Here is a 57,448-nt window from a genome sequence, read left to right on the forward strand (position 1 = left end):
CGTCGAACGGGTTCATCGACATCTTCACGTTGGCAAGCTCGACGCCCGAACCGTCGGACTTCACGCGGATCTTCACGTTGTAATCAACAACCCGCTTTACAGGGACCAGGATCTTCATGGGCTGCATTTCTCCTTGTCTCGTCAGTTGTCACATCCGGCCGCGCAGGGCTTGCGGGTCGTAGGGCGACTCCGCGATCACCCGTGCCTTGCGCGTTTCACCGAGGATCGGCACTTCCAGCTCCGTCCCGGGAACGCCGAGCTCGATCGGCAGCAGCGCGAAGGCGACGTCGTGGCCGAGCGTATAGGCATAGCCGCCGGAGGTGATACGGCCGGCAAGCCTGCCCCCGTGATAGACGCCCTCGTGAATCAGCGAACTCGCGCCGTCCGTATCGATGGCGATCGTCACCGACCGGCGCTTCACGCCGTCCTGCTGCTGGCGCAGCAGCGCCGCCCTGCCGATGAAGTCGCCCTTGTCGAGGCGGATGAAGCGGTCGAGGCTGCTTTCCCAGGCCGTCAGCTCCGGGTTCATGTCGCGGTACATGGCGCGGTAGGATTTTTCGAGGCGAAGCGATTCCAGCGCATGCAGGCCGACGAGGCGCAGGCCATGGGGCTCGCCGGCCGCCAGCAGCGCCTCCAGCAGGTGCCGCTGGTAGGGCAGCGGATGGTAGAGCTCCCAGCCGAGCTCGCCCTCGTAGTTGACGCGCAGCAGCCGCACGTCGCTCGCAAGGCCGACCGTGCCGGACTTGACGCCGAACCACGGGAAGGCCTCGTTGGAAAGGTCGATCTCCGTGAGGCCCTGCAGCACCTCGCGCGCCTTCGGCCCGACCACGGTGAAGCAGCCGCGCTCGTCGGTGACGTTGCGCAACTCCACGCTGCCATCTTTCGGCAGCAGCTTCGACAGGTCGTCGAAATTCCAGCGCTCGGCGCGCGGCGTCGAGATCAGGTAGAAGGTGCCGTCCTCAAGGCGCGAGACGACGTATTCCGCCTGCACGCCGCCGTTCTTCGTCAGGTGATGGCTGAGATTGACGCGGCCGATCTTCGGCAGGCGGTTGGCGAGGATGCCGTCGAGCCAGGCTTCGGCACCGGAGCCGGACACCTCGAATTTCGTCATCGGCGTCATCTCGACGAGGCCGACGGCGGTGCGCACCGCCCTCACCTCGTCGGCGACGTAGTGCCCCTTCTGCGTCCAGCGCCAGCTATACTGGTCCCTGGGCTCGACGCCATCGGGCGCGAACCAGTTCGGCATTTCCCAGCCGTTCAGCACGCCCCAGACGGCACCGCGCCGCGTGAGGATGTCGTAGGAGGGGGCGGTCTTCTGCGGGCGGGCGGCCGGCATGTCCTGGCCGGGATAGTGCAGCTCTGCATGGGTGCCCCAGCTCTCGCGCACCTTCTGGCGCGTCCATTCCTTGTTGGCGTAGTTGCCGAAGCGGCGCGGATCGAGCTCGGACGTATCGAGGCTGTTGGCGCCCTCGACGATGCGCTCGGAAAGATAGTAGCCGATGGCGCCGCCCCACAGGATGCCGCCGGGCACGCCCTCGGCGATCCAGACGTTCTCCAGCCCCCAGGCGGGTCCGACCAGCGGCAGTTCGTCGGCGGTCATCTGGAAGGGACCGCGGACATTCGCCTTGATGCCGACGCGGCCGAGCGCCGGCACGAGCTCCATCGCACGCTCCCAGTTCCAGGCCACCGCGTCGAAATCCTCCTCCATCAGATCGGCGCCGAACCATTCCGGCACGCCGTTCTCGGCGAAGAGCTTGAGGTGCTCGGTCTTCTCGTAGGGGCCGAACATCAGCCCGTCGCCTTCCTCGCGCAAATACCCTTCGAAGCCCTCGTCGCGCAGGATCGGCATTTCCGGCAGACCCTGGCGCTTGCGCTCCATGACCTCGGGAACGGCATCGGTGATCCAGTACTGGTGCAGGATCGGGATGGCGGGGATTTCGAGGCCGAGCATCGCGCCGGTCTGGCGGGCATAGTTGCCGGTCGCCGAGATGACGTGCTCGCAGACGATCTCGCCATTGTTGGTGATGATCTTCCATTCGCCGCCGGCAAGGCGCTCGAAGCCCTTCACCTCGGTGTTGAGGTGGATCTTGGCGCCGCGGTCGCGCGCGCCCTTGGCCATGGCCTGCGTCACGTCAGCCGGCGCGATATGGCCGTCGTCGGGGTGATAGAGCGCGGCCAGCATGTCCGTGTTGTTCTCGAGGAGCGGCCAGAGCGCGCGCGCTTCCTCCGGCGTCACCAGTTCCGCGCGGATGCCCTGCACGGCGGCAACGCTCATGTAGCTCTTGTATTCGTCGAGGCGGTCGCGCGTGTTGGCGATGCGCAGCTGCCCGCATTTGTGCCAGCCGACATGCTGGCCGGTCTCCGCCTCGAGACCCTCGTAGATCTCGATCGTCTTGGCGATCATGCGGCCGATATTGATGCTGCGGGCATAGGAGGGAATGAGGCCGGCGGCGTGCCAGGTCGAGCCGGCGGTAAGCTGCGTGCGCTCCAGAAGCGCGACATCGGTCCACCCGCGCCTGGTGAGACCGTAGAGAATGGCGGCGCCGACACAACCGCCGCCAATGACGACGGCGCGAGCATGAGTTTGCATGGAGTGGTTCCCTCGAATTGGTTTTCACCAACCTACAAACGCCTCCGGGGCCTGTAATCTTGCTAAAAAATGCCGAGGGGCATAACTTGAAATTATGCACAGGCTTCGCTCCCTCATTCCCTCCGCCAACTACCTCTTCTGCTTCGAGGCGGCCGCCCGACGCCGCAGCTTCACGGCCGCGGCGCAGGAGCTGAACGTGAGCCAGCCGGCCGTCAGCAAGACGATCCGCCTGCTGGAGGAAGCGACGGGGCTGAAGCTCTTCCGCCGCGAGCACACGCGGCTGGAGCTGACGGCGGACGGCCAGCGGCTCTACAAGGAAACGCAGGAAGCCTTCGACCATCTGCACATGGTCATTTCCTCGCTGCAGAAGAAGCATTCCAACGATGTGGTGCGGGTCTCCTTCTCCGCCTCCTTCGTGCAGCTCTGGCTGCTGCCGCGGCTGAAGGACTTCAAGGCCAAGCATCCCGACGTGTCGCTGCGCATCGAGGAAAGCAGCCGCGACGACCAGGATCTGGTGGAGGAGGATATCGATCTGTCCGCCCGCCTCGGCAACGGCAAGTGGCCGGGCATCCATTCCTGGCACTTCGTGACGGAGGAAGTGCTGCCGGTGTGCAGCCCCGATTACCTGAAGGAACATGGGCCGATCCACGCGCCGGCCGATCTCCTCCGGCACACGCTGCTGAATTTCGAGGAGCGGCACCGCACCCGGCTCGGCTGGCGCGAATGGCTGGAGCGCCATGCGGTGCCCGTGGCACGGCTGAAGCAGGACTTCGTCTTCACCGACGCGCTCGGCTCGATCGAAGCGGCGGTGCTTGGCCAGGGCATAGCACTCGGCTGGAAGCATCTCGTCCAGGACCACATCCAGGCCGGGCGGCTGGTGCTTCCGCTGGAGGAATCCTACCGCTCGGGACAGGCGATCCACATCGTCATGCCGGCGCAGCGCCCGCCGAAGCGGGGCGCCGAACTCTTCCGCGACTGGCTGATCGAGCAGGATGCCGACACCGTCGCGCCGCATGCCGGCCGGGACTGACCTCTCGCGAAAGGAATGCGCGCCGGCCCCGTAACGACCCTCGCTTGCGCGGCTTCAGTCCTTGCGGTCTTTCGACTGGCCGAAGACATAGTCCGTCACCTTCGGCAGGAAGGTGACGGAGCGATAAGTCCGCGGCTTTTCGCCCACCGCGCTCCCGGTGTTCAGGATGCCGGCCTGATAGTCGTCCGCAAAGAGAGAGTAGGGATAGGGCGCATCGACGGCGCTTGCCGCATCGAGCGCCGCGCGCGCGTCGTCAGGCAGGTCGAAATCGAGCCCCGCCAGGTTGTCGTCGAGCTGCTCGATGCGGCTTGCGCCGACAATCGCGGCGGCGACACCCGGACGGTTGACCACCCAGTTGAGCGCGACCTGCGCCATGCTGCGGCCGACCGCGTTTGCCACGGCTTCGAGAGCGGCGACGATGCGGGCATTGCGGTCCGTGAAAAGGCCGAGGCCGCCGCCGGAAGCGTCGAGCGCAAGGCGGCCCTCCTTCGCGCCGGAGCGGTACTTGCCGGACAAGAGCCCCATGGCGAGCGGGCTCCAGGCGGTGATGCCGAGACCGAGCGTTTCGGCGAGCGGCACGAATTCGTGCTCGATGCTGCGCTCGACGAGCGAATAGGGAAGCTGCAGGCTGATCGGCGGCGAAAGGGCATGGGCCTCCGCCCAGGTCTGCGCCCGCGCCGCATACCAGCCCGGCACGTCGGAAAGGCCGGCATGGCGGATCTTGCCCGCCCGCACGAGGTCGTCGAGCGTGCGCATCACTTCCTCGACGGGGGTCATGCGGTCCCAGGTGTGCAGGAGATAGAGGTCGATATAGTCCGTCTTCAGCCGCTTGAGCGAGGCGTCGACGGCACGCATGATGTTCTTGCGCCCGTTGCCGCCGGCATTCGGATTGCCGGGCGAACGATTGTTCGAGAACTTCGTGGCGATGACGACATGGTCGCGAAGCCCGGCCTCGGCGACGAAGCTGCCGACAAGGCTCTCGCTCATGCCGCCGGCATAGGAATCCGCCGTGTCGATGAAGTTGCCGCCGGCCTCGACGTAGCGGTGGAAGATGGCGCGGGCGGCCGCCTCGTCGCTGCCCCAGGAGCCGCCGATGCCGCGGATGCCGGCATTGCCGAATGTCATGGTGCCGAGCGCAAGGCGGCTCACGCGCAATCCGGAACGGCCGAGGAGGAAATAGTGGTCGAGCGACATCGTCGGTCCTGCTGTCCTGTAGGCAGATCCTGCGGCTACATGCTGCCCGCATAGGGGCGGCGGGCCGTGCTCTGCTGCACGTAGTTGATCATGGTGATGAAGTCGAAGACCGGCCGGCCGGTTGCCGCCTGCACCGCGTGGGCATAGGGCGGCAGGTCGCTGCATTCGAGCAGGATCGACCGCACGTCGGGATTGTCTTCCACGAGGCGCCGCGCCACCTCCGTCACCTCCCGCTCGATCGCGGCGGAATCCAGCGTGCCGCGCTCTTCGAGGATGGCTTGGCGGAACTCCGTCTGCCCTTCCATGCCGGCGATGGCGAGCGGCACATGATCCGCCACGTTGCAGGCGGCGAAGTGGCGCGGGGTCAGCCGCGCTGCATTGGCGGTGATGACGCCCACCCGCCCGCCGCACAGCGCATGCATGAAGGGGATCTGCATCAGGCTGGAAAGGAAGACGGGGATCTCGACTTCCGCCGCGACCTCCTGCTGGAAATAGGCCATGAAGCCGCAGGCGCCGGTGATCGCCTTGACGCCGCGGTCCTGCAGTTCGACCGCCGCCTCGATGAAGGCCTCCTTCAGGGCGGGATCGCGCTGGTTCAGCAGGCGGTCGATCGAGGCGCCCCGCACTTCCTGGAACCGCACGGGATAGTCATATGTGGTGGCGTTGCCGACATTTCCCGGCACGCATGGATAGGCCGCATCGAGGATCAGGATGCCGATCTGCTCGCCGTACCACGACTGCGTCCGGCGCGTGACCGTGTAGACCGTCATCGTTGGTGTCTCCGATAATCATTTCAGGAAGGACGGGGGAGCCGGGCTCCCCCGCTTCACCGCTATTCGACGAGACGCGGCGCGCCGGTATCGGCGGCGGTGCCATCGAGGCCGTAGGACTTGAGGATGGTCACGATCGTGCCGTCCGCATGCATCTCGGCAATCGCCGCGTCGAGCGCGACGCCGAGTTCCTTGGCGTTGACCGAATAGGGGAAGGCCGCCTGTGCGGCTTCCTTGGTCGCCTTCACGCGTTCGTCGGGCGCGGCGACATTGACCTTGACCTCGCCGAGCGCGCCCTTCTGGGCGGCGACGACACCGGTCGAGTAGCCGTCGACCGCCACGTCGATGCGGCCGGAGGAAAGGTCCTGCTGCATGTTGACGGAGTTCGGGTAGAGCTTCAGCGAGCCGCCCAGCATGGCCTTGAGGTCGGCGACCCAGAGATAGCCCTGCACCGTGCCGACCTGCTTGCCTTCGAGGTCGGAAACGTTCTTGAAGCCTTCCTTGGAATAGATGCCCATCTGGTCGGTGTAGAGCGGGGCGGAAAGGCTCATGACCTTCGCGCGCTCGGCCGTGCGATACCAGTCGCCGGTTGTAATGTCGGCCTGGCCGGACAGGACATACTGGATGGCGGCGGCCGGATCGACCGCGATCGCCTTGACCTTCAGGCATTCGCGCTTGGCGAATTCGGCGGCGATGTCGCCGTCGATGCCCTTCATGTTGCCGCTGTCGTCGACAAAGGAATGGGGAACGTAGGTGGTGACAGCGACCGTCAGCGTGCCCGCCTCGATGGTGGCGAACTGGTGCTTGGGCGTGCACTCCTGGGCGGACGCGATCTGGGCCGACAGCGCCAGGCCGGCAATGCCGGCAAGAAGGAACTGCGTGGTGGTCGTCATTCTCGGCATGCAGGTATCCTTTCAGGTTGGTTTCAACGTTGGGCGTAGAGGCCGGCGCGCTTTTCGACGTGATTGACGAGAAGGGCGGCGGGAATGGAAATGACGGCGTAGAGCACGCCCGCGGCAAGCAGGGCGGGGAAGTAGCGGAAGGTGGTCGAGCCGATCTCGTAGGCCCGGCTCACCAGTTCCGGCAGCGCGATGGTGAAGCAGAGCGAGGTGCCCTGGAAGATCAGGATCGAGAAGCCGAGCAGCGCCGGCAGCGCCACCCTGAGGCCCTGCGGCAGGAGCACGTAGCGCAGTTCGTCGAACCGGTTGAGGCCGAGCGCCTCGGCCGCCTCGCGCTGGCCGTGGGCGACGGATTGCAGGCTCGCGCGGATGATCTCGCTGGTATAGGCGCCGGTGTTCCAGGCGAGCGCGATCACCGCGGCCGAGAAGGAGCCGAGCATGAGCCCCGTCGTCGGCAGGCCGAAATAGATGAACTGCAGCAGCACCAGCGCCGGCGCGCCGCGGCCGATCTCGACCAGGAAGAGGCTGAGGCCCTTCAATGCACGGCTTTTCGCCAGGACGCCAAGCGCCAGCAGCAGGCCGAAGGGAATACCGATCGCGAGGCTCAGCGCCGTCACCTGAAGGCTGATGGAAAGGCCGCCCAGAAGGTCCGGCAGCCAGGCGGCGATTTCGTCCTGGGTCGGAAACATCAGCGCGCCACCTTTGCCCGGAGATAGCCGTCGGCAACGCGCGAGAGCCAGGCGATCGGCAGGCTCAGGAGCACGTAGAACAGCCCGACGAGCGCGAAGACCTCGAGCCCGCGATAGGTGAGCTGCGAGAGCTGGTTGCCCTGGTAGGCAAGTTCCGCCACGCCGATGGTCGAGGCGACCGCCGTCTCCTTCATGAGGCCGATCAGGTAGCTTGCGGCGGACGGCAGCGCGACGCGGAAGGCCTGCGGCGCGACGATGTCCCTGACGGTCGACCAGCGGCCGAGATCGAGCGCGGCGGACGCTTCCCACTGGCCGAAATGGATGGAGGCGAGCGCGCCGCGATAGATCTCCGCCATGTTGGCGGCCGCGATCAGCCCGAGCCCCATCAGCGCGGCGTTGAAGGGGTTGATCGGCATGAAGCCCATGCCGAGGCCGAAGAAGATGATGAAGAGCCAGAGGATCGGCGGGATGGCGCGCACGATCTGGATGACAGTCATGGCAAGGACGCGCAGCGGCCATAGCCGGCTCTGGCGGGCGGCCAGCAACGGCACGCCGAGCGCGGCGCCGATGAGGAACGCGCCGGCGGTCAGCGCCACCGTCCAGACAAGACCCCTGAGGAGCGGCAGGAGATCGGCCGGGCTCATCGATCGTGCACCGCGCGAAGGAAGCGCTTCGTGCGCTCCTCTTGCGGATTGCGCATCACGTCCTTGGACGGGCCTTTCTCGACGATATGGCCGTCCGCCATGATCATGACCGTGTCGGAGACGTTCTCGGCAAAGCCCATCTCGTGGGTGACGACGATCATCGTCATGCCGCTTTCGGCAAGCTCGCGCATGACCGCGAGCACTTCGAGACCCAGCTCCGGATCGAGCGCGGAGGTCGGCTCGTCAAAGAGCATGATCTCCGGGTCGAGCGCCAGCGCGCGGGCGATGGCGATGCGCTGCTGCTGGCCGCCGGAGCACCGCACGGGGAACTGCCCCGCCTTGTCCGCAAGACCGACCCGCTTCAGGAGCTGCATGGAGCGCTCGTCGGCCTCCGCGCGGCCGCGGCCGAGCACCCGCTCCTGCGCCAGGCTGACATTGCGCAGCACCGACATGTGCGGGAAGAGGTTGAAGGACTGGAACACCATGCCGACGCGCCGGCGCAGGCCCGAGAGCTCCGCCCGCGCCACCGGCCGCGCGGCGTCGATCGTCATGGAGCCGATGGAGATGGTGCCGCCATCCGGCGGCTCGAGATAGTTGATGCAGCGCAGCAGCGTGCTCTTGCCCGAGCCGCTCGGCCCGATGATCGCCAGCACCTCGCCCGAGCGCACATTAAGGTCGATGCCGTCAAGGACAGTGTGGCTTCCGTAGTGCTTGCTGAGGGACTTGAGGCGGATGAGCACGTTGTCGGGTGCCGGCATCATCGCGGGTTGCGCCCCGCTCGGGCCGCGGTGCGGCCGGTCAGCGCCCCGGACAGAAAGGCAGGCGACGTCCATATCATCATGACCCCCATGCGACCGCGGCCCACGCGCCACGCATGCGGGCCCGTCGTCTGCTGAACCGCTTTCTGTAAGCTGGCCGCGGGTGCTTCCCCGTTCCGGCCTCGTTCCCACTGTTATTTCAAGGAATGTTAACACTCTGCCACGCGCTGGGCAGGGCGAAAAAATTGCCGCCGTGCAAAACTTGAAGTTATGCCGCACTCACCGGAAGTGAGCCGGAATGCCGGCCGGCGGAAGATGGGTCGCAAGGAAAACCCGGTCGGTCTCACCTGCCCTGGGCGGGCCAGCGCGTGTGGATGTGCAACGGGGGCCGACCTTCGAGTGAAGCTGCCTTCAATCACAAAGATGCCGCGCCGCGGACAGTTCATGTTCGGGCGCGGCAAGTGGGGGCATTCGTGCGCTGTACCAAACTTCCGATCAGGCGGCCCTGGAATGGTGCGTTCCGTCTTCCTCGCGCCGCCAGGCGCCCTTGGCGGCGGGCGAGCCCGGTTCGCGGATCGCGCCACGGCGATTGAGCTTGAAGCGGCCGACCAGCGATGCAAGCAGGCTCGCCTCTTCGGCCAGCGTATGGCTGATGGCCGTCGTCTCCTCGACCATCGCAGCATTTTGCTGCGTCATCTCGTCGATGCTGTTGACGGCGGCGCTGATCTGCTGGAGGCCGGCGGACTGTTCCGTGGCCGCCGTCGCGATGGCGTCCATGTTCTCGTCGATTTCGGCGACGAAGGCGCCGATCCGGTCGAGCGCCTTGCCCGTATCGCCGACCAGTTGCACACCGGCCGAGACCTCGGATGCCGAGTTGGCGATCAGCCCCTTGATCTCCTTCGCCGCCTTGGCCGAACGCTGGGCGAGCTCGCGAACCTCCTGCGCAACGACGGCAAAACCCTTGCCGGCATCGCCCGCCCTCGCCGCCTCGACGCCGGCATTCAGCGCAAGGAGATTGGTCTGGAACGCGATCTCGTCGATCACGCCGATGATCTGGTTGATCTCCGTCGAGGCCGTCTCGATGCGGTGCATGGCATCGACCGCATCGCGCACCACGTCTCCCGACCGGAGCGCGGACGCCTTGGCTTCCCGAACGAGATCGCGCGTCTCCTGTGTGCGCTCGGCCGAAGCATTCACGGTGGCCGCCACCTCGACCAGCGCCGCGGAGGTCTCTTCGAGGGCCGCTGCCTGCTGTTCGGTTCGCTTCGCGAGATTGTCGGCGGCCTGGCGCATCTCCTGTCCGTTCTCCTGCAGCGCATGCGTCTGCTGGAGCACCTCGACCAGTGTCGCCTGGAAGGTCGCGATCGATTCGTTGAAATCCCGGCGCAGTTGCTCGAAATCACCCGGGAACGGCTCGTCGATCGTCATGCGGATATTGCAATCCGCAAGGCGCGCCAGACCGGCGCCGAGTTCCCGGACGACGACATCCAGATTGTCGGCATGCGCGGCGCGCAGGCGTTCGGCATGGGCCTTTTCCTCATCGAGAAGACGCCGCTGCTCCTCGATGTCGGCAAGGCGCATCTGGACGCGCTCGTTCACCGAGTCGCGCAGGGACACCAGCGTGCGCGCCATGGCACCCACCTCGTCGCGGCGCAGCGTGTCCGGAACGTCGGCGGCGAAATCTTCCTCGGCGATCCGCCCCATCGCTGCCCTCAGGCGCGAGACCGGCTTGGTGACCGAAAGCACGATCGACAAGGCCGCCGCGAGCATCAGGCCGGCGCCGACGATGGCGACGCCCAGCCCCAGCCGCGCATGCTGCCAAAACTTGCTCTCGAGATCGTCGACATAGACGCCGTTTCCGATCACCCATCCCCACGGCTCGAACAGCACCACATGGGAGAGCTTCGCGACAGGTTCGGCAACGCCGGGCTTGGGCCATTGATACGCGACGAAGCCGCTTTTCTCCGCGCGGGCGACCTTCACGAATTCCACGAAGATCGCAAGCCCGTCCGGGTCTTTCATGCCGGAGAGATTCTGCCCGTCAAGCTCGGGCTTGATCGGATGCATGAGCATGACCCGGTCGAGGTCGTTCACCCAGATATAGCCGTTATCCCCGTAGCGGATCGCTTTCAGCTCGGCCAGGGCGGCGCGCTGGGCCTCGGCGCGGGTGACCGTGCCGCTCTGTTCGAGAGCGTGCTGGCGCGCCACGATGGACAGCGCCGCGTCGTCGACCGTCTGAAGAAGTGTCTTGCGCTCCTCCGTCAATTGTTCGCTGCTGGTTTGAAGGCTCAGGAACATGGCTGCGCAAACGACGAACAACGAAAGACCAACCAGGAGATAAAGCCTGGTGGCGATTCCAAGACGGGACATGATCGCTCCAATGGAAGACGCTGAAGGAGGAGAGCATCCGGTTCAACCGGCGCGAACCATCGGCATCATGCCGCGCGCAAACTGCACGGGTTCGCTGCGGAGGAGGAAAACTGGGTTCTTCCTCGCTCCGACCTCAAAAATAGGATGCACTCGTTTACATCAGGTAAACCGCGCGCGCGGCGGCGCAAGCAAATGATTGGAAAGGCGGGAAAATTCCGCCAAGCCGGCTCGCCGGACGCCACCGATGCAACCGCCTTCGCGCCGGTCTCCGGCACCGTGGCGCCGACGGCCGGGTCTCTCCGATGTCAGATTGCCTCGGCAAGCCAGGAACGGGAAACGGCCTCTGCCGAAGGCGGCGAAACCGTCTCCGAAACACGCGCCGGCTCGTCGATGTTGTCGAGCATCGCCTTCAGGATGGCGGGGAGCGCCCGCTCGAAGGCCTCCACGCAGGCGGGGTCGAACTGGCTGCCCGCCCGCTCCCTTATATGCGCCACCGTCTGCTCGACGCTCCAGGCGGGCTTGTAGGGACGGGCGGTCGTCAGCGCGTCGAAATTATCCGCGAGGGCGACGATGCGGCCGGAAAGAGGGATGGCTTCACCGGACAGGCGGAAGGGATAGCCCTGCCCGTCCCATCGCTCGTGATGGCTTCTGGCGATCTCGGCGGCGAGTTGCAGCAGGCTGGAATTCGATTCACGCAGGATGTTGCACCCGGCAATGGTGTGCTCCTGCATCGTGGCGAACTCCTGCTCGGACAGCCTGCCCTTCTTCAGCAGGACCGCATCGGGGATCGCGACCTTGCCGATGTCATGCATGGGCGAGGCGAGACGAATGTCGTTGCAAAGCTCTTCGCCAAGACCGTACGACCGGGCGATCGCCTCCGAATAGAGACCGACGCGCTTGATGTGCTTGGCCGTTTCCGCATCCTTGTAACTGGCCGCGATCGTCAGCCGGTCGATGATCTCCTCTTCTCGCGAGCGAAGCTCGCGCACGGCCTTCTGAACCTCGACGCGCAGCCACTCCGCCTTGTCGGCGAGCTTGTTCTGCGCATCGACGAGAGCGACGAGATTGCGCATCCGCGCCTGGAATTCGAGGGGAGACACCGGCTTGGTGAGAAAGTCGATCGCACCGGCGTTCAGGGCCGCCATCCGCACCGCTCCGTCCCCGTCGGCCGTGACGAAGACGACGGGCTTGTTGCGGTATTTCTCGAAGCGCCGCACTTCGGCAAGCAGCTCGACGCCGTTATAGGCGGGCATCTGGAAGTCGATCACCGCTATATCGAAGTCGAGTGCCGGCATCGTCGTCAGGACATCGACGGGATTCTCGAACAGAACCGGCTCGCAACCGGTGAGCTTTTCCACCAGCTTTCCGAGGAAGATGAGATTTGTCTTGTTGTCGTCTACGAGAAGAATGCGCATCATGCGTCCCTGTTCAAGCGGCATACTGCCGATGATTGTCTCTTACGAGCTTTGTGAGTTGATCGAGGCGGCCGTTCGTCAGGTCGGCCTTCCTGAATTCCTGTGACACCGTGGCGATTTCCGTCAGGCCCACGCTCGCCGCGGCTCCCTTGAGCGTGTGGAGCAGGCGGTCGATCTTCGTTGCATCGCCGCCGGCCAGCGCATCGTGGAGATGGGAAAGAACAGTCGTGGCGTCGTCGAAGAAGCTCTCCAGGAGCTCGGCGAAAGTCTCCTCGCCCAGCGCCTCCACCATTTCGGCGCGGCGCAGCATGAAGGCGTCGGCATCGACCGTGGGCGCGGCGCCCGGGACGAGCGGCAGGGGGCGATCCGCGGTGGTCGCAAGCTTGCGGCAGCGGCCGATGATCTTGCGGAGCTGCTGCATCGTCACCGGCTTGCTCTGGAAGTCGGTCATGCCCGCCTCCGCGCACAGCCGCCTGTCGTCGTCGGAAGCGTTGGCGGTCAGTGCGACGATCGGCAGGTCCGCCGGCTTGCCGGGAATGGCACGCATCCGCCGCGCGGCCTCGATGCCGTCCAGTCGCGGCATCTGCATGTCCATGAGAACCAGGTCGAACTCTTCCGCTTCGGCGATCTGCACGCCCTCCAGGCCGTCGTTCGCAATGGTGACGTGCTGCCCGAGATGGCGCAGGAAGCCGGCCGCGACCTGCTGGTTGACAAGGTTGTCCTCGACCAGGAGAATCCGGAGCACCGGCAGGGCTTCCTCAACCTTTTCGCCGGAAGCCTCCTCGTCCATAGCGCGGGAAGCCGGGGCGACCGGCACCTCGAACCAGAAGGTGCTCCCCTCGCCCAGCTTGCTCTGCACGCCGATCTGCCCGCCCATGGCCTCGACGATCTGCTTGCAGATGGTCAGGCCGAGGCCGGTTCCGCCATATTCCCTGCCGATCGACGCATCGACCTGGGAGAACGGACGGAAGAGCTTGTCCATGCTGGACGGATCGATGCCGATGCCGGTGTCCGAGACCTCTCCCTGCAGAACGAGCCTGCCGCCGCTCGACTGTTCCGCGATCCGCAGCGTCACGGTCCCGTCCCTGGTGAACTTCACCGCATTGCTCAGCAGGTTGAGCATCACCTGCCGCAGCCGTGTCGGATCGGCCTCCACCGTGGGGGCGAGGAAGGTCCCGGGCAGGACGAGCTCCACGCGATTGCCGCGTTCGAGCGCCCTGTCGCGGATCATCTCCACCGTCGCTTCGGCGAGGGATTTGAGGTCGACGGGCCGAAGATCGATGTCGATCCTGTTATACTCGATCTTGGCGAAGTCGAGAATCTCGTTGATGGTTTCGAGGAGAGCCGCCCCCGAGCGGCGGATGGTCTGTACGCCCGGCTCGACCTCCGCCGGCAGGGGTGTCAGTTCGAGCAGTTCCGCCGTGCCGAGAATGGCATTGAGCGGCGTGCGGATCTCATGGCCCATGGTGGCCATGAACTGCGACTTTGCCCGGTTGCCCGCCTCCGCGGCCTGATAGGATTCGACGAGCTTGTTGCTGAGCTCTTCGAGGTCGAGAGCGGCGCGCTTCACCGACCGTAATTGCCGGCGCAGCGTGACGATGAGGAAAAGGACGCAGCATACCAGAAGAACGATCAGGCCGGCGGTCTTGACCTGCATGTCGAGCACTTCCGCACGGTTCTCGGTCCGGGCGATGCTGACCGCGTTGTTGGTGTAAAGCAGCAGATCGTCCGTCTTCTCGACCGTCTGCTCGAGGATCCGGTCGATCCCGGCGAATGCCGTTTGGGAAACCGGCTTCCTGGCCTCGATCGCATCAAAGGTGTCGACGATACCGAAAACCGCCCGCCTGATCCCGGCGACCTTCTCATCCACGGCCTTGTCCAGCGCAAACTGGCTTTCGAAGTTCGTCTTCTCGAGGATCGCGATTCGCGAATAGAGGATGTCGTAGCGGGTCGCGAGGTTCCTGAGCGTCGCCTGCGGGAAATCGTTCTCCATCACGGAGAGATGAAGCGCCTCATGCAGGCGCCGCGCTTCCCGGTCGAGCTGGTAGACCGACCAGAGTGCATTTTCGCGAATCCCGCCCTGGAGGGTCGTGTATCGATTGGATATGTCCGCAAGCAGGAAGACGAGACCCAGCAGCAGGCCGACCGAAAACAACTGGAGCACAGCCGTGGTCTTGCTTGCCTTGCGGATCACGTCGCCGCTATGCCGGACCTTGGTTTTCACCGGGCGACCTCGATGGCCTTGATCTGCCAGACCGAGCGGGAGAAATACTTCTCGTTATAGAGGCCGGGATCCTTGTCGAAGGGATAGATGAGGAACAGGGGGCCCTTCTCGCGAATGGACATCGTTTCGCCGTTCATGCGCGTCGCAAGGATCGTGTCGAGCAGGACCGCGTCGTCCATCGGGACGTCGGCCGCATAGTCGTTGATCGCCCTGACCTTCATCGTCGTGCCGTGCGCACCGGCGGCCTCGATGACCGCCCGAAGGAGCGGACCGGAAAACTTGACCCGCCCTTCGGTCCAGGGGGTCTCCATTTCGCCCGATCGGCCGGCCAGCGCCTCCAGCATGGCAAGGTCGAACTGGGCGGTTCCATCGACATTGGGATGGTCGATGCGCTCCGCCGTGATCGTCAGGATGACGTCGCCGGTGGGCTTGTCGAGCGCCGCGGCGCCACCCGCCGATGTCAGGAGGGATACGGCAAGGGCCGATGCGAGAAACGCGTGTCGTAGGAAGGCCATGGGTGTCCTCTCGGGAAGAAGTCGGTTCGCTGTGCGCGGCATGCGCCTCTTCGAAAAGCGCTTCTGCAAGTCCTGACGCCCTGCGAGCCGCCATGACGGCAGGCTGAATGGCGCTCGGGCTTCCCAGAATGCGCGGCTCGATGAAGGCCGGTTCGATGGTTAACGATGCACAACCCACCAAATGCGGCGAAGGCCCGATAGCGGGCAGCGGCCGTCTTCTGGGCCGGCTTCATGCCGGCAGGAGCCTGTCTGGCCCGGATAATCCCAAAAATAGGATTGAGACGTTGATGAAGACTGAAAACCGATGGCTCAATTCGAAGCAATATGCGATTTTGCTGAAATAGATCGGTAAGCGCGGGCCGATACGAGAACGCGCGGATGTGAATGCGATGTCCGGCACCGCCTGCGGTCGTCGAAGCGGCCGCCCGATCGGGGCATGATCAATCGATCAGGCGCCTGCGGATCGCTTCGGCCACGGCTTGCGAACGATTGGTCGCACCGAGCTTCTTCACGGCCGCCTTGATGTAGGTGTTCACCGTATCGACCTGGTATTCCGTGACGGATGCGATTTCCTCGCTCGTCAGGCCGACGCTGGCATGGGCGAGGCAGGCGATCTCTCCCTTGGAAAGCCGCAGCTCCTGGGCCGCGAAACGTTCCATCAGCGGCCGCGTCACGACCGTGTGGATCGGCTCGGCAATGACCTCCAGGAAGGCAAGTTCATCGGCATCGAAGGGATCGTTGCGGGTGAAGCAAACCGCGCCATAGACGACGCCGCTGCGCTTGATGGGAAAGAGCGTCCGGTTGTGGACGCCGAACAGGTCGGCGAGATAGACGAGGCGCGCAGGCGGCGGCGAAACCGCATAGACATCCTTCTCCTCGGTCCTCGTGAAGGAGGTCTTCGCCGCGATCACGAAGGGGTCGGATTGCGAGAGGGCATCTGCGGCGTAGCTTTCCATGAAAGCGGGCGGCAGATCCGTGTCGATCGAATGCCCCTTCCCGAAGCGGTAGCCATCGACATCCAGGCCGCTGATGATGATGTAATCGAACGGGACGGAACGGCGGAACCGGTCGACGATCTCGTTGCGCCCGAAATGACGGTGCACGGGCACAGACTGCAGGTCGCAGAAATCGTCCAGGGCATTGGGCGCGACCATGGAAAGCGCGCTGATCGACATGCAAGCTCTCTATCTTTTTTGACGTCAGTCAAAACTGGAATGGGAATGTTACGTAAACGTTAACACACTTATCCAGAAAAGGCAGGAGAGATAGTTGCTTTGTCGATAGGTAAGGGGCAATGCGGCGATGCGCCGCCTCAGATCTCGATGACGAGACCGCGATGCCTCAGGGTCTCGTTGAACATGGCGAGCAGATGGTCGCGGGGGCCGAAGGCGTCGAGCAAGGCTTTCACCGTCACCTCCAGGCCATCGGGCGCGGTGATGCAATAGCCTTTCCCGACGGCAACGACCTCGCATTCCAGGGCAAGTAGGTCATCGACAAGACCGTCGACGGCTCTGCGGACGGACGCCAGATCGTCCATTTCAAGACAACAACCCGCCATCGAAGTCACGCTCGCTTCCGGTTCGTTTCCATCGCGCGCCAATCGCGCTGTTCCGATGCGGCCGATGTCACGATCAGTCCCCCGGGCAAAATCTGCATGTCGCAGAGGCCTTGCATGCCTTGCACGAGCAGAGCACGCGTTTCCAGAAGCCGATCCAGCGCCGGCAGCGCGGCGGCGGCCTGCAAGGGAAAGGAAGCCTGTTTTCCAGCGCGCTTGGAGAGATGGATGACGTTTGTCATCGGGAAGGTCCTGAGAGAAGGCACGCATCGCCGGATGCCGAAGTGCATGGCGCACGTCGGCTCCGGCTTTGGGTCGCCTCGTGTGGAAAGCGGATCGGGTAGGCCGAACCCGGCATCATGTCGGCTATGAGATCGATCCCTCATTCGGTACCGTTATTTATGGCATGGAAAAGTTTACGAACTCTGAAAAAACCACTTTCGGTTTCAATTTCTTGCCGTCTACGTGCAGATTTTGCGCAGCCGGCGTACGGCAAAACGAGCCCTGCGACGGCAGGACGAGCTTCGGGCAAGCGAAGACGCCTAGACTGGGCTTTCGGAAACAACCGCCAGATGGACCATGCCGCACGCCGATTCGCTCGAGCTCGAATTTCGCCAACCCGAGGCCGCGCCCGTCACCAGCCGCTCCTCGCAGTGGCGTGGCGTGCAGGTCGAATTCTCGCGCCTGCGCCTGCCGGCCGAATACGAATTCGCCTGGAACGGGTCGACGCACTATCTCGCGCTGCACGACCTCATTCTGGCGGATGGCGAAATGCGCGTGGATGACCTTGCCCCCACCCCCGGCGGCGACCTGCGAAACAGGATGACCTTCGTTCCGGCGGCGTGCGGGCTGCGCGGATGGGCCAGGCCCGTACCGCGCCAGAACACGTTCACCGTGGTTTACTTCGATCCGGCCGTCCTCGAACAGGAACTGCAGGTCGAAGGCGCGGCGGCGGCGCCGCGCCCGCACATCTACTTCAACGAGCCGGATTTGCTTGCGACGATGAAAAAGCTCGAGGGCGCGATGTCCGGCGCGGATTCGGCCTCGACGCTCTATGCCGAGACGCTCGGGCTTGTCGCCGCGCTCGAAATGTTCCGCTTCCAGAGCGCACTGGAAAAACGACAGCCGCGGCCCGGCACGCTCACCGCGGCCCAGCAGCGTGTGGTGCAGGATTTCATCGAGGACAATCTGGGCACCGATTTCGGGCTGGACGCCCTCGCATCCATCGCCGGCCTCAGCCGCTATCATTTCAGCCGCAGCTTCAAGGCAACGTTCGGAATGCCGCCCCACCGCTTCGTGACGGGACGCAGGATCGACAAGGCGCGCCAACTGCTGGCGCAGCCCCACATGTCGATCGCCGACATCGCATCGGGAACCGGGTTCAACAGCGTCGCCAATTTCAGCCGCACGTTCCGTGAACTGCACGGCATGACCCCGAGCGATTTCAGGCGCGGCGCGTAGTGCGCCGATCAGGACGCCACAACCGTCGCCCGGGATTTCACCGCCTCACCGCCCGCCACGCAGCGCCACGTAGATCGCCGGAATGACCAGCACGGTCAGCAGGGTCGAGGAGGCAAGGCCGAAGAGCAGCGATATGGCAAGGCCCTGGAAGATCGGGTCGGCCAGGATGACCGCCGCGCCGATCATCGCGGCGAGAGCGGTGAGCAGGATCGGCTTGAAGCGGATCGCGCCGGCTTCGAGCAGCACCTCGACCAGCGGCCTCTCCGGCCCGCCGGAATGGCGGATGAAATCGACCAGCAGGATCGAGTTGCGCACGATGATGCCGGCAAGCGCGATGAAGCCGATCATCGAGGTCGCCGTGAAGGGCGCGGCGAACAGCCAGTGCCCGAGCATGATGCCGATGAAGGTGAGCGGAATCGGCGTGAGGATGACCAGCGGCAGCCGGAACGAACCGAACTGGGCGACCACGAGGATGTAGATGCCGAGGATCGCCACCATGAAGGCCCCGCCCATGTCGCGGAACGTGACCCAGGTCACCTCCCATTCACCGTCCCATAGCAGCGTCGGGCGGCTCTCGTCGTCCGGCTGGCCGTGCAGCGCGATTTCCGGCTTCGGAAGGTCGCCCCAGTCGGCCTTGTCGATGGCGTCGTTCACGGCGAGCATGCCGTAGATCGGCGCCTCGTAGGCGCCGGCAAGCTCGGCCATGACCATTTCTGCCGAGCGGCCGTTATGGCGGAAGATCGGGTAGGACGCCGGCTGCTGGAGGACGGAGACCACGTCGCCGAGCTCCACCACGCCGCGCCCGCCCGGCAGCCCGTTGGCCGGAACCGGCGTGGTGAGCGCGCGTTCGTCGAGCACTTTGCCGCCCTTAGGCAGGGCGATGCGGATCGGGATCGGCTGGCGCCCGCCGCCGCGATGCGAATAGCCGACGGTCGCACCGCCATAGAGGTAGCGCAGCGTGTCGTGCACGTCGGACTGTTCCACCCGGTAGTATTCGAGATTGTCCTGGTCGATGGCGATGCGCATGCGCTGCGGCTGGTTGTGATAGCTGTCGTCGACATCGACGATGAACGGCACGCTCTGGAAGGCCTCCCGCACCTTGCCGGCGACGGCACGGCGCGTTTCGGCGTCCGGCCCGTAGATCTCGGCGAGAAGCGTGCCCAGCACCGGCGGCCCCGGCGGCGGCTCGACGACCTTCGTCACGGTGCCGTGCGGCAGTTCCAGGCTTTCGAGGCGCTTGCGGATATCGAGCGCGATGGCATGGCTTGCGCGCGCGCGCTCGCCCTTGGCGAGCAGGTTGACGACGATGTCGCCCTGCTGCGGCTCGGCGCGCAGGTAGTAGTGCCGCACCAGACCGTTGAAGTCGAAGGGGGCGGCGGTGCCGGCATAGGTCTGGAAGGAGACGATCTCCGGCACGTCGCGCAGCCGCTCCACCATCTGCTGCAAAGCCCGGTCCGTGTCCTCGACCGAGGCGCTCCTGGGCAGGTCGAGCACGACCTGCAGGTTGGCCTTGTTGTCGAAGGGCAGGAGCTTCACCGTGACGTGCTTGGTATAGAGCAGCGTGAGCGAGGCGAGCGTGGCGATCCCGACGATCAAGAGGAAGGACCAGGCCCGCGCCCGGCTTTTCAGGACCGGACGGGCAACGGCGCTGTAAAGGCGCCCGAGGCGCCCGCCGTCGGCCGCCTCGCCGGCATGGCCGCCCGCGCCGTCCTTGCGCCCGAGCTTCATCATCAGCCAGGGCGTCAGCATGACGGCGACGAAGAACGAGAACAGCATGGCGGCCGAAGCGTTGGCCGGGATCGGGCTCATGTAAGGGCCCATCATGCCGGACACGAACAGCATGGGCAGGAGCGCGGCCACCACCGTCAGCGTCGCGACGATGGTGGGATTGCCGACCTCGGCGACCGCGTCGACGGCGGCCGCGACGCGCGGTCGGCCGTCATGCATGGCCCAGTGCCGGGCGATGTTCTCGATGACGACGATGGCGTCGTCGACAAGGATGCCGATCGAGAAGATCAGCGCGAACAGGCTGACGCGGTTCAGCGTGTAGCCCATGATCCAGGACGCAAACAGCGTGAGCAGGATGGTGATGGGGATGACGACCGCCACCACCATGGCCTCGCGCCAGCCGATGGCGAAGGCCACCAGCGCGACGATGGAGACCGTGGCGAGGCCGAGATGGAACAGAAGCTCGTTGGCCTTCTCGTTCGCGGTCTCGCCGTAGTCCCGCGTGACCGTCATCTCGACGTCCTTAGGGAAGATCTGGCCGCGGATCTGCTCCAGGCGCTTGACGATGTCGTCGGCGATGACGACGGCATTGGTGCCCGGGCGCTTTGCCACCGCCAGGGAAACCGCCGGCGCCCGCTGCAACCCGTCCGCCGTACGGCGGATGTCGGTGACGCGGCTTTCGGCCGGCGATGTCGCCAGCACGGTCCTGGCGACATCGCGCACATAGACGGGCCGCCCGTCGCGCGCGGTGAGGAGGATGTTGCCGATCTCGGAGAGTTCCTGCAGCGTCCGGCCGGCGACCACCGCGCGCTGCTCGCCGGCCTGGCGCACCGTGCCGACGCGGAAGGAGCGGTTCGCACCCTCGATCTTTGCCGCAAGCTGCTGGAGCGTGATGCCGTAGAGCGAGAGCCGTTCCGGATCGGGCTCGACCTCGAACTGCTCAGGCTGCTCGCCGACGAGATAGGTCAGGCCGATGTCCGGAAGCTTGGCGACCTCCACCTGCAATTCGCGCGCAAGCCGCGTCAGGCCGTTCGCCGTCCAGCGCTCGGCGCTGTCAGGCGTCGGCCGGAGCGTGACGACGACGATCGCCACGTCGTCGATGCCGCGCCCGACGATCAGCGGTTCGGGAATGCCGACCGGGATACGGTCCATGTTGGCGCGGATCTTCTCATGCACCCTGAGGATGGCGGCGTCGGCATTCGTGCCGACCTTGAAGCGCGCCGTCACCAGCGCCCCGTCGTCCTCGGTCTGGGAATAGACGTGCTCGACGCCGTCGATCCCCTTGACGATCGTCTCCAGCGGTTCGGTGACGAGCTTGACCGCATCCTCCGCCCTGAGACCGTTGGCCTCGACGCGGATGTCGACCATCGGCACGGAAATCTGCGGCTCTTCCTCGCGCGGCAGCGAGACGAGCGCGATGAGGCCGAGTGCGAATGCTGCGAGAAGGAAGAGCGGCGTCAGCGCGGAGGCGATGAAGGCGCGCGTCAGGCGGCCGGCGATGCCAAGATCGGGAATGGACGGCTTCATGGCAGCACGATCCGGTCGCCGTCGTGAAGGCCGGTGAGGATCTCGATGCGCGGCTCGCCGCCGTCCTCGAAGCGCTCGCCGGGAATGACGGCGACGTCGGCCTCCCCCGATGCGTCGGCAAGGCGCACATAATCTATGCCGTGCAGCGTGCGCACCGCCTCCGGCGGCACGGCAAGCACCGAGCGCCTGCCGACCGGGATCGACACGAGCGTGCGTTCGTTGACGAAATAATCGCCGATGCCGGCGACCTCCACATCGGCAATGACGCGCCCGTCGACGATCTCGGGATAGACCTTGACGATGCGGCCGCGATGCGCCGGGGCGGATCGGTCCGCCGCCTGCGTCAGGCCGCGCGCGCCGACCACGACATCGGCGCCCTCCACGATCTCGGCGGCGTGGCGCTCGGGCAGCGACAGGCGCAGGTAATAGGGACCTGGTGCGATGCGGGCGATCTCCTCGCCCGGCAGCACCACCGAGCCGGGTGTCACCGGCACGGTCAGCACGCGGCCCGAGGCGGGTGCGACGACCGTGCCCTCGCGGGTGCTCTGCTCGATGACGGTCCGTTCGGCCCGTGCCGCCGCGACCTGGTTGACCGCGACTTCGAGCTGCATCTTCGCCTGGTCGAGATTGGCCTGCGTGCCGGAACCGCTTGCCCTCAGCTGCTGCGACCTGTCGAGCTGGAGACGGGCATTGTCGAGCTGGGAGCCGAGTGCATCGATCCGCGCCTGCGCGGCGTCGAGCTGGAGCGCCAGCTTGTCGTCGACGATGACGGCGATGGTGTCGCCCTCCTTCACCTCGTCGCCCTGGCTGACGCGCAGCGCGCGCACCGTGCCGCCGATCCGCACGCGCGCCGGCACCACGATGCGGCTCTCGACCTGGCCGAACACGGCCTTCATGTCCGGGACGGTCGTCGCCTTGACGAAGAATTCGGCGGCACTGGCACCAGAACCCGGCACGGCCAGGACGAGAGCGAGGAGCGCCGCCGGGAGACGCGGAAGGTATCGATGCATGAAGGACTGTACTTTCTTGCTACTTGAACGCGACGCCCGCCGGGCAGCCGAGCTTGCGGAAGAAGATCGCGGCGGGGCAGAACCCGGTGAACGAGGCCTGGATCAGGTTGAAGCCGACGAAGACGTTCAGCAGATACCACCAGGGCGAGACGTAGAAGCCGAGCGCCAGGGAGAGCAGAACCATGAAGCCGGCAAACAGCAGCACGGCGCGATCGATCGTCATCTTGAATACTCCTTGCGTTGAGGACCCGGACTATCCCGTGGTCTCGATGTGGATGTCCTTGAGCTTCCTGATGCCGAGCATGTCGAGCACGAGGTTCTCGTAGAAGGTCTCGGCCTTGCCCTGGCGCACCTTGCGCAGGAAGTACTTCTCGAAACCCACCTTTGCGGCGTGGACCCATTTGCCCTGTGCGGACCAGTTGACGTTGCGCGGCGGGATCTGCGGCTGGGCGACGAAGGCGATGCCGCCGTCGCCGAAATCGGCAAGGCAGACCGCGTTCCAGCTCGCGACCGCCCGCGGCTCTTCGCCCTTCAGCAGCGCGGCGATGTTCTCCGCCGTCGCCGTCACCATGGATTCGATCATGAAGCCGGTCTTCGGCACGCCGACGGCCAGCGGCGTCTTGCCGACGGGCGCGATGGCGACACCGACGCCGACGCCGAAGACATTGGGGAAGGCGGGATTGCGCTGGTGCCTGTCGATGACGATGAAGCCGCGCGGATTGGCAAGCCCCTCGATGCCGGCAACGGCCGGCACGCCGCGGAAGGCCGGCAGCATCATGGAGAAGGCGAAGGGCAGCTCGTGCGTCGCCTTGAGCGCGCCGGCGTCATCCACCTCCTCGGCGGTCAGCGTGCCTGCCTCGACCTTTGTCGTGCGGGCATTGGTGATCCACTTGATGTGACGCTCGCGCAGCGCGCTTTCCAGCAGCCCCTTGGTGTCGCCGACGCCGTCGAGCCCGAGATGCCCGATATAGGGTTCGGGCGTGACGAAGGTCATCGGCACGCGATCCCTTATCCGCGCGTTGCGAAGGGCCGTATCGAGAATGAAGGCGAACTCATAGGCGGGGCCGTAGCAGGAAGCGCCCTGCACCGCGCCGACGACGACCGGCCCCGGCGCCTTGACGAGCGCGTCGAACGCGGCCTTCGCCCGGACGGCATGGTCGACATGACAGATGGATTGCGTGTGGCCGTCGGGACCGAGGCCCGGCACCTCGTCGAAGGCGAGGTCGGGACCGGTGGCGATGATGAGGTAATCGTAGTCGAGGGTGGAGCCGTCGTTGAGTTCGACGCGGTTCTCGCCGGGATGCACGCGGCGCGCGCCTTCGGGCCTCAGCGCAATGCCGTGCTGCTTGAGGATCGGGACGAGGTCGACGGTGATGTCTTCCGGCTGGCGCCAGCCGACCGCCACCCAGGGATTGGAGGGAACGAAGGAATAGCTCGAGCCGAGATTGACGACGGTGAGACGATCGTCACGCTGGAGCTTGCGTTTCATCTCGTAGGCCATGATGATTCCGCCGAGGCCTGCACCGAGTACGACGATATGGGTCATGGCTTTCACTCCGTTGTGATTGTAGCCTGTCCGCCCGATTGCGGGAGACCGGAGGCCACCCCGTTCGGTGGTTTTGCGGCCCCGTCACTTGCATGTAACATTCAAAGATTATAAATTCAAGAACATGAATGTAGAAGAAATGATCCCGGCAGCCGAAAAGGCTGCAGACCTGATGCGCAGCCTCTCGCACCCGCAGCGGCTGCTCGTCCTGTGCGCCCTTGTCGATGGCGAGCGGTCGGTCGCCGACCTGAGGCAGGCGCTTGCCATCGAGCAGGTGCCGATGTCGCAGCAGCTCATGCGGTTACGAGCGGACGGGCTGGTCGAGGCCCGCCGCGAGGGCACGACCGTCTACTACTCGATCGTCCGGCCGGAGATCCGCGCCGTCGTCCAGACGCTCCACGACGCATTCTGCCCACCGGTCCGCGACAGACCGCAGCAAGGTGAGATGTCGGCCGGGTGAAGACGCCGACGACGATGTCATCATCGGCCACGATGTGGAACGGGCGGATTTGCTGGCACCGGCCTCAGTGCACCCGCGCGGCGCGGCGACCAGGTTGCGCCGATAGACAATGCGGCCGTCCCGCCTGCCGCCGGAAAGCAGTGCCGCATTGGGAGAAACCTTATGCGGCCTCGGAGAGCTGCGCGAGGTGTCCCATGAAATCGACGCCTTCGCCGCCGGCGTTGACCGTGTCGAAATAATCATGCCAGCCCGATTGGGCGATCCCAGAGATCAGGGCTTCCAGCCCCGCATCGTCAAGGCAGCGCCATATGGCGAAGAAAGCATGTTCCGACGAATGCAGCCTCGATCGATCGACCTTGCCGAGCGCGAGTGCTTCGACGCCGAGCGCCGCAAGGGCCGGCATCGACGACCCCACGCCGGCAAAGAAACGCTGGCGCCGCTCTTCCGGAAGATCGAGCCAGGCCTGTTTCGGAGTATAGAGTTCGGCAAGGTAATGAGCCATGTCTTTGCTTTCCTATCGCTGTCAGGTCTCGGGATGGATCGACCTCAGCGCACGCTTGCAGATGCGTGCGGTTTCAGGCGTGCCGCTTTCGGCTATCCAGCGCGCGCACAGGGCCTCAACCCAATCGGGATTGTCCTTGCCGGCGTCATTCAGCCAGTTGGCGATGGAATCCTGCACATAGACGGCCGGATCGGCACGCAGCGGCTCAAGGACGGGAAGCGCGGTTTCGGGATGTTTCTTCAAAACGCCGATATGGGCGCACCAGACGCCGCGCGGACGGATCGCCTCCGAAGCGAAGCGGCGAAGGCGCTCGGACGGGTCGGCCGTCCATTCCGATAGCAAGGCAACGGCTGCGTCCAGCTCTGCGGAAAGATGCGGGCGAACCGCCATCCACGACCATTCGCGCACCCCGAAATGAGGATCGTAGGCATTGGGCCGGATCGCGTCGAGGCGCGCAGGCAGGTCCATGTCCTCGGCAAGGCCGATCATGAAGCAGGCCCAGCCCCGTGCCGTATCGGACGGGTGCTGTGCAAGCCGCCCAAGAGCCGAAGGTCCGAGCCGATTGCCGATCACGCGTGCTGCAATCGACATGCGCTTCAGGATGCCGGTCGATGCGCTGCTCCTGATCTCGGCGAGGGCGTCGTCGCCGATCTCCGGCAGGACGGTTCCCATAAGCACGGCGAAATCTACCGCCAGGCATTCCGCAAGCGTCGCGGCCTCCGCACCGGCATTGAGCTGTGCAATGCGCTGCGGGGGAATGTCCCTGACGCGGCGTCCTTTGGACTTGTCGCCGCTCATGGATGCACATCCGACACATCAGGCTCCCTGCCGGCACCGAGGTTGCTCCAGATACGTTGCAGGAAGCCGCTGAGCATGTCGCGCTCCCCGGACGTGAAGCCGGCGAAGAGGGTCGCGACCCAGGCGGCATGTTCGTCGAACAATGCACGGGCGGTCTTCTGTCCGAGGTCGGTCAGCACGACAGCAATCTTGCGCCGGTCTTCAAGGCCGGAGCGGCGGGCGATGAAGCCATCGCGCTCGAGGCCGTCGAGAAGGCCGGTAATCGTCGCCCGCGTCACGCCGGCACGCTCGGCCAGTTCATGTGGGGAAAGGCCGTCCGCCTGGCCATGGAGCAGAAACAGGAGGACGAATTTTCCTTCGGACAGGCGATGGGGGGCAAGCCGTGCGGCGCAGTCCCTGTCGATGGCGCCGGCCAACGCGAGCAGCTCGAAGCAGGCACGCAGGTTGTCGACCGACACGACGCCACGCCGCTCGGCTTCCTCCAGCAAGGCCAGATGTTTTTGTTCCAGCATTCTCATATGGCGACGTATAGTAAGGTGCCTAATCAGAGTCAATTGGGCACGCTCATGATAACGTCCCCCCTACCGCTCGACTGCACGAAAGGGATGCGGTCAACGCCGTCCTTGGCTCGGAGCGCTCGTGAACTGTAACAGCAACTTGCGGCAGATGCTGGCGATGTCGGGATGCATGTCCGGCACGCCGGCCCTCGTCCGGCCACACCTTCGCTCAACCGCCTGTTCACCGAGGGACCGGAGCAACTACGATCGCCTGGAAAGCGCCCCGGCACCGGTTCTGCCATACGTCATAGCTGGATCGTCGCATGGCCGACACGCGCGTCGCTCGGTGACGATGGCAATCGATGCGCCGTCCCGATGACGCTGAGCGATCCTCGGGTCACCGCCGTTCCCGACAGATGTCCAATGTGATCTCACGCAGCTTTTTGGCGAGGAGACGGCCATTGTCGGCGCGCCAATGAATCGAGTAGGGCAAATCGGGAACGTCCAGCAGGCTTTCGACCGCAAGCCGGACCAACTGCCCCTCCCTGATGTAGCGTTCCACAAATGGTCCGGCCAGAAGCGCCACGCCGAGCCCGGCAATCGTCGCTGCCGCAACCGCCTCCGGACTGTTCGATGCCAGGACGCGCCGAAAACGCAGGCCATGACGGGCGCTCAGGTTCTGCAGTTGGAGAGTGCTGCCCGCCTTGGACGACATCGAAATGACCGGGTGGGCCTGCAACTCCTCGGCCAGGATCGGCCCGTCTGACGCAATCAGCCCCGGCGCCGCAACCCAGAACAGCGGAACATGGCAGAACGTCTCGCTCATTATGCCGGGATCGACGGAGAAGCCCGGGGCCAGCGCGAACTCTGTCTCGCCCTTCTCGACATCTTCCAGGAGTTCCTTGGTGACCGCCACCCGAGGCTCCAGAACGACCTCCGGGAACGCGCTGCGGATCGTGGCGACGATGGCCGGCAGATAGCGCATCGCCATCAGTTCGCTGACACCGAACCGGCAGACGCCGTGAAGGGCGGCCGGTCCGCGGGCGGCCATGATGATTTCGTCGCGCAGCGAAAGAAGCTGCTCCGCTTTCGACAGGATGTTCTCGCCCGCCTCCGTGATCCTGGCACGCGGGCCGCTGCGGTCGAAAAGCGGAATGCCGATCTCGATTTCCAAATCCTGAATGCGCTTGGACAGCGCCGATTGCGTCATAAACAATCGCTCGGCCGCCAATGCGAAACTGCCCAGAATCGCGGACCAGTAAAATGCTTCGAGCTGCTTCAGGGTCACGGCGTCTCTCCTCCGCGACAAGCTATAGCGTCCTCCGCTCGGGGCCAAGCATCACAGCTTCATCACGAATGGCGGGGGACCGTCGGCGCCCATGTCAATCCATACGGATTTCATTTGCAGGAATTGCAGGATCGCGGCCCGGCCGCCCTCCCGTCCCAGGCCGGATTTCTTGAAGCCGCCGAAGGGCGCCATCGGACCCGAGGTACGGTATGTGTTGATCCATACCGTGCCCGCCTCCAGCTCGGCAGCCATGCGATGGGCACGGTTGAGATCGCGGGTCCACACCCCGGCAGCCAGCCCATAGTCGGTGGCATTGGCGAGCGCCAGCGCCTCCTCCTCGGTGTCGAAGGGGAGCACGGCAAGCACGGGGCCGAATACCTCCTGCTGCGCGAGCCTCATGTCCGGCCGCACATCGCCGAATATGGTGGGCTGCACGAACCAGCCCTGGTCGCAAATCCCGCCGACAGCGCGTCCCCCACCGAGCAGAACGCTGGCCCCGGCGGCCTTGGCGTCTTCTATATGCCGCAGGATCTTGCCCATCTGCGCCTCGGTGGTGACCGGCCCCACCTGGGTCGTCGCCTCCATCGGATCGCCGATGCGCGCGCTGCGCGCCAATGCGACCACTTTTTCGATCACTTCCTGCGCGATCGAACGGTGTACAAGCAGGCGCGACCCCGCCACGCAGGTCTGTCCGGTAGCCGCGAAAATTCCGCCGACGATGCCGTTGACCGCGCGCGCAATATCGGCGTCTTCGAAGACGATATTGGCGCTCTTCCCGCCGAGTTCCAGCGTCAGCGGGATCAGGCGCCGGCCTGCGGTTTCCGCGATCGCCATCCCGGCAACTTCTCCACCGGTGAAAGCGACCGCCCGCACCAGCGGATGCTCCACCAGGGCCGCGCCGACATCCGGCCCGTTGCCGGTGACGGCGTTCACGACACCGGGAGGAAAGCCCGCCTCACGCACCAGTTCCAGAAACGGTGCGATTGAGGTCGACGTGAATTCTGACGGCTTGATCACCACGGTGTTGCCGGCCGCCAGCGCCGGCGCCAGCTTCCATGCCGTCAACAGAAGCGGTGAATTCCACGGCACGATCGCCGCCACCACGCCGAGCGGTTCCAGCCGGGTGAATGCCATCATGTCTTTCTTGTCCGCCGGCAGGACTGCGCCCTCCACCTTGTCCGCCAGCCCGGCATAATAGCGATACCAGCGCGGCATATAGGCCATCTGGCCCCTCATCTCGGCCAGCAGCTTGCCGTTGTCGCGAGTCTCGGCAACAGCCAGATCTTCCGTCCGGGCGGCTATCAGGTCGGCCAGCCGGTTCAGCAGCAGCCCGCGGTCGGATGCACTCATGCCCCGCCATTCGGGGTCGCAAAAAGCGCGATGCGCCGATTGAACCGCACGGTCCACATCGTCCGCGCTCCCGGCGGCCACTTCAGCCCAGGGCACGCCGCGCGACGGATCGTCCGAGGTGAACCAGCGACCCGAAATGGCGTCCGTGAACTTGTTGTCGATGAACATACCGAAACGGGGGAAATCAGGCATCTGCAACTCCAATCCTGGTGCGGGTTGCGGCGTCCCGCCCCGCCATGAAACCGAAAACGAGGGCAACCCGTACGATCGAAGGGCCAGCGAACGGCAAACCCGTGCGCGGCATGGCGCGGCCCTCCACGACTGCCTGACCGTCAAGCCGCAGAGCAAGTCTGTGGCTGGAGTCGGACGATAGGCGTTTGCGAAGCGCTCCGTGTAGCGAATTTTTTTCCAGCGCCATCTGTCGGATTGCGACAGGCGCGACTGCTGCCGCCGCGAAAAATCCGAAAGACGCACCTTCACTTTTTTTCGCTTTTGAAATCTGCCCCCATCGATAATGGTCATGGCGAGGCCGATTGGGAGGACGAAGCCCATCCAGACGCGGCCTTTACCGTCTAACTGCAATGCGGCCCGGACAATATGGGGCGTTGAGGACCGTCATCGACAGGGGGCAATACATGAAAAACCGCAGCGATGTGAGCGAGAGGGATGCTGCATATCATCTGCATCCCTATTCGAACTTGCGGCAGATCGAGACGGAAGGCCCGCTGGTAATGACCCGGGGCGATGGAATCCGGGTCTTCGACGAAAACGGCAAGGCATATATCGAGGCCATGTCCGGGCTATGGTGTGCCGGCCTTGGATTTTCTGAACGGCGGCTGGCCGATGCCGCCTACCGCCAGATGCTGGAACTTCCGTATTACCATTCCTTCAACAACCGCGTTCCTTCCGTTGTGGCGGAGTTGGCGGCCGAGCTGATCGCTTGGGCCCCGGTACCGATGGGGCGGGTTCTGTTTGCGAATTCGGGCTCGGAATCCAATGATGCAGCCTGGAAGATCGTGCATTACATCAACAACGTGCGCGGAAAGCCGCGCAAGAAGAAGTTCATCGCCCGCAAGCGCAGCTATCACGGCACCACCGCGGTGGCTTCGGCCCTGTCCGGCCTCGAAGGCGGCAAGGCGATTTTTGACCTGCCGATCGGAGGCGTCCTGCGTGTCTCGGCGCCGCATTACTATGGCGGTGCCCGTCCGGGTGAAAGTGAAGGCGAGTTCACCGACCGGCTGGTGAACGAGCTCGACGAGCTGATCCGGCAGGAAGGAGCCGACACCATTGCCGCGTTCATTGCCGAGCCGGTAACGGGCGGCGGCGGCGTCATCATACCGCCCGAGGGATATTATCCCCGCATACAGGAATTGCTGAAGGCAAACGACATCCTTTTCATCGCCGACGAGGTTATCTCGGGCTTCGGTCGTCTGGGCGAGCCGTTTGGCACCCAGGTATTCGGGCTGACCCCGGACATCATAACCGTTGCCAAGATGCTCTCCTCTGCCTACGCGCCGATCTCGGCATTGTACCTTTCCGAGGAGATTTGCGCGTCGCTGGCGGAAGGTAGCGACAGGATGGGCTACTTCGGTCATGGCTATACCTATTCCGGCCATCCCGTCTCGGCGGCAGTGGCGCTCGAAGTGTTGCGCATCTACAAAGAGGACGCGATCATGGATCATGTGCGCCGCGTCGGCGCGCATTTTCAGGCCGGGCTGCGCCGGCTGGGCGCGCATCCGCTTGTAGGCGAGGCAAGGGGCATCGGACTGGTCGGTGCACTGGAACTGGCCGATGACAAAGCGGCCCGCAGACCTTTCGAACCCGGGCGCGGCGTCGGTGCATATTTCCTGCGCCGGGTCATGGAGCGGGGAGTGATCCTGCGCAATATCCCCGGCGATATCATCGCCTTTTCCCCACCCCTCATCACAACCGAAGCGGAAATCGACGAGATTCTGGCGGCGACCGAAGCGTCGCTCGACGACACGATCAACTGGCTTCAAGGCCAACGGTGAAGCGGCAAGAGGCCGACGGGGAACAGGCGCGCGATGAGTTTCATAACATTCCAGTCCATTCGAAAGGCCTATGGAAGCGGAGCCAATCCGATTGTCGCCGTGGAGAAGCTCGACCTGACCATCGAACAGGGCGAGTTCATGACGTTTCTCGGCCCCTCCGGCTCGGGCAAGACGACGACGCTGATGATGCTGGCAGGGTTCGAGCAGCCGACTTCCGGGGCGATCCTGCTCGAGAAAACCCATATCGAGAAACTGCCGGCCTATGCCCGCAACATGGGCGTGGTGTTCCAGAGCTATTCCCTCTTTCCCCATATGACGGTGGCGCAGAACGTCGCCTTTCCGCTGGAAATGCGCAAGGTTCCGGGCACGCAGATCAGGGAGCGGGTTTCGGCGGCCCTGGCAAAGGTGAAGCTCGCCGGACATGCCGACCGTCGGCCCGCGCAGCTTTCCGGCGGCGAACAGCAGCGTGTCGCTCTCGCAAGGGCCCTTGTTTTCGAGCCGCGCCTTGTGCTCATGGACGAGCCGCTTTCGGCGCTGGACAAGAACCTGCGCGAGGAACTGCAGCTGGAGATTCGACGGCTGCACCGGGAGCTCGGCGTGACCATGGTGTTCGTGACGCACGACCAGTCCGAGGCGATGACCCTGTCGGATCGCGTAACCGTTTTCAACCGCGGCCGGATCGCGCAGCTCGGCAAGCCCGCGGCGCTTTACGATGCCCCCGAGAATGTCTTCGTCGCGGGCTTCATCGGCGACAACAATCGCGCCGGAGGGCTCGTTGCGGAGATCGCTGCCGATGGGCATTCGGCGAGCCTGCGTTCAGGCAGCGCAGTGCTGCGGGGCAAGGCGCATCCCGGAAAATTGACGGCGGGCGGCGCGGGAATCCTCTGCGTGCGGCCGGAAGCTCTGGTGCTGCTCGTGCGGAATGCGGCGACCGGGTGTGACAATAACGTGCCGGCGACGGTCACGGACATGATTCATCAGGGCGACCATTGGCGCATCCAACTCCAAGCCACGGCGGTGGCCGCAGACGGAGGTTGGACGGCGAAGTGCCGGCCCGAGCAAATTCCCGACGGGCTGCAAATCGGCGGCCCCGTAACGATCGGATTTAACTCGAGGGATGCTTGGGTTCTCGATCTGGGTGAATGACCACAAAAGGGGAGTAAGGAACATGAGCAGACATAAATGGAAAACTGCCGGCTTCATTTCGCTGGTTATGGCATCCGCGTTTGGACCGGCCATCGTGCAGGCCCGCGATCTGACCGTCGTCTCCTGGGGAGGGGAATACCAGGACGCGCAACGCAAGTACATGTTCGGCCCGTTCACCGCCGAGACCCACATTCCGCTCGTCGACGAGTACTGGGAAGGCGGCATCGGCAACTTGCGCACCCGCATCCGCAGCGGCAACAACACTTGGGATGTCGTGCAGGTCGAGGCTGAAGAAGCCGCTATCGGATGCGAGGAAGGCCTCTTCGAGCGGATCGACCTGAGCATGGTCGGCGGCGCTGACCGTTTCCTGCCGGGCACCACCCGTGAATGCAGCGTCGGAGCGGTCATCTACAACGTCGTTCTCGCATATGACGCATCCAAGGAAGGCAAAAAGCCCGAAAGCTGGGCCGACTTCTTCGATGTCAAGACGTTTCCCGGCAAGCGCGCGGTACGCAACGGTCCCAAATGGAATCTGGAAATAGCGCTTCTTGCCGACGGCGTTCCGCCCGACCAGCTATACAAGGTGCTTTCCACGCCCGAAGGTGTCGACCGCGCCTTTGCAAAGTTCGATCCCATCAAGTCGGACCTGCTTTTCTGGAAGTCGGGTGCGCAACCGAAGCAGATGCTGGCTGCCGGCGACGTGGTTATGAGCACCACCTTCAACTCTCGCATTACGGCTTCGAACGAGAATGACGGGACCAATTTCGGCATCGTCTGGAATGGCTCGATCTTCACGATGGACAGTTGGGTCGTCATGAAAGGCACCCCCATGCTGGCGGAAAGCCTGAAGCTGATCGAGTTCATGACGCGCGCCAAGGAGCAGGCGGCGATTGTTCCGTTGAATCGCTCCGGCCCAACCAACAAGAGCGCGATCGCGGAAATCCCGTCGCGATACCTGGCGGACCTGCCATCCAATCCGGCCAACCTGGAGGTGTCGGTGCCGGACGACCCCGAGTTCTGGATCGACAATTTCGACGACCTCAACGAACGCTGGTCCGCCTGGGCCGGAAACAACTGATCCCGGAGCTGGACCATGGCGCGCTATCGCAAGACATTCTTCCTGATGCCGCTGATCGGCTTTTTGCTGATATTCTTCGTGGTGCCCATGGTCTGGTTTCTTTCTTATGCGGTGCGCGAGACCGAGGTGCCTCGCGCGCTGCCCCGGACGCTGGAGGCGCTCTCCCACTGGCAGCAGGACCAGCCGGTGCCCGAGACCGCCTTTGCCGCGCTTGCAGGGGACATGATTGAAGCCGCGAATTCCGGGAGCATGGCCGATGCGGCCCGGCGGCTGAATTACGAGCTGACGGGCGTACGGTCGGCGCTCTCGAAAGCCTCTCGCGTGGTGCGACGCGCCGGCGCGGGCACGGACTTCGATATTGACTTCTTCAACACGATCGATCCGGTTCTGACCTCGCCCGCATTCTTCGCGGTGGTCAAGCGCGCCGGAAACGCGATGTCGGACCACTACTTGCTGGCCGCAGTCGATTTGCAGCGCACACCGGCCGGCGCCGTCGTTCGGGCACCGCAGGAGAACCGCCTCTATTTGACCGTCCTTTGGCGCACCCTGGAAATCGCATGCATGGTCACATTGGCCTGCCTGTTCCTCGGCTTTCCCGTCGCTGTCCTTCTGACCACGAGCAGCGAGAAGGTGGCCGATACCATCCTGGTCCTGGTGATGTTGCCGTTCTGGACCTCGTTGCTGGTGCGAACGACCGCCTGGATCGTGCTCCTGCAGAAGGAAGGGATCATCAACGGGGTCCTGTTGTCGCTCGGCTTGATCGCAGAGCCCTTGACGATGATCTTCAACAGGACCGGTGTGGTCATCGCGATGACCCATGTGCTGCTGCCGTTCATGATCCTGCCGCTCTACGGCACTCTGAAGGCCATTCCGCGTGGATACATGCGCGCCGCCGCGAGCCTTGGGGCCCGCCCGTTCACCGCGTTTCACCGAGTCTATCTGCCGCTGGCCGCACCGGGGATCGCGGCAGGCTGCATCATGGTGTTTATCCTGTCGGTCGGATACTACGTGACCCCCGCTCTGGTCGGCGGACCTTCGGACCAGATGTTGTCTGCCTTCGTCGCGAACTACACGACGGGAACCGGCAACTGGGGCCTCGCCTCCGCGCTCGGCCTGATCCTTCTAATCGTAACGATCATCCTTTACCTGCTTGCCCAGAGACTTTCCGGCGGGCGGGCCATCTCGCTGGGATAGAGCTATGAATCCGTGGCGTATCGTCTTCCATTTGCTTTCCGCGGCTGCGCTGCTTTTCCCGATAGCGCCGATCCTCGCCGTGATCCCGCTTTCCTTCTCGTCGAACAGCATTCTCAGCTATCCGATGCCGGGACTGTCACTGCGCTGGTATGAGAGCATTGCCTCCTCATCCAGATGGTATGTTGCACTCGCGAACTCGATGATCATCGGGATCAGCGCCACGGCCATTTCGGTCGTCTTGGGCACAATGGCATCTTTCGGGCTTGCGCGGCGATCCGGCCCGGTGGCAGCGGCAATGCGCGTGCTCATCCTGTCGCCCATGATCGTGCCGATCGTCCTGGTAGCCGTCGCGCTCTACCTGTTTCTGGCGCCGTTGCAGCTTACCAACACCATGACCGGGATGATCCTGGCCCATACGGTCATAGCCGTGCCCTTTGTCGTCATTCCGGTTTTGACCGCGATCGAGCAACTGGACGGAAACATGATCCGGGCGGCCGCATCGTGCGGCGCGCGCCCGTGGACTGCATTCCGGCGTGTGACAGTGCCTTCGATTGCGCCGTCCTTGGCATCGGGCGCGCTCTTCGCCTTTGCCGCCTCCTTCGATGATGTGGTCATCGCGCTTTTTGTTGCAGGCCCAAACCAGCGCACGCTCCCGCGTGAGATGTACTCCAGCCTGCGTGAAACGATCTCGCCGGAACTGATCGCTGTCGCGACGATAATGATGATTTTCTCAACCGCGCTTTTTCTGCTGATGCAGAACCTGCAGCGCCGGCGGCGGCGAATGCTGCAATCGGCCGCCCGCAGCTGAATTCCGAAAGAACGTGCCATGAGCAGAACCGACCTTCTCATACGAAAATGTGCATTGGTGACGGGCGCGGCGCGCGGAAATGGCGCGGCCATCGCACGCGGCTTGTCCGACCATGGCGCCAAGGTCATTCTTGCGGACCTGGATGCAGGCGCGCTGGCAGCGCAACTGGACATCATGCGCGCCGAGGGGCGTGACTGCTTCTCGCTCACGCTGGATGTTGCCGATCCGGAAGCCTGCCGTCAGGCCGCCCGGCATGTGGCCGACGAGCATGGCGACCTGGACATCCTGGTGAACAATGCCGGGATACGCCCGCGCCATGCCTTCGACAGCACCGATCGCGACATCCATTGGGACCGCGCGATAAAGGTGAACCTCGAAGGGATACGCAATACCACCCTCGCCTGGCTGGACGGGCTGAAGCGGCGCAAGGGATCCGTCATCAACATCACCTCGATCGCCGCCTTCAATGCATCGCCCGGATCGATCGGTTATTCCACGTCGAAGGCGGGGGCGCAGATGCTGAGCAAGGCCCTCGCATGCGAACTGGCCGCAGATGGCATTCGTGTCAATGCGATCGCGCCCGGCGTAATCGAGACCGACATGACCATCCCCTCGCGGACGGAGCCTCGGCGCCGCGAAAAATTGCTGTCCCGGATCCCGTTGGCACGTTTCGGCCGCCCCGAGGACCTGATAGGCGCGGCGGTCTTCCTGGCTTCGGATCTTTCGAACTACGTAACGGGATGCACCATCGCCGTCGACGGCGGCTATCTGGCGAACTGACAGCAGGCATCCCGAACTGATCCTCACCGAAGCGCGCATACGGCGCGGCGACGGAGGAACCTCGGACCGGGTGGGGGCTATGGCATGTGCCGGCCGCAACGCAGGAAGATATTCGTCGAGAGGTAACAAGGTGTGGCGCGTAAAGGCGACGATGACGGTGCGTTGTTCAACGGATAAAACGCACGTCGCATAAAACGGGCTCTAAAACGCCTTCAACCTAAGGCTTTCCAAGAAATTCTCATCCTGGTCGCACTCCGAAATCAGCCAGTCCCGGAAAACCTGGACACGTCGACTGTTATGCCCGAGCGGCGAGACGAAATAATATGTCCGTTCCGCCGGCAGCGAATAGGGAAACGGGATGACGAGGGTTCCCTGTCGCAACTCGGCCTGAACGAGTGCGACTTGCGATATGGCAACCCCCAATCCCGAGGCCGCAGCCTGGTAGGCGAGCCCGGAATTCTCGAACTTCATACCCTTGACCGGATCGACGCCCTCGACCTTCAGGGCATTGATCCATTTTCTCCAGTCGTCCTGCCGAGCATAGGAGTGAAGCAGGGTAACATGCTTCAGGTCCGACGGTGTTTGCAGTCTCGCGGCAATCTCCGGGTGGCAGACCGCGACGAGATGGTTCTGGATCAGCCGGTCCGAGCGGACGCCGGGCCAGTCCCCAAAGCCCGTTCGGATATAGGCATCGATCAGTTCATGCTCGAAATCCATTTTGCTCGCCGGCGACAAGGTCATGAGCTGGACCTCGATCTTTGGGTGGCATTGTGCGAAACGCGGAAGCCGCGGGATGAGCCATCTGAGTGCAAACGTCGAGTAGACCCGCAGCTTTATGATATCGGGTGTGTTGCGCTCCCGCACGCGGTTGGTCGCATCCTCCAGGATCGCGAACGCGTCGCCGATGTCCTCAAGATACTGCTTACCCTTTGTCGTCAGCTTGACGGAGCGCGGGGTTCTTTCGAACAGCGCGATGCCAAGGATATTTTCCAACAGCTTGACCTGGCGACTGACTGCGGACTGGGTGACATTCAGTTCCTGAGCCGCCTTCGACAGGCTGAGATGCCGACCCGCCGCCTCGAAGACACGGATCGGGTTGAGGGGCGTCAGTTGCCTGGTGATCGCACCGTCTCCTTGCTGCCAGGGCCTAATCGTTTCGACATGCCCCGGCCCCTCCTGGCCAATAACGAAATCATCCATTTTGCAAATCGGCTGTCAAGTCGGGACGGGTTGCCACAAAGCCTCGCGCCCCATGGCCAGATAGTCCTCGACCTTTGCGCTGCGCGGGTTCGTTGCGTGGCAATGATCCTTCAAGGCCGCGGGCGCGACCTGTTCGACCAGGGCTTCGGTGACACCCATCGCGGCAAGCCCGCCCGGTAATCCGAGACGCCGGCTGAGCCCTTCGATAACGGTGTCCGGCGGCCCTCCCATCCGCTGTGCGAGCGTATCCCATTTTTCGCCGATCGCGTCCCGGTTGAACCGCAGGACAGCCGGCATCAGAACAGCATTCAGGGTGCCGTGATGCAATGCGAGCCCACGGATCGCACCAAGCGGATGACTGAGCGCGTGGACCGCACCCAGCCCCTTTTGAAAGGCGAGCGCACCATGAAGCGCGCAGACCATCATGTCCCGCCGCGCCTGCAGGTCGCGCCCGTCGTCGACGGCGCGCAGGATGGCCTTCAGCCCGTAATCCAGCCCGGCCAGCGCGATTGCATCGGCCGGAGGATTGAAAGATGGTGCCATGTAGGTTTCCAGGCAATGCGAGATCGCATCCATCCCCGTGGCAGCCGTCAGCAGCGGCGGGAGACCGTATGTCAGTTCGGGATCGCAGAGCGCGATGTCCGGCAATAGATGGGGTGAAAGGATCCCGAGTTTACGGCCATCGGCCGTGACGATGACTGCGGCACGCCCGACCTCGGAGCCGGTGCCTGCTGTCGTCGGAACGGCTATCATCGGGCACGTCTGCTTCCGGATGCGGGAAACCCCGCCATTCACGGCGGCATACTTTTCCAGGGGTCCTTCGTGTTCGGTCATAAGGCGGACCGCCTTGGCGAGGTCCAGTGACGAACCGCCCCCGACACCGATGACACCGTCACAACCGCAGGATCTCTAGATGTCGAAGGCCGCGATCACAGCATGCTCGGTCGGATTGGGGGGTGTTCCGTCGTAGACGGTCGCCCCCTCGCCCGCCAGCGCCATCACGCGTCCAACGACGCCCGATGCCACCAACCCCGCATCCGTCGCGACCAGAGGGCGGCGGATGCCGAGTTCGGCAAGGAACTCGGGGAGGCGTGAAAGCGCGCCTTCCCCGAACTCAATTCTGGTCAGGTAGTTAATCTGCGCCATTCGATTCCCCTGCAGTCAGCCTTCGGGTCCTAGCCGTCCACCCCTGCGGTACGGACCGAAGCGCCGGTCCCTGATAGGAATAGGTGAATTCCTTGGGCACCGGCCCCTTTATCCGGCCGCCTTCCTGCATCTGCTCCCAGGCGTGGGCACAGATGCCGACGCTTCTTGACAGGATGAACAGCCCGCGGCCGAGCGCCGCGGGAAAGCCGAGCTCAAGAAGAACGACAGCGGTGATCCCGTCGATGTTGAGTGGAACGACACGTCCGCTCGTGGCGAGCACCGCCTCGACCTTCCGGGCGGCTTCGAGCGCACCGCCCTCAACGATCCGCTGGGCGACCGCCTCCTCCAGCAATGCGCTGATCCTCACCGAACGCGGGTCGATCTTGTGGTAGCGATGACCGAAGCCCGGCAGATAGCGCCCATTGGCCGCTTGAAATGCCTCGACATGGGCCCTGGCAACCTGAACCGGGTCCCCCGCAAACGCCGGATCGCGGACGATGCCGCCCAGTAGTTCCATGCACTGCTCGCCTGCCCCGCCATGGACATCGCCGAGTACGTTCACGCCCGACGCCATCGCGTTGTTGAGGCCGACGCCGCACGTCGCGGCCATGCGCGCAATCGAGAGCGAGGGCGCCAGCGGTCCATGGTCGACACCCGCGACCAGCACCGTCTCCAGCAGCCTTGCTTGCTGCGGCGAAGGCAGTTCGCCACGCGTCATCAGCCAGACCATGGCCGGGAAGGTGATGGTGCCGATAAGATCCTGAATAGGATAGCCGCGAACGCGAATCTGGTTGGGGGCGATATCCGTGATGGAGGAGCGCCACCAGTCGGCAATGGCACTGGCTCCCGGGTCATCGCGCCGCTTTTCCGACGGCCCGGCGGGAAAGTCGGCGGTCATTGCAAACCCTCCATCCTGTGCATGATCGATTTTGTGATCAGATAGGCATCGAGGCCTTCGGCACCGCCCTCGAAGCCGTAGCCGCTCTCCTTCACGCCGCCCAGCGGCGACGCCGGGGTCGAAACCGAATAGTTGTTGATCGCGATCACGCCCGCATCGAAGGCTTCGGCCATCGCCGTGGCGCGGGAGGAAAGGTTGGTAATGGCGTAAGCTGCGAGCCCGTAAGGCGTATCGTTGACCGCCTTTACGACCTCCTCGAAACTGTCGAACGGCTCGATCAGGCTGAGAGGGCCGAACGGCTCCTCCACCTTGGCCAGCGCATCCGCCGGCACATTTTCCAAGACGGTCATTTCGAAGAAATAGCCGGGCCGATCGATGCGACTACCCCCGGTCAGCAGGCGCGCACCGCGCTTGACGGCATCGGCGATCATACCTTCCATCGTCGTTATGCGCCGGGCATTCGCCAGCGGGCCCATCTGGCTTGCCGGGTCATCGCCCGGACCGACGCGCAGATCCCTCGCCTTGGCGACGAACGCGTCGCGGAAGGCCTCGAAGATGCCGCGCTGGACGTAAAAGCGCGTCGGACTTGTACAGACCTGACCGGCGTTGCGGCTCTTGGCGGCCACCGCCATGTGCGCGGCACCGACAGGATCGGCGTCGTCAAAGACGACTACCGGGGAGTGGCCGCCGAGCTCCATCGTTGCACGTTTGACACCCTCGGCCGCCAGCGCCAGAAGCTGCTTGCCGACGGCGGTCGACCCGGTGAACGAAATCTTGCGAATGACCGGCGAGCGGATGAGATGCGTCGAGATTTCGCTGGGAACGCCATGGACGAGGTTCAGCACGCCCTTTGGCAACCCGGCATCGTGAAACGCCCGGACGAGTTCGGCTGCGGTGAGCGGTGTTTCCTCCGCCGGCTTCAGGATGATGGAGCAACCGGCCGCCAGGGCCCCGCCAATTTTCCGACCCGGCGTCTGGGCCGGGAAATTCCAGGGAGAAAAGGCTGCGACGGGCCCGATCGGCTGCTTGATGAGATGCTGGCGCACATCGGGTGCCCGGCTTGCAAGCACGCGGCCATAACCCCGTGTCGCCTCTTCCGCCATCCATTCGAGATTGGCGAGGCAGACGCCCAGTTCGCCGCTTGCCTCCGAAAGCGTCTTGCCCTGTTCCATCGTCAAGAGAGCGCTGATGTCGTCCCGTCTTTCCCGGATCACATCGACGGCTCTGCGAATGACCGCAGCGCGGTCATAGGGCGAAACCTTTCGCCATATCTCAAAACCGCGCGCGGCCGCGCCAAGAGCAAGATCGAGATCTTCGATGGCGGCATGAGCGGCCCTGGCGACCACCTCGCCGGTGGCCGGATTGTGGATGGGATAGCTGCGGCCACCTGCCGCGTGGCGCCACTCACCGTCGATATAGAGAAGGCTCTCTCGCATTGGAATTCCTTTACGTCAGAGGTAGTGTGTGCGCGCGAGTGCATCGAAATTGGCGCGGAGGTGGTCGCAATCCCCCTCTTCGCGCACCTCGCCGTCACGAAGGATGTAGAAGCGGTCCGCGATGTTCATCGCCAGGCGCATGTTCTGCTCGACCAGCAGCATGGTCCGACCTTCATCCTTCAGTTCGCGCATGATCCGCGCGATTTCGTCGACGAACATCGGCGCAAGCCCCGCGGATGGCTCATCGAACAGGATGATCTCCGGCCTTGTCATCAGGGCACGCCCGATCGCCAGCATCTGCTGCTCGCCCCCCGAAAGCGTTATCGCCTTCTGCGCATGCCGCTCCTTCAGGCGCGGGAATTTGGCATAGACGCTTTCGAGCGCTTCATCGGAATCGTCCCCGCGCACCGCCGCGCCGAGCACGAGATTGTCGCGCACCGAAAGCTGCGGGAAGAGATCCCTGTATTGCGAAACCTGGACGACGCCCGTTCGCACCACCGCATGCGGGGGCCGGCCCTTTATGCTTCGGCCGCCAATCTGCACATCCCCCGCGGTCAGGGGCAGGAAGCCGCTGACCATGTTCAGGAGGGTCGTCTTGCCGCTTCCGTTCGCGCCCAGAAGGGTCACGACTTCGCTGCGCCGGACGCCAAGGGACACCCCGCGCAACGCGGCTGCCTTGCCATAGTGGACGTGGACGTCCTCGACGCGGAAGAAGAAATCATTTGTTTCCAAGATACGCCTCCAGCACCACCGGGTCGTTTCGGACCGCCTCGGGCGTGCCGCTCGCGATCATCTGCCCGTGATTAAGAACGACGATGCGGTCCGATACCGCCATGACCAGTTCGAGAACATGCTCCACCAGAAGGATTGCGACACCACCGGCGGCCAGGCGTTTCAGGAGAGCACCGAGATTGGCGCGATCCGTCGCCGACAACCCCACAGCAGGCTCGTCCAGCAGGATCAGCCGCGAATGTTGGGCAAGCGTGCGCCCGATCTCCACCAGGCGCTGCTGGCCGGATGACAGGTCTTCGGCTTTTACATTCCTGAGATGGGCGATGCCGAGATCATGAAGCACCTCTTCGGCTCGTGCGATCGACGATCTCTCTTCGGCGACAGCGGACGGAAGCCGCAGGATGTTGCCTATGATGCGCCGCTCCGTTTCGCAGTGCAGGCCGGTCAGGATGTTTTCGAGAGCCGAAAGCTTCTTGAGCACGCCGCCATTCTGGAACGTGCGCCGCACGCCAAGGCGGGCAATCGCGTCGGGCCGCTTGCCGGTGATGTCGCTCGCGCCGAAGAAAACCCGCCCGGATGCCGTTCGGGCGAAGCCGGTGATCGCGTTGAACAGGGTCGACTTGCCGGCCCCGTTCGGCCCGATGAGCGCGCAGATCTCGCCCGCGTTCAGGTCGAAGGATGCACCGGATACGGCCGTCAGTCCACCGAAGCGAACGGAGACATCCGCGACGGAAAGCACGGATTGTTTTGGCGGCGCCGTCATGACTTGCCTCCGAAGAACCGGTCGCGCAGGCCGGAGACCCGCCCACCCAGAAACCCGCCGATGCCTTCGGGGAAAAAGCGCAGGACGATGATGAGGAGCAGACTGAAGACGATCTCTTCCAGGCCCGGGAAATTACGCAGCGTTTCCGGAATGGCGGTCAGCAGGAGCGCCCCGAAAATCGATCCGACAAAACTGCCGAGGCCACCGACCATGACCATGGAGAAATGGACCAGCAATTGGGTAAGCCCGAAGCTCTCCGGCGTGATCCGCCCAAGAAGGCAGGCATACATTCCGCCTGCCACGCCAACAAGCGCACCGCTCCAGACGAATGCCAGGATCCGGAAACCGGCGGTGTGCATTCCAAGGCCGAGCGAAACCGACTCGCTTTCCCGGACGGCGACGATCGCGCGGCCGACGCTGGAGCGCAGCAGATTGCGCGTGACGGTGAGGCAAAGGACGGTAAAGACCAGGAACACCCAGTATTTGCCGATTTCCGTCGTGATCTGATAGCCGGCGAGCTTCATGGCAGGCACTTCAAGGCCGCTCGAACCCTGCGTGATGCTGCCGCCATGGATGTAGAGCCAACGCAGCAGTTCTCCCGTCGCGAGCGTGACGATCGCGAGCTGATAGTTGCGGATGCGCAAGGCCGGAATGCCGACGAGAAAGCCGGCAATGCCGCCACCGATCCCCCCGACGAGAATACCCGGAATGAAGTTCAGCCCGCCGTTCATCGCAATCGTCGCCGCATAGGCTCCGACGCCGAAGAAAGCGACGTTCGCGAAGGCAAGTTGACCGAGATAACCCAGGAGTATGTTGAAGCCGAGGGTGACCAGCGTGTAGATCAGCATCATGCTGGCAACGAAACGCCAATATTCGTTGAGGCCGAGCGGCACCAGGGCCACGCCCACAATGGTGAGGACCAGGACGACGCGCGGTATGTCGTTTGATGCGTGGGCCCACATCCCGGCGCGCCGTGATGGGCTGGAAATATCAGACACGTGTCGCCTCCTTCTTTCCGAGAATGCCGTTGGGCAGCACGATCAGCACGACGATGATGACCAGATAGGCGAAGATATCGATCAGGGCGGTCGAGATGTAGAAACCGGCCAGCTGCTCGGCGAGGCCAATGATCAGCCCGCCAAGGACGGCGCCGCCGAGATTGCCGAATCCGCCGAATGTCATGGCCGCGAAGGCCTTGATGAGCAGATGCGCACCCATGTCGGGGTAGAGCATCGTCACGGGGGCGACAAGCGTTCCGGCCACGGCGGCAATGCCGGCGACCACGCCCCACATGGCCATATGAAAGCCGGGAACGTTGATCCCCACAAGGGCTGCGCCGCGAGGCACCTGCGACGCGGCCTGCATCAACTTGCCGAGCTTCGTTCTGGCGAAGAAGAGAAAGAATGCGACCACGAGTGCCATGCAACCACCGATGATGAGCAGGTCCTGAGCCGTCAGGACGATGCTGCCGATGAAGATCGGCGGCACATCGATGATGGGCGGCATCCTGAGGACCTCCTGCCCCCAGAAGAAACGCGCCACACCGGTCAGGAGGTAAGACATCGCGACGGTCATCATGGCGACCGCGACGTGCGGCCCATGAGCAATGGGCCGCACCAACATGCGTTCGCAAGCCATGCCCAGCAGAACCAGAACCGCGACTGCGGCTAGGAAAGCGAGCACGAAAGCAAGGCCGATAACCTGCGAGAACACATAGACCGCGAACGCGCCTGCCATGAAGAACGCGCCGTATCCGAAATGAACAACTCCGGTTGATCGAAACAGGACCGTCATTCCAAGTGCAATGACGGCGTAGATGGAGCCCTGAACCAGGCCACTTGCCACAAGCTGTGCAAACATGGATCTGTTACTCGGACCAGGTCTTCAGGACGGTCGGTTTTCCATCACGGTAGGCGATCATCGCCCCGCCATTCACACCGGCATGATTGTCGGCCGAGAACGTGATCGGCGTGTTGAGTATCCCGGACTGGAAATCCGTGATCGATTCCATGGCGCCGATGAACTTGTCCCGCGTCAGATCGGGGCCGGCCTGCTTGAGCGCCTCGATGACGGCGAGCGCGCCGCCCATGGCCTCGTAGCTGAAAGTATCGGCCCGATGATCTGGAAAATACTTCGCGATCATCTTCGTCCAGGGTTCGATTTCCGGGCTGCTGAGCGCCGGCTCATAGGCATAGAACGTGTAGAAATTCGCCATCGCCGCCATGTCGCCGACGCGATCGCGGGTGTCTTCCAGCGACACGCCGAAATTACCGAGGATGGGCGTGGTCATGCCGAACTTGTGGGCGTCACGAACGAGAAGCGCCGTTTCCGCCGGATAGAGCATCGCCAGCACGAAATCGGGCTGTGCGTTGCGCAGTTGCAGGATCTGCGGCGTCGCATCGGTAGTGCTGCGCTCCAGCGCCAGTTTCAACGAGATATCGAGGCCATACGCGTTCTTGAGGTGCTCGGTGGCGACGCGCGAGTTCGTTTCGCCCCACTCGTCCGTGTGGCTGATCAGCGCGATCTTTGCCGTGCCCGGCCTGGACATGGCGAAATCCACCATCTGGGTGGCCACGACATCCGAGTTCGGGATCGGCTGGAAGAGGTTCTTCTTGAAGGGCTTCACGATCCCGGCGCTGGCAGCGCCCAGGATGACGAACGGCACGTTCTGGCGTTCGAGATCGTCACGCACGGCCATCACGGTGCCGCTGCACACGCCACCGTGGATCATGAACACGTCGTCCTGCGCCGTCAGTTTTCTGACGGCCGAGATCGCGCGGGCCGCATCGCACCCGTCGTCCTCCCGAACGACCTCGATCTTGCGGCCGTGGATGCCGCCCTTCTCATTGATTTCGTTATAGACGGCCTCGGCGCCGAACGCGGCACGTCCGAAGATCGATGCACTGCCCGTCAGCGGCGCGAAGATACCGATCTTGATCGTATCCTCGCTGACGCCGGGCTCGGCGAAGACCGGATTGGTCACAGCGACCATGGCTGCTGCAAGAATGGCTATTATACGCTTCATCGTTTATCCTCCCAGATTATGATTGGACGTGACTACTTGCCTTGGAATACCGGCGTGCGACCTTCGTTGAACGCGTTCACTCCCTCCACGCGATCAGCGGTGTCGACAAGCCGGTTGTATGCCTCTATCTCGAAAGCCATGCCGGTCCGCAGGTCCGCCTGCATACCGAAATGGATCGACTTCTTCGCCTGGCGGATCGACAACGGCGCATTGGCGCAAATCCGCTCCGCCACCGCGCTCGTCTGTGCGAGAAGCTCTTCTGCCGGAACGATCCGATTGACCAAGCCCCATTGCAGTGCGGTTTCCGCCGAAATGGGCACCGCGCTGAAAATGAATTCCTTCGCCCGGCGTTCCCCGACAGCGCGCGGCATCGTCTGGGTGCCCGAGCCGCCCGGCATCACGCCGATCTTCACTTCGGTCAGAGCGAAACGCGCATTCGGCGAAGCGTAGGCAAAATCGCAGCACAGGACCATTTCGCATCCGCCCGCATAGGCTGCGCCGTTGACGGCGCCGATAAGCGGAATGGGGCAATTGAGCAGCGCCTGACGCATCGATTCGAAGACCGCATGCTGCGCGCGCCAGGCCTCCGTGGTCATGTCCTTGCGCTGCTTGAGGTCCGCACCCGCGCAGAAATGACGTTCGCCGGCACCGGTCAGGACAACCGCCCGGTAATTGCCGGGGTCATGCTGGAGAGCCGAGAAGAGATCGATAAGCTCCTGGCCCGTTTCGGTGTTGACGGCGTTGGCGACATGCGGCCGGTTGAAGGTGACGACAAGCAGATGCGGGTTGTGTTCCTCCACCCGGAGCATCTGGAATTTATCGCGGTCGATCGCGTTATGGGTGCTCAAGAGTTGACCTCCTTCGTCAATTGCCTCGGAAAATAGACGCCGTTGTCCTGGCCGACCGACGGGGCGACGCGGTCAAGGCTTGCCCGCGCGCCGTCGAACGACACCGGCAGTCCGAGCAGCCGCATGGTATCGTCATTCACCTTCTGCAGAATGCCGAGCGCCTCGACCTGCGGGTGGGCGATAACCTGATCGACAGTGTGAATGGGGCCGTTCGGGATGCCCGCCTGGTCGAGGACGCCGAACCAATGGTCCGCCGGCCGCTCGCGCAGAGTCTCGCCGAGGATGGGGACGAGGACCGCCCGGTTGACGACGCGGTCCTTGTTGGTCGCAAACCGCGGATCGGACGCCAGCTCCGGCCGGCCGATCGCCTCGCAGAGTTTGCGGAACAGGTTGTCGTTGCCGGCGGCCACCATCATGTAGCCGGTCTGCGTCTCGAAGGCCTGATAGGGGACGATGTCGGGCGATGCGGAGCCGACCCGCTTTGGCATTTTTCCCGAGCAGAGATAGGACGTTACCGGATTGAGCATCCAGGCGAGCGCGGTTTCGAGGAGCGAGCAGTCCACGACACCGCCTTCGCCGGTCCGCCCACGCTCCAGCAAGGCCCCCAGCACACCGATGGCCGCCCACATGCCGGAGGCCATGTCGATGATGGAGACCCCGACGCGGATCGGCGGCCTGCCGTCCTCCCCGAGGATGCTCATCATGCCGCTGAAGGCCTGCATGAGTGGGTCGTAGCCCGGGTTCTCGCGCAACGGTCCCGTGGCGCCGAACGCGCCGATGTTGCAGTAGATGAGAGCGGGCTTGATCGCCTTGAGATCGGCTGCACCGAAGCCCAGGCGATCAAGGGCACCGAAGCGCATATTCTGAATGACGACGTCCACATCGTCGATGATCAGCGCCTTGATCTTCGCAACCTCGGCGGGATCGGAGAGGTCAACGGAGATTGCCTGCTTATTCCGGTTGAGGCCGTGAAAGATGGCCGCATCGCCGCGCCAGAAGGGCGGCCCCCAGCCACGCGCGTAATCTCCGCCGCCGGGCCGTTCCAGCTTGATGACTTTCGCACCCAGTTCTGCAAGGATGAAACCTGCATAAGGGCCGGCCACGCTATGGCCGATCTCGATCACTGTGATGCCTTCCAGCGGCTTTACGCTTGCCATGTAATCCTCATATCTCTCGAAAATTGTCGCTACCGATCGCGATGCGGATCAGCCGCTGCGATGCGCACGCAATTGGTGGCGAAGAGCATCGGTTGCGCCCGGATCGAGACGACCATCGGAAACGACCACGCCATAGTCCCGCTCGGCCGATTCCGCCGAAACATAGCCGTCGATAACATCGCTCCATACGTCGTCCGCGGGCCGCTCCAGCGGATCGCCATAGCCGCCGCCGCCTGCCGGCTGGATGCGGACCCGATCCCCCTTCGCGATGATCTCCTGCTCGCTCTTGGCGCGGAGCATCTTCGTCTCGCCGCTTCCCCGCTCGATCGAACTGTTGAAGGTCGCACCGGAGAGGCCACTGAAGAGGCCTTTCGGCGCCACCCGCCCGCGCTCCGCGATGACGGTGCATGTCGCCTGTTCGAAGCCGACCTTGTAGGTTCGCCGGGCTGCGTTGCCGCCACGCCAGCGCCCTGCTCCGCCGGTGTCGGGCACCAGCGCCCATTCCTCGATCGTCAACGGGCTGTTGTGCTCGATCAGTTCCACCGGTTGCGCACCCGCATTGCCGACCAGGACGCGAATGGCCGAAACACCATCCTTGTCCGGGCGCGCGCCCATGCCGCCTGCATGAACGTCGATCGTCGACACATAGGTCCGGCGCATTGCTTTGCGACGGTCGAGATCCGGATCGTCGCCGCTGAAGATGCCGCAGCACGCCGCGCAGTTGCTCTGCGCGATCACACGATCCGGCAGCGCCGAGGACAAGGTCCTCAGCAGCAGGTCGATGATGCGCGGAGAGGTCTCCGTATTGCCGCTGACCACGGACGCAGGGTAGACGCAGTTCACCAGCGAACCTTCCGGGGCGATGATCTTGACCGGTTCGTAGCAGCCCTGGTTGATCGGAATGCTGAGGTCCGTGATGGCCTTCACCGCAAACCAGGTGCTGTTACAGGTGACGGACAGGGGGCAATTGACGCCGCCGCGAACCTGCGGCGCCGTACCCGTGTAGTCGAAGCAGATGCTGTCGCCTTCCACGGTGATCTTCACTCTTATCGGAATGAGGTCCGCGTCACCCACGGGCTCTATGAAGTCGCTGCCCGTATAGACCCCATCAGGAATCGCCTCGATCTGCGCGCGCATCCGGCGCTCGGAATAAAGGAGTGTTTCCGCCATGGTCTCGGCGAGCGCAGCCGGTCCGTACTTGCGCGCGAGTTGCTGGAGGCGCCGGTCGCCACAGAACGTGCCGGCATACTGCGCCAGGATGTCGAGTGTGCAGGCATCGGGATTGCGGGTGTTGTGAACGATCATCGACATGATGTCCGTCACCGGCTCGTCCTTGCGGTAGATGAACACCGGTGGGATGCGAACGCCCTCGCCGAAGATGTCCCAGGTGTCCGGCGTAAAGCTGCCGGGGCTCTTGCCGCCGATGTCCGTCCAGTGACCGCGGGTCATCACGAAGGCGATGATCTCGTCGTCGAGAAAGACGGGACGTGTCAGTTGGATGTCGGGCTGGTGATTGCCGCCGCCGAGATAGACGTCATTGCTGATGATGACGTCGCCCGGGCGAAGATTGTCACGGCCTACGGCCAGTACGGATTCGCGCGTCGATATGACCGCGGATCCGAGCATGGTCGGAATGTCGTTGCCCTGCGCGACCAGTCGCATTTCGGCATCGAAGATTGCCGCGGAAACGTCGCCGCCGGCGTGAATGATCGGGCTTGCGGCGGTCCGCATCATCGCGACCTTCATCTCGCGCGCCGTCGCGTAGAGCGCGCTGCGCAAGACCTCGTAGGTGATACGATCGAGCATCACGAATTCCTCTTCAGGTGGATGTTGCCCTCGCCGTCGAGGTCGGCTGTCCAGTCCTTCGTGAAAACAAGGCTGGAGCTGCGCTCCTCGATGATGCCGGGGCCGACGATTGCGGCGCCGGCTCGCAGCGCCTCGCGCCGGTAGCAAGCAACCTGCTGCTGTTCACCCCCGATGACGACGGCGCGGTGGCGGAACGGCGTGACGTCGTCCCCCGCCCCGGACGCTTGCGCCGGGATGTTCAGAACGGTGGGCAGCGTCACCTGAAGACGCAGATTGACGAGCGTCACCGGAGCGCCCTTGCGAGTGAAGTTCCAATGCCGCTGGTGCTCCACGGCAAAGCCTTCAGCGATGGAGTCCATCGTCACATCCGCCGCGGAATCGATGTCGACGGAGAGCGTCTCGGCCTGACCCGCGTAACGGCAGTCGGCAGAGTAGCGCGCAATCGCACCGTTCCAGCCCTCGCCGCCTGCTGCCAGCACCTCGTCCGCCTTCTGCTTCAGATCCGCCATCAACGCTTGCAATCTTGCGGACGTCAGTTCGTCGAGATTTACCAGCACGGGCTGCTGAAGGTCGTAGGTCTGGTCTGCGATCAGCATGCCGAAGGCACTGAGCAATCCGGGAAGGTTCGGAACGATGACGTGGTCAATATCGAGTTCGTCGGCGATTTCGATCGCGTGCACCGGACCGCCGCCGCCGAAGGGGATGTAGGCGAAGTCACGTGGGTCGAAGCCTCGCTCGACGGTCAGAAGGCGGATGGCCTGCGCCATGAGCGAGCTTCCGATCGAACGGACGATGCGCGCCGCCGCCTCGATACTGACGCCAAGAGGCCTTGCCAGATGGACATCGACGGCTTTCCGCGCCGCTTGGATATCAAGTTCGAGTTCGCCGTCCATGAAGCCGTCGGGATCGATGTAGCCGAGGATCAGGTTGCAGTCCGTGATCGTCGGATCGGTCCCGCCGCGTCCGTAGCAGGCCGGTCCCGGCACCGCGCCGGCACTGTCCGGTCCGATGCGCAGACCGCCGGCCTCGTCAATCCGGGCGATGGAACCGCCGCCCGCGCCGATCGACTCGATGTCGATCGTCGGCGTGCGGACGGTCACCGTCTGAAGCACCGTGCTGGTGCGCAACTGCGGTCGCCCCGCGTGGATCATCGAGACGTCGAACGTCGTACCGCCCATATCCCCGGTGATGGCGTTCTCGATGCCGATGCGCTTGCAGAGCTTGACCGCGGCTGTAACACCGCCTGCAGGGCCTGATTCCAGCAACGTTACCGGGCGGTCCATGACCAGCGGCGCGCCCGCCAGCCCACCATTCGACTGCATGAACAGGACTTCGCCATCGATGCCGAGCTTGCGGACCTCCTGTTCGAAGGTGGATATGTATCGCTTGCACTTCGGCCCGATCATGCCGTTGATGACTGTCGTGCTGGTGCGCTCGTATTCGTACATTTCCGGATTGACGTCGCAGGAGGACGTGACGAAGACGTCCGGCAGTTCTGCCTGCAGGAACGAGACGACCGCCTTCTCGTGAGCCGGGTTCACATGGGCGTGAAGCAGGCAGATGGCGACGGCTTCAATCTCCGCGTTTTTCAGGACCGCGCTCAACTCCTGGAACTGCGCGGTGTCGAGGGGCCGCAGCACTTCTCCGTCAAAGGCGACACGCTCGTCGACCTCGAGGCGCAGCCGGCGCGGAACGAGCGGTGCGGGGTTCTTGAAGAAGAGATCATAGAGATCGGCGCGATCATGTCGCGATACGCGGCGAATCTCGAGGATGTCCCTGAACCCTTTCGTCGTCAGCAGCGCCGTCCTGGCGCCCTTGCCCTCGACGATCAGATTGGTGGCAATCGTGGTGCCGTGACCGATGCGTGCGATCTCGGCATAATCCGCGCCAGACTGGCTGATGATCTTCCGGATACCGTCGAGCGCACCGCGTGCCGGATCCTGTGGCGTGGTCGCAACCTTCGTGAACCACATTCGGCCCAAGCCGTCATCTATCAGGACCACGTCCGTGAACGTGCCCCCGACATCAATTCCGATTCTTTTCACGTTTCCTCCAGATGCGTCGTCGGTTCCGCGCCGCTTTCTTGTTCTTGAAGACACAATGCCTTCTATGGAGTTGGTGATGCAAACGACTTTATCTGCCGGTAAGCATGACTTTTTGGAAGCCTCACGGGACAGGCCCCGAATAGGAGACCATCGTACCCGGCGCTCGCCGTGCTTTCCGGTCATCAGGGTGCACAGTTCGAGACGTTCGCGGCAGCTCCTGCACATGACGCGACCGTCATGAAGTTTCAACGACAGCCACGTTGCATCGATAGGCACCAGCCCGATCAGGAATCCAGGCCGTTCGGCTTCCAGATGTGCGTGGACATGATGTCACGCAGCTCCGTGCGTACCGTTCGGAATAGCGGGCGATAGGTCGAGGACATGGGGCGCTGCGAAGACGTGGCCAGGATGAGCTTGCGCGTGATCGGCGGATCGAAAGGCCAAACCTCGACGCGCCCGGCTTCGGCCAGGATGTGAACGGAGGCGTAGGGCAGGACCGTGAAACCGGCCCCTTCCTCGACGAGCAGGAGGGTGGACGGCATGGCTTCCAGCTCCATCTCGACATTCGGATAGATGCCGCGCTCCGTCAGGATGTTGTCGATGAGCCGGCGCAGGCCGTGCGGCCTGCTGGGCAGGATCATCGGCACGCGGGCAAAGATGCCGAGATCGACCGGTCCTTGCGGCGGGCGCATGTCGCCGAACGCCGGGCCGATGAGAAAGAGCTCGTCGTCGGCGAGCGGTTCCGTCAGCACCGAGGGATGATTGGGAGAGTTGTAAAGAACGGCAGCGTCGATGCGGCCGGCGATCAGCCATTCCAGGATATGCCCGCTGAAGCCCTCGATGACCTGTAGCGCCACATGCGGGAATTCGTTCTTGATCTTCTTGACGAGGGGAACGGTCAACACGGTTCCGACGGAGGGCGGAACGCCGAGCACCAGCCGCCCGCGCGGCGACGATTTGAGGTTGGCGACCGCATTCTGCGCCAGGCGCATGCGCTCGACGATCTCGTCGGCATGCGCCTTCAGCAGAACGCCCGCCTCCGTCAGCACCACGCCACGTCCGTTTCTGTAGAACAGCTCGACCCCCAGCTCTTCTTCCAGGCCCCGGATGTGCCGCGTGATCATCGGCTGCGTCACGTTGAGGTCGAGTGCGGCCTTGGAAAAGCTGCCCGCAGCGCCGACGGCAACGAAGACCTGAAGCTGTTTCGTGTCCAACGCGTGCCCTGCTCTTCTCGTTCGCTGCGGCACGCCGCATGCCTGTGCCTCAGAATCCGAAAGGGTAGCGCAGTCCGCGTATGTTCAGGAAAACCGCATAGACCGACGTCGTCGCCGTGATGAACAGCCGGTTGTTGCGGGGTCCGCCAAACGCCACGTTGGCAACCATTTCAGGGACGCGGATTTTCCCGAGCAGGGTGCCGTCCGGATGATGGGCCTGAACGCCATCCCAGGCACTGACCCACAGGTTGCCCGCAATGTCGACGCGCAGGCCGTCGGGAATGCCCGGGGAAATGTCCGCGAACACGCGGGAATTTATCAGCCGGTCGTTTTCGACGTCAAACAACCGTACATGGTGCGGCGCGCTGCGATCCGTCAAATAGCCGGAATCCGCAACGTAGAGCTGCTTTTCGTCCGGAGAGAATGCAAGCCCGTTGGGCATTGCGAAATCGTCGGCGACGATCGCAAGGTTCCCGGTCGCCGGATCGATGCGGTAGACATGGCACGCCGGCTGCTCCTGGATGTCCTTTCGCCCGACATAGTCCGAGATGATGCCGTAGTTCGGATCGGTGAACCAGATGCTGCCGTCGGACTTCACGACCACGTCGTTCGGCGAGTTGAGCCGCCGTCCGTCATAGGCATCCGCCAGGACGGTGATGGACCCGTCCCATTCGGTCCTCACCACGCGCCGCTCTCCCTGCATGCAGGTGACCAGCCGTCCCTGCCGGTCTCGCGTGCTGCCGTTCGGATTGGCGACATGGCCGCGGAGCAGCGAGACGGCGCCGGTCTCCTCGTCCCATTTCAAGATGCGGTCGTTCGGAATGTCGCTCCAGACAAGGCACCGCATGTCGGCGAAATAGACAGGCCCTTCGGCCCATCTGTTGCCGGTGTGGATCGTTTCGAGGAAGGCGACCGGATCGATGAGATCGGCAAAGCGCGGATCGAGTATCTCGTAGCAGGACATGCCCGTCTCCGTCACGGCAACCGGATCGCGACCGTCTTCGTCTGGGTATAGAGATCGAGCGCCTGCGCGCCGAGCTCGCGCCCCCAGCCGGACTGCTTGAAGCCGCCGAAGGGCATGGTCACGTCGTTGAAGTTGTGGCAGTTGATCCACACCGTACCAGACTTGATCTTCGCGGCGAGCCGATGGGCCGCACCGAGATTGTTGGTCCAGATCGAGGCGGCAAGCCCGTATTCGGTATCGTTCGCATCGCGCGCGAGCGCATCGAGATCCTCGTCGTCGAACGGCATGGCGCATGCCACCGGCCCGAAGATCTCCTCGCGAATGACGGACATGTCCCGGGTCGTGTTCGATATGATCGTCGGCTTGACGAAATACCCCGTGTCGCCCGCCCGCCCGCCGCCGGTGACGATCTCCGCGCCGCTCGATTTGCCCTCGCAAATCAGGCGCGTGATACGCTCCATCTGCTGCTGCGAGACGACCGGTCCAAGTTCGCTCGAAGGGTCGAGGCCCGGCCCGAGCCGAAGCTTCTCCGCCCGTTCGGCAACCCCGGCCATGACCTTGTCGTAGATCTTCCGGTGCACGAAGAACCGCGTGCCGGCGCCGCAGCTTTGGCCGGCATTGAAGAAGGCCGCGCTGGAGGCGCCCGCGACAGCCATCTCGACATCGGCATCGGCAAGGACGATCGTCGGCGCCTTTCCGCCGAGTTCGAGGCTGACCTTCTTCAGGTTGCCGGTCGCCGCCCGCGCGATCATCTTGCCGACCTCGGTCGAGCCGGTGAAGGCGATCTTGTCGATATCAGGATGGCCGGACATGGCAGCGCCCGCCGCCTCGCCGAAGCCCGTGACGATGTTGACGACGCCTTCCGGGATCCCCGCCTCCTCGACGAGCTTGCCGAAATAGAGCGCGCCGATGGGCGTCTGCTCGGCCGGCTTGAGCACGATGGTGCAGCCGGTCGCAAGCGCCGGCGCCACTTTCCAGGCGAGCATGGCGAGCGGGAAATTCCACGGGATGATCTGCCCGACGACCCCGACCGGTTCCCGCCGGGTATAGGCATGCCAGTCGCCCGGCGCGTTGATCGTCATGGACTCGCCGTTGAGCTTCGTCGCCCAGCCGGCATAGTAGCGGAACGTCTCGGCGGTGAAGGGCACCTCGCCGTTGCGGGAATCGCCGATGGGTTTGCCGCATTCATAGGAGTTGATCGGCCCGAGCATGTCGACATGCTGCTCGATCAGGTCGGCCAGCCTCCATATCAGCTTGGCGCGCTCGGCCGGCACCATGGACGACCACGGGCCGGAGAACGCCTTGCGCGCGGCCTTCACCGCGAGATCGACATCGGCGCCCTCGCCGGCCGGAACCGCGGCGATGACCTTGCCGCTCGACGGATCGAGAACATCGAGCGTCCTGCCCGAGGCCGCCGGCAGCCATTGGCCGCCGATCAGCATCGCGTGCCTGCCCGATACGAAGGCGGCGACCCTGGGGTCGAGAAATTTCGACGCGTCGATATGCGCGGTCATGGACATCCTCCCGGTCCGTTGCTCAGGTCAGCGCTGCACGAAGGGCGCGGGAATGGAGTTCCCCGCGTCGATCCACACGCTTTTTTCCTGCAGATATTCATCGATGGCCGTGCGGCCGTTCTCCCGGCCGAAGCCGGACTGCTTGTAGCCGCCAAAGGGCGAAAGGTAGCTGGTTGCCCGGTACATGTTCACCCAGACGCTGCCGGCCTCCAGGCGCTCCGGCATGCGGATGGCGCGGCCGAGATCCTGTGTCCAGACACCGGCGGCCAGGCCATAGATGCTGTCGTTGGCGATGGCGATCGCTTCCTCCTCGTCCTCGAAGGGGATGACCGACAGGACCGGGCCGAACACCTCCTCGCGGGCGATGCGCATGGACTGGGCGACGTTGCCGAAGATGGTCGGCTCGACGAACCAGCCGCTTGCGATCGCCGGATCGTCCGGCGCCTTGCCGCCGAGAAGCTGGCTCGCCCCCTCGTTGCGGGCGATGTCGATATAGTCGAGCACCTTCCTTCGCTGGGGCTCGGTCGTGATCGGCCCCACCTGGGTCTCGGGGTCGAGCGGATCGCCGATGCGGGCCGTGCGCGCGAAGGCGACCAGCTTTTCCGTCACCTCGTCATAGACCGACCGCTGCACGAGCGCCCGCGAGCCGGCGATGCAGGTCTGCCCGGTCGCGGCGAAGATGCCGGAGACGAGGCCCGGGACCGCCGCCGCCATTTTGGCGTCGGCGAACACGATGTTGGCCGACTTCCCGCCGAGTTCGAGCGTCACTTTCTTCAAGCCGCCGGCGGCCGACTGGTAGACGCGCCGTCCGGTCGCATCGCCCCCGGTGAAGGCGACCTTGGCGACGGCCGGATGGGTGACGAGGCGATCGCCGATCTCGCTTCCGAACCCGGTCACGAGATTGACCACGCCCTTGGGAAAGCCCGCCTTCTCGAAGAGCTTCGCGAAGGCGATCGCCGAGACGGAGGAGAATTCCGAAGGCTTCCAGACGGCGGTGTTGCCCGCCGCAAGGGCCGGCGCGAGCTTCCAGGTCGCCAGCATGAGCGGCGAATTCCAGGGCGTGATCGCCGTCACGACGCCGAGCGGCTCGCGGCGCGTGTAGTTGAACACGCCGGGCTTGTCGATCGGTATGACCCGGCCCTCGATCTTGTCGGCAAGCCCGCCGAAGAAGCGGAACCATTGCGGAATGTACCTGCATTGCATCCGCATTTCGTTGATCAGCTTGCCGTTGTCCCGCGTCTCCAGGACGGCGAGGGTCTCGGCCTCCTCCGCCACGAGATCGGCGAAGCGGCAGAGAAGCTGCCCGCGCGCCGTCGCCGTCATCGTCCGCCACTCGCCGCGGAACGCTTCCGCCGCCGCCTCGACCGCCTGGTCGGCATCGGCGACGCCAGCCCTCGGCACGAGCGCCCAGGGCCTGCCGGTGAAGGGATCGAAGGATTCGAAGTAATCGCCCGACGCCGCGGCGGTCCAGCGGCCGCCGATCAGCATTTCGAGTTTTTCCTCGGCAAGTGGCGGACGCGCGATCATGCCCCGGCTTCCTGCATGGCTTCGCGGGCGAGGCGGAAGGCATCGACGCCGGCCGGCACGCCGGCATAGATGACGACCTGGAGGAGGACCTCGCGGATCTCGTCCTTCGTCACGCCGTTGCGCAGCGCGCCCTTGACGTGCATCTTCAGCTCGTGCGGGCGGTTGAGCGAGGCGAGCATGGCAAGGTTCAGCATGCTGCGCGTCTTGTTGTCGAGCGTGTCACGGCCCCAGACGGCGCCCCAGCAATATTCGGTCACCAGCTCCTGGAGCGGACGATTGAAGTCGTCCGCGCTGTTGAACGACTTTTCGACGAACTCCGGTCCGAGAACCGACTTGCGGATCTCCAGACCCTTGTCGAACACGTCCTTGCTCATTTCGGTATTCCTTTCTGTCAGGCTTGGGAGGTTAGAGGCCCGGTGTGGGCCGATACTTGCGACCACGCGCAATGACGTTTCCGAGCGAACCGTCGGTGATGTATTCCTGTGTCGCCTTCGGGTCGTACTGAACGTTTTCCTGGCCCGGATAGCCGATCAGCGCGCGCACCTTCGGGTTCATGTAGTAGGTGGCGACGGCGATCGTGGTGACGGCGCTGAACGCCGCCGGCCTGTCGCGGTTGATCTCTTCGAGATGCGCCTCGGGGCCGGCGGAAAGATCGATCTGCAAGGCGTCCGCGAAGCCCTCCTTGAGGTCGACACGGAAATCGAGCGCGGTCCCGGCGTCGGCGAACGTGCAGACGTCGCTGAATTTCGGCATGCGCTTGTGGGCCGGGATCAGGAAATCCGCGAGCGCCAGAAAAATCTCCTCGCGCGTCATGTCAGGCCACCTTCTGGTTTCGGCGCTCGGCAATCATCCGGCGCGTGTTGCGAAGGGCGACGGCCATGATGGTGGCCGTCGGATTGGTCGCGCCGGATGTCGGGAAGGTCGAGGCATCCATGATGTAGAGGTTCGGCACGTCATGGCAGGCGCCGAACTGGTCGACGACCGATGTCTTCGGATCGGCCCCCATCACGCAGGTGCCGATCAGGTGCCAGCCGGATTCGCGCACGGGCGTCGAGACGAGCGTTTCGATCGCGCCCGCCGCCTTCACGGATTCCAGGCAGCGGTCGATGTTGAACTGCAGGAGGCGGTTCGAGTTCTCGTTGACCTTGTAGATGATCTGCGGCGCGGGAAGCCCGTCGGAATCGACGAGGTCCCTGGACAGCACGACCTGGTTGCTCTCCTCCGGCAGGTCCTCGCCAACGATGCCCCAGATGAGCGAATGGCCGAAGCGGCGGTCGACATTGTCGTGCAGGTTCCCGCCCCAGAAATCTTGGAAACGCCCCTCCTCCGCCACAT

52 protein-coding genes and 2 pseudogenes (1 of these 54 cut by a window edge) are annotated in these 57,448 nt (G+C 64.1%); 10 read left to right on the forward strand and 44 right to left on the reverse strand.

Annotated elements, in window-relative coordinates; translation table 11 throughout:
* A pseudogene (locus tag L0976_RS15890) lies at window positions 1–118 on the reverse strand (electron transfer flavoprotein subunit beta/FixA family protein); the annotation flags it as partial.
* Window positions 119–148: 30 nt separating this feature from the next.
* Window positions 149–2,590: an FAD-dependent oxidoreductase gene (locus L0976_RS15895; RefSeq protein ID WP_234188263.1), complete on the reverse strand. Its 2,442-nt coding sequence runs from the start codon at window positions 2,588–2,590 to the stop codon at window positions 149–151.
* A gap of 94 nt (window positions 2,591–2,684) precedes the next feature.
* Between L0976_RS15895 and L0976_RS15900 the strand changes: the two genes are divergently transcribed.
* The gene (locus L0976_RS15900; protein ID WP_203316308.1) at window positions 2,685–3,620 is read left to right on the forward strand and encodes a LysR substrate-binding domain-containing protein; all 936 of its coding nucleotides are present in this window, start codon (window positions 2,685–2,687) and stop codon (window positions 3,618–3,620) included.
* A gap of 54 nt (window positions 3,621–3,674) precedes the next feature.
* Here the strand turns inward: L0976_RS15900 and L0976_RS15905 are convergent, their stop codons facing one another.
* The 10 genes from L0976_RS15905 to L0976_RS15950 form a co-directional block, all read right to left on the reverse strand.
* Window positions 3,675–4,814 carry an aldo/keto reductase gene (locus tag L0976_RS15905; protein WP_234188264.1) on the reverse strand — a complete coding sequence of 380 codons (1,140 nt, stop codon included), beginning with the start codon at window positions 4,812–4,814 and terminating at the stop codon, window positions 3,675–3,677.
* A gap of 35 nt (window positions 4,815–4,849) precedes the next feature.
* On the reverse strand, window positions 4,850–5,584 hold the full coding sequence (locus tag L0976_RS15910; protein WP_234188265.1) for an aspartate/glutamate racemase family protein: 735 nt from the start codon (window positions 5,582–5,584) through the stop codon (window positions 4,850–4,852).
* 62 nt (window positions 5,585–5,646) lie between these two features.
* Window positions 5,647–6,486, reverse strand: a complete 840-nt coding sequence (locus L0976_RS15915) for an ABC transporter substrate-binding protein (protein ID WP_233290619.1) — start codon at window positions 6,484–6,486, stop codon at window positions 5,647–5,649.
* A gap of 23 nt (window positions 6,487–6,509) precedes the next feature.
* On the reverse strand, window positions 6,510–7,172 hold the full coding sequence (locus L0976_RS15920; protein ID WP_203316311.1) for an amino acid ABC transporter permease: 663 nt from the start codon (window positions 7,170–7,172) through the stop codon (window positions 6,510–6,512).
* Window positions 7,172–7,816, reverse strand: coding sequence for an amino acid ABC transporter permease (locus tag L0976_RS15925; RefSeq protein ID WP_234188266.1), 645 nt, complete (start codon window positions 7,814–7,816; stop codon window positions 7,172–7,174). The genes L0976_RS15920 and L0976_RS15925 overlap by 1 nt, the downstream gene beginning before the upstream one ends.
* Entirely contained in the window at window positions 7,813–8,574 is a 762-nt protein-coding gene (locus L0976_RS15930; protein ID WP_234188447.1) for an amino acid ABC transporter ATP-binding protein, read from the reverse strand. Before L0976_RS15930 ends, L0976_RS15925 begins: the two co-directional genes overlap by 4 nt.
* 495 nt (window positions 8,575–9,069) lie before the next feature.
* Window positions 9,070–10,944 (reverse strand): methyl-accepting chemotaxis protein, encoded by a 1,875-nt coding sequence (locus L0976_RS15935; RefSeq protein WP_234188267.1) that lies wholly within the window; start codon window positions 10,942–10,944, stop codon window positions 9,070–9,072.
* Between the two features lie 305 nt (window positions 10,945–11,249).
* Window positions 11,250–12,362 carry an HD domain-containing phosphohydrolase gene (locus L0976_RS15940; protein ID WP_233290620.1) on the reverse strand — a complete coding sequence of 371 codons (1,113 nt, stop codon included), beginning with the start codon at window positions 12,360–12,362 and terminating at the stop codon, window positions 11,250–11,252.
* A gap of 10 nt (window positions 12,363–12,372) precedes the next feature.
* A complete protein-coding gene (locus L0976_RS15945; RefSeq protein ID WP_234188268.1) occupies window positions 12,373–14,583 on the reverse strand; it encodes an ATP-binding protein in 2,211 nt (736 codons plus the stop codon).
* Complete coding sequence (locus L0976_RS15950; protein ID WP_234188269.1) at window positions 14,580–15,098, reverse strand: molybdopterin-dependent oxidoreductase; 519 nt, start codon at window positions 15,096–15,098, stop codon at window positions 14,580–14,582. Before L0976_RS15950 ends, L0976_RS15945 begins: the two co-directional genes overlap by 4 nt.
* A gap of 107 nt (window positions 15,099–15,205) precedes the next feature.
* Between L0976_RS15950 and L0976_RS15955 the strand changes: the two genes are divergently transcribed.
* Window positions 15,206–15,442, forward strand: a complete 237-nt coding sequence (locus L0976_RS15955; protein WP_234188270.1) for a hypothetical protein — start codon at window positions 15,206–15,208, stop codon at window positions 15,440–15,442.
* A 96-nt stretch (window positions 15,443–15,538) separates the two neighbouring features.
* Here L0976_RS15955 and L0976_RS15960 read toward each other — a convergent pair whose 3' ends face one another.
* The 3 genes from L0976_RS15960 to L0976_RS15970 all read right to left on the reverse strand — a co-directional run bounded on the left by L0976_RS15960 (window position 15,539) and on the right by L0976_RS15970 (window position 16,895).
* Entirely contained in the window at window positions 15,539–16,273 is a 735-nt protein-coding gene (locus L0976_RS15960) for a LuxR C-terminal-related transcriptional regulator (protein ID WP_203316317.1), read from the reverse strand.
* A gap of 137 nt (window positions 16,274–16,410) precedes the next feature.
* The gene (locus L0976_RS15965) at window positions 16,411–16,635 is read right to left on the reverse strand and encodes a hypothetical protein (RefSeq protein WP_203316318.1); all 225 of its coding nucleotides are present in this window, start codon (window positions 16,633–16,635) and stop codon (window positions 16,411–16,413) included.
* A 26-nt stretch (window positions 16,636–16,661) separates the two neighbouring features.
* Window positions 16,662–16,895 carry a hypothetical protein gene (locus L0976_RS15970; protein WP_234188271.1) on the reverse strand — a complete coding sequence of 78 codons (234 nt, stop codon included), beginning with the start codon at window positions 16,893–16,895 and terminating at the stop codon, window positions 16,662–16,664.
* A 337-nt stretch (window positions 16,896–17,232) separates the two neighbouring features.
* Here L0976_RS15970 and L0976_RS15975 point away from each other — a divergent pair, with 337 nt between their 5' ends.
* Window positions 17,233–18,114 (forward strand): AraC family transcriptional regulator, encoded by an 882-nt coding sequence (locus tag L0976_RS15975; protein ID WP_234188272.1) that lies wholly within the window; start codon window positions 17,233–17,235, stop codon window positions 18,112–18,114.
* Between the two features lie 45 nt (window positions 18,115–18,159).
* Here the strand turns inward: L0976_RS15975 and L0976_RS15980 are convergent, their stop codons facing one another.
* From L0976_RS15980 to L0976_RS15995, 4 genes are read right to left on the reverse strand one after another with little or no spacing between them, the layout of a single operon-like run.
* The gene (locus L0976_RS15980) at window positions 18,160–21,369 is read right to left on the reverse strand and encodes an efflux RND transporter permease subunit (protein ID WP_234188273.1); all 3,210 of its coding nucleotides are present in this window, start codon (window positions 21,367–21,369) and stop codon (window positions 18,160–18,162) included.
* Complete coding sequence (locus L0976_RS15985) at window positions 21,366–22,379, reverse strand: efflux RND transporter periplasmic adaptor subunit (protein WP_234188274.1); 1,014 nt, start codon at window positions 22,377–22,379, stop codon at window positions 21,366–21,368. Before L0976_RS15985 ends, L0976_RS15980 begins: the two co-directional genes overlap by 4 nt.
* Window positions 22,380–22,398: 19 nt before the next feature.
* Window positions 22,399–22,602: a DUF2892 domain-containing protein gene (locus L0976_RS15990; protein WP_203316323.1), complete on the reverse strand. Its 204-nt coding sequence runs from the start codon at window positions 22,600–22,602 to the stop codon at window positions 22,399–22,401.
* Window positions 22,603–22,632: 30 nt separating this feature from the next.
* Window positions 22,633–23,925, reverse strand: coding sequence for an NAD(P)/FAD-dependent oxidoreductase (locus L0976_RS15995; RefSeq protein ID WP_234188275.1), 1,293 nt, complete (start codon window positions 23,923–23,925; stop codon window positions 22,633–22,635).
* A 124-nt stretch (window positions 23,926–24,049) separates the two neighbouring features.
* Here L0976_RS15995 and L0976_RS16000 point away from each other — a divergent pair, with 124 nt between their 5' ends.
* Window positions 24,050–24,385 carry a helix-turn-helix transcriptional regulator gene (locus L0976_RS16000; RefSeq protein WP_203316325.1) on the forward strand — a complete coding sequence of 112 codons (336 nt, stop codon included), beginning with the start codon at window positions 24,050–24,052 and terminating at the stop codon, window positions 24,383–24,385.
* A gap of 160 nt (window positions 24,386–24,545) precedes the next feature.
* Here the strand turns inward: L0976_RS16000 and L0976_RS16005 are convergent, their stop codons facing one another.
* The 5 genes from L0976_RS16005 to L0976_RS16025 all read right to left on the reverse strand — a co-directional run bounded on the left by L0976_RS16005 (window position 24,546) and on the right by L0976_RS16025 (window position 29,012).
* Window positions 24,546–24,887 carry a DUF6616 family protein gene (locus L0976_RS16005; RefSeq protein ID WP_203316326.1) on the reverse strand — a complete coding sequence of 114 codons (342 nt, stop codon included), beginning with the start codon at window positions 24,885–24,887 and terminating at the stop codon, window positions 24,546–24,548.
* 21 nt (window positions 24,888–24,908) lie between these two features.
* The gene (locus tag L0976_RS16010) at window positions 24,909–25,685 is read right to left on the reverse strand and encodes a DNA alkylation repair protein (protein WP_234188276.1); all 777 of its coding nucleotides are present in this window, start codon (window positions 25,683–25,685) and stop codon (window positions 24,909–24,911) included.
* Complete coding sequence (locus tag L0976_RS16015; protein ID WP_234188277.1) at window positions 25,682–26,203, reverse strand: MarR family winged helix-turn-helix transcriptional regulator; 522 nt, start codon at window positions 26,201–26,203, stop codon at window positions 25,682–25,684. The genes L0976_RS16010 and L0976_RS16015 overlap by 4 nt, the downstream gene beginning before the upstream one ends.
* A gap of 376 nt (window positions 26,204–26,579) precedes the next feature.
* Window positions 26,580–27,470: a LysR family transcriptional regulator gene (locus L0976_RS16020; RefSeq protein ID WP_234188278.1), complete on the reverse strand. Its 891-nt coding sequence runs from the start codon at window positions 27,468–27,470 to the stop codon at window positions 26,580–26,582.
* Window positions 27,471–27,521: 51 nt separating this feature from the next.
* Window positions 27,522–29,012, reverse strand: a complete 1,491-nt coding sequence (locus L0976_RS16025; protein ID WP_234188279.1) for an aldehyde dehydrogenase — start codon at window positions 29,010–29,012, stop codon at window positions 27,522–27,524.
* Window positions 29,013–29,455: 443 nt separating this feature from the next.
* On the opposite strand from L0976_RS16025, the gene L0976_RS16030 reads away from it, so the two are divergent.
* The 6 genes from L0976_RS16030 to L0976_RS16055 are packed head-to-tail and all read left to right on the forward strand — an operon-like array spanning window position 29,456 to window position 35,838.
* Window positions 29,456–30,832: an aminotransferase gene (locus L0976_RS16030; protein ID WP_234188280.1), complete on the forward strand. Its 1,377-nt coding sequence runs from the start codon at window positions 29,456–29,458 to the stop codon at window positions 30,830–30,832.
* A 33-nt stretch (window positions 30,833–30,865) separates the two neighbouring features.
* The gene (locus tag L0976_RS16035; RefSeq protein WP_255696008.1) at window positions 30,866–31,978 is read left to right on the forward strand and encodes an ABC transporter ATP-binding protein; all 1,113 of its coding nucleotides are present in this window, start codon (window positions 30,866–30,868) and stop codon (window positions 31,976–31,978) included.
* 22 nt (window positions 31,979–32,000) lie between these two features.
* Window positions 32,001–33,056 (forward strand): ABC transporter substrate-binding protein, encoded by a 1,056-nt coding sequence (locus L0976_RS16040; protein WP_234188282.1) that lies wholly within the window; start codon window positions 32,001–32,003, stop codon window positions 33,054–33,056.
* Between the two features lie 15 nt (window positions 33,057–33,071).
* Complete coding sequence (locus tag L0976_RS16045; RefSeq protein WP_234188283.1) at window positions 33,072–34,250, forward strand: ABC transporter permease; 1,179 nt, start codon at window positions 33,072–33,074, stop codon at window positions 34,248–34,250.
* A 4-nt stretch (window positions 34,251–34,254) separates the two neighbouring features.
* Complete coding sequence (locus L0976_RS16050; protein ID WP_234188284.1) at window positions 34,255–35,058, forward strand: ABC transporter permease; 804 nt, start codon at window positions 34,255–34,257, stop codon at window positions 35,056–35,058.
* An 18-nt stretch (window positions 35,059–35,076) separates the two neighbouring features.
* Entirely contained in the window at window positions 35,077–35,838 is a 762-nt protein-coding gene (locus L0976_RS16055; protein WP_234188285.1) for an SDR family NAD(P)-dependent oxidoreductase, read from the forward strand.
* Window positions 35,839–36,039: 201 nt separating this feature from the next.
* Here the strand turns inward: L0976_RS16055 and gcvA are convergent, their stop codons facing one another.
* The 20 genes and pseudogenes from gcvA to L0976_RS16155 form a co-directional block, all read right to left on the reverse strand.
* Complete coding sequence (gene gcvA / locus L0976_RS16060; RefSeq protein ID WP_234188286.1) at window positions 36,040–37,038, reverse strand: transcriptional regulator GcvA; 999 nt, start codon at window positions 37,036–37,038, stop codon at window positions 36,040–36,042.
* A 15-nt stretch (window positions 37,039–37,053) separates the two neighbouring features.
* A pseudogene (locus tag L0976_RS16065) lies at window positions 37,054–38,184 on the reverse strand (iron-containing alcohol dehydrogenase).
* A complete protein-coding gene (locus L0976_RS16070; protein ID WP_234188287.1) occupies window positions 38,171–39,082 on the reverse strand; it encodes a citryl-CoA lyase in 912 nt (303 codons plus the stop codon). The pseudogene L0976_RS16065 and the gene L0976_RS16070 overlap by 14 nt, the downstream one beginning before the upstream one ends.
* Window positions 39,079–40,524 (reverse strand): NAD-dependent succinate-semialdehyde dehydrogenase, encoded by a 1,446-nt coding sequence (locus L0976_RS16075; RefSeq protein WP_370643699.1) that lies wholly within the window; start codon window positions 40,522–40,524, stop codon window positions 39,079–39,081. The genes L0976_RS16070 and L0976_RS16075 overlap by 4 nt, the downstream gene beginning before the upstream one ends.
* Before the next feature lie 9 nt (window positions 40,525–40,533).
* Entirely contained in the window at window positions 40,534–41,250 is a 717-nt protein-coding gene (locus tag L0976_RS16080) for an ABC transporter ATP-binding protein (RefSeq protein WP_203316341.1), read from the reverse strand.
* Window positions 41,237–42,013 carry an ABC transporter ATP-binding protein gene (locus L0976_RS16085; protein WP_234188289.1) on the reverse strand — a complete coding sequence of 259 codons (777 nt, stop codon included), beginning with the start codon at window positions 42,011–42,013 and terminating at the stop codon, window positions 41,237–41,239. Before L0976_RS16085 ends, L0976_RS16080 begins: the two co-directional genes overlap by 14 nt.
* Entirely contained in the window at window positions 42,010–43,011 is a 1,002-nt protein-coding gene (locus tag L0976_RS16090; protein WP_234188290.1) for a branched-chain amino acid ABC transporter permease, read from the reverse strand. Before L0976_RS16090 ends, L0976_RS16085 begins: the two co-directional genes overlap by 4 nt.
* Window positions 43,004–43,873 carry a branched-chain amino acid ABC transporter permease gene (locus L0976_RS16095; protein WP_203316344.1) on the reverse strand — a complete coding sequence of 290 codons (870 nt, stop codon included), beginning with the start codon at window positions 43,871–43,873 and terminating at the stop codon, window positions 43,004–43,006. Before L0976_RS16095 ends, L0976_RS16090 begins: the two co-directional genes overlap by 8 nt.
* Window positions 43,874–43,880: 7 nt before the next feature.
* Window positions 43,881–45,038 (reverse strand): ABC transporter substrate-binding protein, encoded by a 1,158-nt coding sequence (locus L0976_RS16100; protein ID WP_234188291.1) that lies wholly within the window; start codon window positions 45,036–45,038, stop codon window positions 43,881–43,883.
* Between the two features lie 32 nt (window positions 45,039–45,070).
* The gene (locus tag L0976_RS16105; RefSeq protein ID WP_234188292.1) at window positions 45,071–45,886 is read right to left on the reverse strand and encodes an enoyl-CoA hydratase/isomerase family protein; all 816 of its coding nucleotides are present in this window, start codon (window positions 45,884–45,886) and stop codon (window positions 45,071–45,073) included.
* Window positions 45,883–47,043, reverse strand: a complete 1,161-nt coding sequence (locus L0976_RS16110) for a CaiB/BaiF CoA-transferase family protein (protein ID WP_234188293.1) — start codon at window positions 47,041–47,043, stop codon at window positions 45,883–45,885. Before L0976_RS16110 ends, L0976_RS16105 begins: the two co-directional genes overlap by 4 nt.
* Before the next feature lie 48 nt (window positions 47,044–47,091).
* Entirely contained in the window at window positions 47,092–48,849 is a 1,758-nt protein-coding gene (locus L0976_RS16115; protein ID WP_234188294.1) for a hydantoinase B/oxoprolinase family protein, read from the reverse strand.
* The gene (locus L0976_RS16120) at window positions 48,849–50,894 is read right to left on the reverse strand and encodes a hydantoinase/oxoprolinase family protein (RefSeq protein ID WP_234188295.1); all 2,046 of its coding nucleotides are present in this window, start codon (window positions 50,892–50,894) and stop codon (window positions 48,849–48,851) included. The genes L0976_RS16115 and L0976_RS16120 overlap by 1 nt, the downstream gene beginning before the upstream one ends.
* Window positions 50,895–51,178: 284 nt before the next feature.
* Window positions 51,179–52,108 carry a LysR substrate-binding domain-containing protein gene (locus L0976_RS16125; protein WP_203316349.1) on the reverse strand — a complete coding sequence of 310 codons (930 nt, stop codon included), beginning with the start codon at window positions 52,106–52,108 and terminating at the stop codon, window positions 51,179–51,181.
* Between the two features lie 49 nt (window positions 52,109–52,157).
* Window positions 52,158–53,072 (reverse strand): SMP-30/gluconolactonase/LRE family protein, encoded by a 915-nt coding sequence (locus L0976_RS16130; RefSeq protein ID WP_234188296.1) that lies wholly within the window; start codon window positions 53,070–53,072, stop codon window positions 52,158–52,160.
* An 11-nt stretch (window positions 53,073–53,083) separates the two neighbouring features.
* Complete coding sequence (locus L0976_RS16135; protein WP_370643692.1) at window positions 53,084–54,586, reverse strand: aldehyde dehydrogenase family protein; 1,503 nt, start codon at window positions 54,584–54,586, stop codon at window positions 53,084–53,086.
* 27 nt (window positions 54,587–54,613) lie between these two features.
* On the reverse strand, window positions 54,614–56,113 hold the full coding sequence (locus tag L0976_RS16140) for an aldehyde dehydrogenase (protein ID WP_234188298.1): 1,500 nt from the start codon (window positions 56,111–56,113) through the stop codon (window positions 54,614–54,616).
* Window positions 56,110–56,487: a carboxymuconolactone decarboxylase family protein gene (locus L0976_RS16145; RefSeq protein ID WP_203316352.1), complete on the reverse strand. Its 378-nt coding sequence runs from the start codon at window positions 56,485–56,487 to the stop codon at window positions 56,110–56,112. Before L0976_RS16145 ends, L0976_RS16140 begins: the two co-directional genes overlap by 4 nt.
* Window positions 56,488–56,518: 31 nt before the next feature.
* A complete protein-coding gene (locus L0976_RS16150; protein WP_234188299.1) occupies window positions 56,519–56,926 on the reverse strand; it encodes a hypothetical protein in 408 nt (135 codons plus the stop codon).
* Between the two features lies 1 nt (window position 56,927).
* On the reverse strand, window positions 56,928–57,448 hold the 3' portion of the coding sequence (locus L0976_RS16155) for a GMC family oxidoreductase (protein WP_234188300.1). It continues 1,153 nt past the right edge of the window; only the last 521 of its 1,674 coding nucleotides appear in the window; its start codon lies off the right edge, out of view; its stop codon occupies window positions 56,928–56,930.

Source organism: Shinella sp. NM-101 (assembly GCF_021401195.1).
Classification (GTDB): domain Bacteria; phylum Pseudomonadota; class Alphaproteobacteria; order Rhizobiales; family Rhizobiaceae; genus Shinella.

Coding starts and splice junctions, on each gene's coding strand:
- L0976_RS15950 (WP_234188269.1), bottom strand. CDS start 15,098: ATGGCCTTCCTACGACACGCGTTTCTCGCATCGGCCCTTGCCGTATCC.
- L0976_RS16100 (WP_234188291.1), bottom strand. CDS start 45,038: ATGAAGCGTATAATAGCCATTCTTGCAGCAGCCATGGTCGCTGTGACC.
- L0976_RS15980 (WP_234188273.1), bottom strand. CDS start 21,369: ATGAAGCCGTCCATTCCCGATCTTGGCATCGCCGGCCGCCTGACGCGC.
- L0976_RS16030 (WP_234188280.1), top strand. CDS start 29,456: ATGAAAAACCGCAGCGATGTGAGCGAGAGGGATGCTGCATATCATCTG.
- L0976_RS15990 (WP_203316323.1), bottom strand. CDS start 22,602: ATGACGATCGATCGCGCCGTGCTGCTGTTTGCCGGCTTCATGGTTCTG.
- gcvA (WP_234188286.1), bottom strand. CDS start 37,038: ATGGATGATTTCGTTATTGGCCAGGAGGGGCCGGGGCATGTCGAAACG.
- L0976_RS16035 (WP_255696008.1), top strand. CDS start 30,866: ATGAGTTTCATAACATTCCAGTCCATTCGAAAGGCCTATGGAAGCGGA.
- L0976_RS16140 (WP_234188298.1), bottom strand. CDS start 56,113: ATGATCGCGCGTCCGCCACTTGCCGAGGAAAAACTCGAAATGCTGATC.
- L0976_RS15960 (WP_203316317.1), bottom strand. CDS start 16,273: ATGTCGATCAGCGCGCTTTCCATGGTCGCGCCCAATGCCCTGGACGAT.
- L0976_RS16005 (WP_203316326.1), bottom strand. CDS start 24,887: ATGGCTCATTACCTTGCCGAACTCTATACTCCGAAACAGGCCTGGCTC.
- L0976_RS15955 (WP_234188270.1), top strand. CDS start 15,206: ATGGCGCTCGGGCTTCCCAGAATGCGCGGCTCGATGAAGGCCGGTTCG.
- L0976_RS15895 (WP_234188263.1), bottom strand. CDS start 2,590: ATGCAAACTCATGCTCGCGCCGTCGTCATTGGCGGCGGTTGTGTCGGC.
- L0976_RS15910 (WP_234188265.1), bottom strand. CDS start 5,584: ATGACGGTCTACACGGTCACGCGCCGGACGCAGTCGTGGTACGGCGAG.
- L0976_RS15985 (WP_234188274.1), bottom strand. CDS start 22,379: ATGCATCGATACCTTCCGCGTCTCCCGGCGGCGCTCCTCGCTCTCGTC.
- L0976_RS16010 (WP_234188276.1), bottom strand. CDS start 25,685: ATGAGCGGCGACAAGTCCAAAGGACGCCGCGTCAGGGACATTCCCCCG.
- L0976_RS15995 (WP_234188275.1), bottom strand. CDS start 23,925: ATGACCCATATCGTCGTACTCGGTGCAGGCCTCGGCGGAATCATCATG.
- L0976_RS15925 (WP_234188266.1), bottom strand. CDS start 7,816: ATGAGCCCGGCCGATCTCCTGCCGCTCCTCAGGGGTCTTGTCTGGACG.
- L0976_RS16070 (WP_234188287.1), bottom strand. CDS start 39,082: ATGACCGCCGACTTTCCCGCCGGGCCGTCGGAAAAGCGGCGCGATGAC.
- L0976_RS16025 (WP_234188279.1), bottom strand. CDS start 29,012: ATGCCTGATTTCCCCCGTTTCGGTATGTTCATCGACAACAAGTTCACG.
- L0976_RS15930 (WP_234188447.1), bottom strand. CDS start 8,574: ATGCCGGCACCCGACAACGTGCTCATCCGCCTCAAGTCCCTCAGCAAG.
- L0976_RS16110 (WP_234188293.1), bottom strand. CDS start 47,043: ATGGCAAGCGTAAAGCCGCTGGAAGGCATCACAGTGATCGAGATCGGC.
- L0976_RS16045 (WP_234188283.1), top strand. CDS start 33,072: ATGGCGCGCTATCGCAAGACATTCTTCCTGATGCCGCTGATCGGCTTT.
- L0976_RS15970 (WP_234188271.1), bottom strand. CDS start 16,895: ATGACAAACGTCATCCATCTCTCCAAGCGCGCTGGAAAACAGGCTTCC.
- L0976_RS16000 (WP_203316325.1), top strand. CDS start 24,050: ATGAATGTAGAAGAAATGATCCCGGCAGCCGAAAAGGCTGCAGACCTG.
- L0976_RS16085 (WP_234188289.1), bottom strand. CDS start 42,013: ATGACGGCGCCGCCAAAACAATCCGTGCTTTCCGTCGCGGATGTCTCC.
- L0976_RS15940 (WP_233290620.1), bottom strand. CDS start 12,362: ATGATGCGCATTCTTCTCGTAGACGACAACAAGACAAATCTCATCTTC.
- L0976_RS15975 (WP_234188272.1), top strand. CDS start 17,233: ATGCCGCACGCCGATTCGCTCGAGCTCGAATTTCGCCAACCCGAGGCC.
- L0976_RS16135 (WP_370643692.1), bottom strand. CDS start 54,586: ATGACCGCGCATATCGACGCGTCGAAATTTCTCGACCCCAGGGTCGCC.
- L0976_RS16055 (WP_234188285.1), top strand. CDS start 35,077: ATGAGCAGAACCGACCTTCTCATACGAAAATGTGCATTGGTGACGGGC.
- L0976_RS15905 (WP_234188264.1), bottom strand. CDS start 4,814: ATGTCGCTCGACCACTATTTCCTCCTCGGCCGTTCCGGATTGCGCGTG.
- L0976_RS15965 (WP_203316318.1), bottom strand. CDS start 16,635: ATGGACGATCTGGCGTCCGTCCGCAGAGCCGTCGACGGTCTTGTCGAT.
- L0976_RS16040 (WP_234188282.1), top strand. CDS start 32,001: ATGAGCAGACATAAATGGAAAACTGCCGGCTTCATTTCGCTGGTTATG.
- L0976_RS15920 (WP_203316311.1), bottom strand. CDS start 7,172: ATGTTTCCGACCCAGGACGAAATCGCCGCCTGGCTGCCGGACCTTCTG.
- L0976_RS16145 (WP_203316352.1), bottom strand. CDS start 56,487: ATGAGCAAGGACGTGTTCGACAAGGGTCTGGAGATCCGCAAGTCGGTT.
- L0976_RS15935 (WP_234188267.1), bottom strand. CDS start 10,944: ATGTCCCGTCTTGGAATCGCCACCAGGCTTTATCTCCTGGTTGGTCTT.
- L0976_RS16150 (WP_234188299.1), bottom strand. CDS start 56,926: ATGACGCGCGAGGAGATTTTTCTGGCGCTCGCGGATTTCCTGATCCCG.
- L0976_RS16015 (WP_234188277.1), bottom strand. CDS start 26,203: ATGAGAATGCTGGAACAAAAACATCTGGCCTTGCTGGAGGAAGCCGAG.
- L0976_RS16130 (WP_234188296.1), bottom strand. CDS start 53,072: ATGTCCTGCTACGAGATACTCGATCCGCGCTTTGCCGATCTCATCGAT.
- L0976_RS16095 (WP_203316344.1), bottom strand. CDS start 43,873: ATGTTTGCACAGCTTGTGGCAAGTGGCCTGGTTCAGGGCTCCATCTAC.
- L0976_RS15900 (WP_203316308.1), top strand. CDS start 2,685: ATGCACAGGCTTCGCTCCCTCATTCCCTCCGCCAACTACCTCTTCTGC.
- L0976_RS15915 (WP_233290619.1), bottom strand. CDS start 6,486: ATGCCGAGAATGACGACCACCACGCAGTTCCTTCTTGCCGGCATTGCC.
- L0976_RS16115 (WP_234188294.1), bottom strand. CDS start 48,849: ATGCTCGATCGTATCACCTACGAGGTCTTGCGCAGCGCGCTCTACGCG.
- L0976_RS16050 (WP_234188284.1), top strand. CDS start 34,255: ATGAATCCGTGGCGTATCGTCTTCCATTTGCTTTCCGCGGCTGCGCTG.